The sequence below is a fragment of the Pantoea sp. X-Soil-TKNS-1207 genome (assembly GCF_059730485.1).
Window position 1 is genome coordinate 1 of record NZ_AP035960.1, and the last position, 57,671, is coordinate 57,671.

Sequence of the window (57,671 nt, forward strand, 5' to 3'; positions counted from 1 at the left end):
ATATGCTGTAGTGTTCCTCTGAATATGCAAAAAGTGTTCCTCTGAATATGTAGAGCAACGTTCAACTGTGGATAAATGTGGCAGGGGGAGGTAAAGGAAAATGTCCAAGGATATAAACGACTTAGGTCTCACTGTCGAGTATGAAAATAAAACTACAGGTGAACTTGAGTACATATCATCCACAAGCAACAAGTCGATCCAGCCGTTATCACTGTTACGATTAAGTGTGTTTAGCCCGGTTGGTTTGATCGAGAAAAAGAGCGTTGGCAACCGTTCTATGGATGCCTCTGAGGAGTTTCGTAACCTTGAGATCGTCAACAAGGAAGGATACAACAAAGTTACGATCAATGGTCCGAAGCTCGATATGGACACGGATTTCCGTACTTGGGTGGCTATCATCTCTGCATTGACTCACACTGAGATGAAAGAGGGTAAAGTCACGCTGCCTTTTACGGAATTTGCGCGGTTGTGTGAATTCAACACGCGGCAGGTGAACAAGAACCTGAAAGAGCGCATTGCTAAATCTCTGCGGAAAATTACCCAAACCTCAATCCACGTCTACAAGGAAGATGGCGAAGATATCGTGAGTGCCACAACGCATCTGATTAACTTCTCCAAGGTAGATACCGCTAAAAATCAGGTCATTATCGAATACAATCCTGGCCTGCGCGATTTGTACAATATTGATCTGAAAAGGGTGCTGAAGCTGAAGGTGTTTCCGGCAATTAAGCGCAATGAGGTCGCTAAAGCCATTTATACCTTCCTGGAAGGCCTGCCAAACGTTCCAAACAAAGTTCAGATAGTAACCTTCGAAAGAATCCAGGAACGCCTCAACATGCGTTCTGAGCCGCGTAAGCAGCTGATGATTGTGAGAAAGGCGATGAAGCTGCTGGAAGAGGTGAAATACCTGACTTATACCGAGGGCTACAAAGTGGTCCAGGGTAAGAAAAAGATCTATTTTACGATCACTTCCAGAGATCCTGATCTTTCTGAAAATAACGAGGTTTAAACCCAGGCGCTTTTGCCAGTAAGCCGACACCTGATGATCGTCAGGTCAGTCGTTGCTGCCTTTTTCTTGGTTAATTCCTTGTTTTTACTTAAAAAACATCAAATTTGTTCCTCTAAACATGCACCCCTTTCTGCATCGGGACGTGCATTTCTTCCTCGAATGTTCCTCTAAACATGCATTATCAAATGGGACCTCGTGCAGAGAAGGGCAGGGCGTTCCTCTAAATATGCACCGGTCGTATCGATATTTGTTCCGGCTGTTCCTCTAAATATGCTTTATTTATTAATATAAAATCATATTAAACAATGGGTTAATCGTTAAGTTGTCGTTACCTGGTGACGTGTTCCTCTAAACATGCATGAAGCCATGAGGAAGGATGTTCCTCTAAATATGCTGAAAGTCACTGCAGGGTGTTCCTGTAAACATGTACGCGGACAAATCACAGTTTGCTGTTTCTCTTCGTTTTTAAAAAAAAGCGTTCTCCTAAACATGTTGGCCTGCTCATGAAGCGATCATCTTTCGCCTGTGAAATCATCAATTGTTCCGCTAAACATGCACAAGGTTCTGACTGTTCCTCTAAACATGCGAAGCGCACATCCAGGTGTTCCTCTAAATATGCTACGGTGAAACCTGGAGTGTTCTTCTAAACATGCAAAACTGTGATCCAGCGCGTTCCTCTAAACATGTGACAGACGGATAAAGAGCTGTGGGTGAAAAATGATGTTAGAGATAAACGTCGCATAAACGATATGGAATTTTCATGAGTAAAATCAGTCATGTTCCTCTAAATATGTGCAAGCCTGATTATGATGTTCCCCTGAATATGCAGCGCCAGCAGGCTCCCTGTTCCTCTGAAAATGCTGTGAAGATACAGATGTGTTCCTCTGAACATGCAGCGCGCAGGCTAAAGTGTTCCCCTAAACATGCAGTTGCAGGCTGATGTTCCTCTAAATATGCGTGAGGGGTGTTCCTGTAAACATGCAGAACGAGGAGGATTCATGCCGTTTTGCCTATTAACTATCCGAAGCGTTCCTCTGATAATGCGCAGAAGTTGCGGATGGCGGCGTTCCTCTAAACATGTTTGTGAACCCCGCTGCGCACTAAGTAGGCATTATGTTCCTCTTCATATGCAGGCCGCTCATGTAACGTTAAATACCCTGAATCAGGGTAGAGACATAGCGTTCCTCTAAACATGCAAATTCAGCCAGTCGAGAGTTGCCTAATTTTTGGCTGATTGAAACCTGAAATCTGAAATTTATCCTGAATAATCATGCTGATGTCAGTATTATGACAAACATCTTGATAGCGGTGTGTCAGCAGCCTTACTGGGATAATCTCAGTTTTATGAAATAAATCCATCCGCGAAGAAAAAATCCAGTTTTTAGGTTTTTTACTGAAAAATTGGCAGATTCCATCTTTTTGTGTACTATTCGAAAAGACATTATTCCTGAGGTGCTTATGAAGCGTGATTACGGCGACGTGCTGGAGACAGCGAAGCGGGCAAACAGTATGTTGCAGGGCCTTAGCAACCATATTGAACAACAACGGGTTGAATTTAATCAGACGGGTTATTATCAGACCTATTCGCGCAACGCCGTCGCTAACTTCCCGCTGCTCAGTAAACACGCCGTGGTCGCCGCCATCAGTGATATGGAAGACGCTGGCTATGAATTCGGTAAAAAGCAAACCGGCAGCACCTCGCAATATGCACTGAGCCTGCAAAACGTCATCGATATCTATCATCACCGCAAGGTGCCGAAATATCGTGATAAGCATAAAGGGCCGTTTGTGGTCTTTGTGGTTAACCTGAAGGGCGGCGTGTCCAAAACTGTCAGCACCGTCACCCTGGCCCACGGTATGCGCGCCCATCCCGCGATGTTGCATAACGATCTGAGGATCCTCGTCATCGATCTGGATCCTCAGGCCTCCAGCACTATGTTTTTAAGCCATAAAGACAGCATCGGTTCCAAAGCAGAGACTGCGGCACAGGCAATGTTAAACGATCTTGGCCGCGATCAGTTGCGCCGCGAGTTTATCCAGCCGACCGTAATGCCTGGTGTTGATGTTATGCCAGCCTCGATCGATGATGGTTTTGTCGCCAGTGACTGGGATGCGCTGGTTCAGGAGTACCTGCCGGGTGTTGCACCTTCGGAAGTGTTGCGTCGCAACGTTATTGATCGTCTGGCGGACGACTATGATTTCATTTTTATCGACACCGGCCCGCACCTGGACTCATTCATGCTCAACGCCATTGCCGCCAGCGATATTCTGCTGACGCCGACGCCGCCGGCTCAGGTTGATTTTCACTCCACCATGAAATATCTGACCCGCCTGCCAGAGATGCTGGAGCGTATTGAGAAAGAGGGTGTGGAGCCGCGCTTAAAAGCCAACATTGGTTTTATGTCGAAGATGACCACCAAGCATGACCACTTAACCTCGCAAAGCTACGCCCGCGAGGTTTTCACTAAATCGATGCTGGATGCCTCGTTGCCGCGCCTGGACGGCTTCGAGCGTTGCGGTGAATCTTTTGATACGGTGATCAGCGCCAACCCGATCTCCTATCCCGGCAGCGCCGATGCCCTGAGAAAGGCAAAGTATGAAGCAGAGCAGTTCTCCCGCGCTGTTTTCGATCGCATTGAATACATCAGGAGCACACTGTGAGTACTCATAAGACGGTACAACGTATTGGCCGCACCATGGGCCAGACCGCGATTGCCAGCTTTATTGATAGCAGCAACACCTCGCGTACCTTTACCCTGAAATCGGGCAAAACCGCCACTTTTGCCCGTCAGCTGATCCCGCATGGCGACATCGAGCTGCGCACCTATGTTGATCCGCAGATCAACGGTCGCGATCAGGCCACGCTGACGGAAGAATCAGTCAAAGACATAACGCGCACCATTGGTCTGCAACAGTTTTTTCCGGCGATAGGACGCCTGAAGGACGGACGCATCGAGATCATGGATGGTTCGCGCCGTCGCGCAGCCTGCCTGTTTGCGGAGGCCAGCCTTGAAGTGCTGGTTACCTCAGACGAAATCGATATCAGCGATGCACGTCAGCTGGCGGCCGATATTCAGACGGCAAAAGAGCATAACCTGCGAGAGCTGGGGTTGCGTTTTGCCATTATGAACGAAAATGGCATGAGCAAAAGTGAGATTGCCAAAGCTGAGGGCATTTCCAACGCCAAAGTGACGCGCGCGTTTCAGGCCGCCTCAGTACCGGCAGAGCTGATTGCTCTGTTTCCTGTCGTGTCAGAACTTACGCTGCCGGATTATCAGCTGCTGCTGGATGTGACCGATAACGCCAAAGCGGAAAGCGTGGAGATCAGCGATCTGGCCGATCAAGTGCGTGCCATGGTGGACGCAGACCATCATCATGCCCTGACGACGGAAGAACAGAAGTCTGAAATTCTGGGCTATTTCCGTTCAGCGAAACGCAACCTGGTGCCGCAAAAACCGAAAACGCTGGTGACGGAAAAACTGGCTGATTTTGACGATCGCAATCTGCTGGCTCGGCGTAAAGTGAATGCCGATAAGCGTTCAATTAGCTACGAATTTGTGCGTTTACCGAAAGACGCAGTGGACCAGATTGAAGCGGCGATTAAGCAGGTGCTTGGCAATGTGAAAGGGGCGAAGGTTAAAGACTAATCTTGCATCTTACAGCATGTGGCTCATCGAGCCACATGGTCGTTCGTTTTGTGGCTTTAGCTCCGTGATACTGCCAGCAATGTTTACTGCTGAACGCTCTTCTTCCTCTCTTTTCACGTCATATTGATAAAGATTCTAAAGGTTGTTCTCACTGACCAGCGGAGCGTTCACACCAAATTGCCCGACTTGCTGGGGCAGGGTGAATAGCATTTCGAATGAGGCGACCTTTATGGCCCCCCCACACGTTTTGGCGACTGATCATCAACGTTGTCAGAAATGAACATCTGATAAATCCGCTGGCTGAGTAGGATCCACAGCCGAAGGAAGCCGTCGGGATGTTAAAACTACACATCAGGTTATCGGCGAAGCTCGCCCCCATCCTGAGCAATAGAAGAAGTGCGGGTTGGTAAGCGGTGTTGTTGCCCTTGTCGGTCAGATAAATACGGAGCAACCGACACACTTTCCTCAATTGAGGGGCAAAACGCTCGCCCTGAGCAATATCCGATGCGGATTTTCCGGGCTAACCACCGCATTGCGCACCACAAAATCAAGGTTAGCGAATCTGACTCTGTCACCGTTTATCGACATCGCGGTGGTTTGTTCTGGCTGTGTTAGATGTGTTCTTTGGATTTTGCAGCCATAGCTCAATCTGACTATCCGATTCACCATGATTTTTGATACGACCAGATAACAATTCCCTTTATCACCCAATCCTGAGAAAACCGGTGGTGCAATTATTTCAGATGTCTGAAATGGAACTGCTCCTGAGTTATTTATCAGTGTGGCATCACCTGTATGATGATATACACATTCCCGGCTTTATCAGAGGTCAACTTCTGAATATTTTCCTGATAGGTATTTAATCGCATCGGTGTCACCTCTGACGGAGATGCCAGTGAGAAGCTAATGTTGCTAAAGATAAATTGAACGCAGATGGCTATAAAATTTACGTTCATTGTCATAGCCTTAATATTGATAATTATCGATTTCTGATTCACTAGCGCGTTATTTAAACAGAGATGAGGCATGAAGGTTGTAGATTAGGTTAAGCATTAATGATCAGAGTCGTTTTTTTGCTATGAAATCAGCAGTCGTAATTTTTTCAGTCTCTCGCTTTAATAATTTCTGATACCTGCCTTGTGAGTCTTTAAATTATCATACTGGTACGATGGTTTATGGTGTTGGGTAGCGCTATGCTGCTATGCAAATATAAGGTGTTTATTCTTAATTATCTTATTTGTTATTATTATGTAAAGTCAGGAGGAGATTTTGTTATTCGACCATGCGACTAAGTTCGCCAAATTATCTGTCGCGCTCGTAGCTTTATTACTCTGCTCCTGCTCAAGCATCATGACGCATTCAGGTCATAACGGTACCTATTCTGGAGTAAAAGCCAGTAGTGAGATGTTATCTAATCAGGAGATTGAATGGAGTATCAAGCCATTTATTCTGCTGGATATGCCGCTGACCGCCGTGGCTGATACCCTGTTTTTACCATGGGATCTGTTTCATCAACAGGAAACGGTGCATTCACGATTAATGGAAACGACAGCAGAAGATCCCGTCAAAATGGACTGATGTCTTTGCTGATGAAAATTTTCACAAATTTCTCATAACGCTTATCCCTTCTCCAGTTCGGTTTCGAACATACTGTGGGTTCATCTGACGAGGAGGGAGGCGCATTTTGGGAGCGATAGCGCCCGTTATTTCTGCAACAGGACCACCGCCAGCCCAGAATGCGGAGGGTGGCAGCATTGTGGTTATTAGCCACATCGCGGCGGTCGGCAACAACCTCTCTCAACTCTGTTCCCTCAATGTTACTCTGCCTCTTGTCCTGACTCCGTTACCCCAACCGGCACAGCTGGTGCCAGGTAAACGTAAACTGCGAGATAAAGACGATCAGCAACCCGCAGTTACGCAAGACCCGCAAGCCGCTGGCCTGAGCAAACGCCTCTGTATCGTGACCAATCCCACGTCTGTGGGCGATCTGAAAGCCGAGGTGGCAAAGCTGTCGCCGGAAGAGAGAAAACCGCTGCACCAAAGATGGCTTTATCGTCATCTTCCCTGTGAAAAAGCGCCCGACAGGAAGAATAAAGCAGCCTTCGGGGAAAAAGTCGCCCAGCTCTATGCGCGCTATAAAGAGACCATGAAGGCATTATTCATTCAGAAAAAAATGCTGGCCGAATACTATGAACTGGAGTGCGGAGCACTTAAAAAAGCGATCGATAAGGTGTTATACAAAATAAGAGAAGAGGCACCGCCATCCCCCATGACGCCCGCGCAGCAGACAACCCTTGAACAACACTTTCCCGATGCGGCAAAGAAAAATGAGATGAAAGTGGCAAAGTGGTATCTGAGATATAAAACTCTGCTGCGAGCGACCAGGATTAATCAGCGCCAGTTTTTCGCCTATGCGGATGTCAATACAAGTCGGGTTAAAGATATCATTCAGATTTTGATAAAAGCTAACCTGCAACCACATCAGAAGGCGAAGTTAAACAGCCTCCGCTCTCTGGACAGTGAGCCTGACCTGAAAGCTGTGGCCCGGCTGTGGCATCCGAATGAGCGAAACCTGATAAAAGAGGGCATCAACAGGACGGTGCTTGCCAGGGCTTATGGGCTTGAACCACATGATCTGTACCACGCAATAAGGCTGCTTAAACCGCTCCCGTTAACGGCCGTTCAGAATGCAGCGCTGGTCGACTTCCCGCCCATATCAGGCTGTAGTTACCGGGCATTGGCGCAGGCAATTTGTCAGCACAGAAGCATCCTGGAATCACAAAAGATCACCTTCTTACAGCTGGCGGATCGTTATAATCTCAAATCGAACTCGCTGGGATGTATGGTCAGTTACCTGCATCCAACCGAGCCGCTACCGAAGGATATGACGTGGCTGAATAACCTGATATCTGCGAATAATAAGGGAGAAGAAAAGGTTCCTGTGGATCTGATGGCTGAACTGTATGTTGCCCATAAAGCGGAAATGAAAAAAAAGCGGATTAGCCAGATATTTTTGTGTCGGCATTTTAAATTAGCTCCCTCGGTGCTGAGCTTATATATTACGCTGCTCAGGGCACCCAGGCTGAATAAGAAACAAACCGATTTTCTCAATCAACAATTGCCGCAGCGTGACTCCGGCGATGAAATAGCCAGGGTTTCGGCGATGGAAGTGGCGGAGCTGTGGGTTCGGCATAGCAAAACCAGGGCATGGCCAAATATTTCCCTTGTCCAGCTCGCCAGATATTATGCGGTCAATCCAAATACCCTTCATGCCAAAACATGGCGATTCAGACAGTCTGTAAAATCAGTTCCTGATAAAACGCCGGATGATGCTGCCCTGATTAAGCAAGAGAAGGTGTCTGAAGATATTCCTGAACCTGAAATTATCAGGGAAATATTATTTGTGGAGCAGGCGCAAAACTATTGCGGCCCGCTGCTGATTGACCCATTTAGCGGGGAAAGCGTCACTGCCAGGGTGTTGGGTGAGCCGCATGAAGCTGAAATCGTCGGAACCAGTCATCTGCCGCAAGATGTGCAGGAGATGCTGCTCAGAAAGGTGCGGGAAGGGGTAGAAACTGATGGTAAAAGTGATGTCGAGGTTTTCAGGCGCTTTCTGGCAATAAAAAATGATCCGAACGATGCAGTCGGCAACCAGCTGGTAGCGACGCAGGATACGCCGGCGCATGAATACCTTGGCATGTATTCCGGCGCCTATCTTGATTCTGTGGAGAATATTGAAGCCGCGATGGAAAAAGTCGGACCAGGTTTTTTCTCAACCTTTGCATTTGGCACCCGAAGAAATGAGAACACCCTTGTGAGTGGCGCACAACATCCCAACCTCCTGGCGCTGATGAATACCGCCAGATATGGCAATCTGCCCGCTCGCGGCGAAAATAATGTTCAGGTTTTCTATGCGAGGAAGAAACATCACCGGGGGGTAATAGCGATTTTTGTCACCAAAGTGCCGGTAAAAAAACACCAGGAGTTTCTCTGCGATTATGGACCCAATCATACCGAACAATTAACCCGCACCGATGTATTCAAATCCCTGAAAAACGATCAGATACAGTTGATCGCGAAAGAAGAAAAATACAACATCCTGGTCATTGAGCTGGACGGGCGTGTGCGGGTTTGTACCCCACTGGGATGGCAGTCGGGCAGTATCGATGATGCCGTGATCCCTGCTGATAATCTGGTGGCGCTCCGTGAGCATCAGGACAGTGAGGGGGGGCTGTATCACATGGCCCTGCGTGTGCCAAAGTGCGGGGGTGCGCCAGCAAGCTGGAAGATACTGCACAAAAGCAGGCATGATAAAAACAACCTTTTCGACGCCCTGGCCAGGGGGATGTGTCAGGATCAGCACCTATCGGAACGGGACAAACGCCTCGTAAAAATTAAGAGCCTGTTTATTAAACAGGAGCCGGAATTGACTGAGCTGTAAAAGCAGTCCATCCCGCCAGGACAGTTTGAACAGAGGATACCGTATCTCGTCGTGGCGGCTGACGAGCCGTGGTATACATACCCATCCAGAAAATCCTTATGTTTTGTGCTGATATTCTCCCGCATTAACAGGGCGTTCGCGTCGTGGCGACCTCGTAAATACCGTAATTTTCCCGATCGAAATTTACGTTATTTATTTGAGGCAACATATTTTGAAAAGAAAATTCAATGCGCTCACTCTGGCGCTGCTGCTGTGCGGCGCCGGTTCAATGGCGCACGCAGCAACTCAGGATGCCGCATCCCAGATGCCTGATATCAGCCAGAAAAAAATCTTATTGGGGTACTGGCATAACTGGGGCGCGACCCCGGAATCCATTGGTTATCAGGGGGGACTGCCTTCAGATATGCCACTGCGCGATGTGCCTGCGGAATACAACGTGGTCAGCGTCGCCTTTATGAAGGTCTTCCCCGGCCAGACCGACACTATCCCAACCTTCAGACCGTACAACGCCTCTGACGACGAATTCCGCGCGCAGGTTGCTGAGCTGAACGCGCAGGGCCGTGCCGTCATTATTTCTCTCGGCGGCGCCGATGCGCATATCCTGTTGCACAAAGGACAGGAGCAGGCGCTGGCAAACGAAATCATCCGTCTGGTTGAGCTGTATGGTTTTGACGGACTGGATATCGATCTCGAGCAGACCGCCATTCAGGCGGGTGATAACAGCACGGTGATCCCGGCGGCATTAAAACTGGTGCGCGCACATTATCAGCAGCAGGGTAAGCACTTCATCATCAGCATGGCGCCGGAATTCCCGTACCTGACCGCGAATGGTGCCTATAAGCCGTATATCCAGAATCTGGAAGGGGTGTACGACTTTATCGCCCCGCAGTATTACAACCAGAACGGGGCCGGCGTAGATATGAGCGCTGAAGAGGCCGCCATCGTGGGTGACTGGTATCTGAAGCAGAATGACGATGAACGGAAAGAACATTTTCTGTTTTATCTGACAGACAGCCTGGCGAACGGCAGCCGCGGTTTTATGAAAATTCCCGCCAGCAAGCTGGTGATCGGTCTGCCGACTAACGTCGATGCGGCCGGTAACGGTTATGTGAAAGATCCGCAGGCGGTCTACAACGCGCTGGCACGTCTTAACGCGGCCGGAGAGCCGATTAAAGGCCTGATGACCTGGTCAGTTAACTGGGACAACGGTAAAAATAAAGCGGGCAAATCGTATGGCTACGAATTTGCCACCCGCTATAAAAATACCCTTGGCGGTGCATTGCCGGACGCCCCGGCGGACACCGAAGGCCCGTCAATGGTCACCGGTATCACTGCCAGCCAGCAGAATAATACCGTCACGCTGCACTGGCAGCCGTCTACCGACAATGTCGGCGTGGTGGGCTACATCATCTGGCGTGATGGCCGTCAGATGGGCACATCCCTGACCACGCAATGGACTGACATCCACGTTCAGCACGATCAGCAGAACGATGTGGTTTATCAGTACCAGGTGATGGCAAAAGACGCGGCGGGTAACCTCTCTCCGGCCAGCCAGATCGTATCCGTGGTGGTTAAGCCCACTGAGAAACCGGATAACGGCCCGGCTAACCAGGCACCGATCGCCCATGCAGGCGCCAACCAGACGGTGGAAAGCAACGCCAGCGTCACTCTGGATGCCTCGGGTTCAACGGATCCGGACAACGATGTGCTGAGCTTCGAGTGGAAGCAAACGGCAGGTCCGGCGGTCAACTTTGTGGCGAATCGCGTGATTACCACCTTTATCGCCCCACAGGTGGCAACGGACACCACCCTGACGTTCTCGGTCACCGTGAAGGACAAGGAGTTCAGTTCCACGGCGAGTGTCAATGTGCTGGTAAAAGCCAAAGCACAGGAACCGGGCAACGGCGCAGTGACGGCGTTTAAAGCGGGCACCACTTACGGCAAAGGCGATAAAGTGAGTTACAACGGTAAAGTGTATCGTTGTTTGCAGGCGCACATCGGTGCGGCGCACTGGTCACCGGATGTGGCTGTCAGCTTGTGGGCGACAGAATAAATAATGCCTGATAGGTCATAATTAAAAAGCGGCTACCTGGTTAAGGTGCCGCTTTTTTTTGCCCTGCAAAAACACCGCAATTGCTTAAGTTACGGGGAAGGCATACGCAGGGATTAACTTATCGATTCTGCATCAGACCGGTGAAAATACTCAGTTGTTCTTCAGTTAATTTGATATGGCTTCGAATGCTACTGTCGATTCCCGTTTTTTTCGCCAGGTCAAAAAAATATTCACTGTGCGCATCGGTCAGTCTGGTGATGTATCCCTCTTTACTGACAAATGTGATGTCTGATATTTTTTTTCTTTCTGCCTGATCGGCTACTTTGATAAATAACTGTTTTATTCTGTTATAAAGGAATCCAAGTGCGGCAGCCAAATCTTTCATGCTGTGGACGCCATTCTGGATTAGATTTTCTGCTTTGTCATGTACTGAATTGTCTGCGGCTATGGTACTGATTTCGATATTCACCAGATACATCACTTCATGTATTTTATTGAAAATAAAAGGAATTGATTGCAAGTCGGAAGAGGCTGAATAATGTGTATTGCAGACTTCTTTCTGTATCGCAAAGCACAATCTGAAAATGTCATCCAGCCGGGCCTCATAGGGACCAGAAGGTGCGGGAAAAGACTGTTTATCGACGGCGCTAAAATGTGATCGAATAGTATCCTGCCACTCATCTTTATAGTTTAACAATTGAAGGTCGAAGGTTTTTTTATCGGCATTCTCTCTCCTGACCGCAAAGCGGGATGACATCGCATTGACCATTTTCAAACTCAGATAGCTGCTATCACCCGCGATTTCGCTTGCTATATTGCCGAAATATAACGGGTGGATAACGTTCAGCAGTAAGTTTTTCGCTTGTGTGTCAAGGGTCAGTATGCCAAGGATCTTGTCTCCTGTTGCCTGAATAATATTTTTTATAACCTTAGGGTTTTTATTAATAAAATCCTCAGTTAATATTTCTGTAATGCTGTATTTGTTTCTTATCTTGCGCTCGAGGAAATCGATGATGATACCGTCTGACTCTCTTTTTTCTGTAGCCTTAATCAGATAGGCCTGCATCTTCTCAATTTTCTCCGCTCTGGAGGCGACAGGGGGTTGCGCTACCGTCGGTTTAGTTAAGTTTGTTTTTATTTTTTGCCAGAAAGATGACGGGGTCGGTTTGAGGGACGTTTTATTTGACGTCATGATATTTCCGGCAGGGGTATTTTTTACCTCAATCCTGTCTGTCATTTTAGGCGTCGATGTGGAGGGGATGGGTTCAATTGGCTGCGACGTATTGGCGGCCGCTGCATTAATCGCGTTTGGCATGTTGATGGCTCCCTATATATATTCCTGATAAATTACGTGGGGATCGCCAAAAGTGAAATATGCGGAGATGAGGATGATCTGATGAGTGCTGGATGTTTGTGTAAACTCATATTCACCTTCTGATTATTTCCCTGAAGATCATGTGAGGAACGACAATTTTTGCCTAAACTGCGTTCACATTTTTTGTGAGTGCATATAAATGAAAAAAATAATTCATTCCCTACTTGTTACGCTATTAATTATATTCTCTTGCTGCGCCTGGGCTGTGCAATTGCAGCAGGGAACGGCGGTTTTCACCCTCGATCCCGCCTCCCTGCAAATTCACGTTGGTGAGGTGCTGGTCAATTCCCCGCAGCCGCGACAGCAGGTCACTGAACTCCAGACGACGTCCAGCGAAGCCCACTGGGTTTGGCCCGCGCAGCGCCTCACTATCAGCGCCCATGTGCAGGGGAGCGATCTGCTGCTGCGCTTTCATAGTGATAAACCGCAACGGCTTAACTGGTTCAGCCTGCCGCCTCAGGCCAGCACACTGCTGCTGCCGCTGGGTGAAGGTAGCCGCATTCCGCTGGATAACCCGCGCTGGCAGGCGTACCTGGCGGACGAGCAGGCATCAATCGATACCAATTTTGATCTGAAATTGCCGCTCTGGAGCCAACAGCAGCAGGGAAAAACCTACAGCTGGCTGCTGCTCACTCCGTTCAGCAATCGCGTCACTTTCACGCAGATAAACCGCCAGTTACAGATGCGCAGCCAGCACGAATTCAGCCGTTTTAATCAGCAGCAACCGTTCGAAGTATTGTTAAACGTCGGTGACACACCGCTCGCGGGCGCGCTGCGCTATCGTAAATATTTGCAGCAAAACGGTCAGTTCAGCACGCTGCGCGAGAAGATGGCGATTGCACCGGAAGGCCGCAAACTGATTGGTGCCAGTTTCATCTATCTGTGGGGCAGCCAGCTGCTGGCGCCGCAGGATGTTAAAGACTGGTCAGGGCTGGCGCGCTATTTGCGAACTCCCGCGGGGGCAGCAATCAGGGAAAAGATGGGGGCCGAAGCCGACAAAATCCTGCAACAGCCCGAGCCGCAAAGCTGGCAGCGATCAGTGATGATCGACGCTCTCAACCGTGCGCTGGTGGCCCTGTATCCTTTACGCGCCACTCCCGATGATGAGGCGTTCCTGCTCGCTCAGCAGCAGCAGGCAATCAGGGTACGGGCAATGGCGCAACATCAGCTCGGCCCTTATCTGGTATCTGCGGATCAGTGGGGGGAGGGGCTGTCTGAACCAGTGATTGCTGCATTGCAGCAGGCGGGGTTATCGCGCCTGTGGCTGGGAACGGATAACTGGACCGCGACGTTTTTACATCCCGATGCGGTAGCGCGGGCCAAAGCGGCCGGTTATCTGATCGCCAGTTATGATTCCTACGATACCGCCGTAGCGCGTGGCAAAAATGATAACTGGCTCACCGCGCAGTTGCCCGCGACCTTGCGTGAGCAATGCGCTATCGTCCGCGCCGACGGCAGCAAAAAGCCTGGTTTCGGAGGCGCAGGCTTTTATCTGAATCCGGCGTGTGTCCTGCCATATGCGCAGCAACGTATGCGCACGCTGGTGCAACTGGCCGGACTCAACAGCCTGTTTCTCGATGTCGATGGCACCGGCATGGTGGATGATGACTATCAGCCTGCTCACCCAACGGGCGCCGCGCAGATGGCAGCAGCACGCAATGCGCGCATGGCGTGGTTCAGCCAGCAGCTTAAATTGCCGTTAGGTTCGGAAGACGGTAATGCAGTTACTGCACGCCACATCATGTTTGCCCACGGTATGGAAACCTGGGGATTTGGCTGGCAGGACGCAGAGATGCGACATAACAAAAGCTCCCCATACTACCTCGGGGCCTGGTGGCCCGATGCGCAGCCTGCCACCTTTTTCCGTCCCGCGAACGTCAGGCCACGCTATCGCACGGTGATCTTTGATCCGCGCTATCGTTTACCTCTGTACCAGGCGGTCTTTCATGATGCAGTGATCAACACCCATCACTGGACGTTAGATAATCTGAAATTCCCTGAAGTCACCGTCACGCGGGAGTTGCTCAGCCAGCTCTATAACACGCCGCCGCTGTTTAACCTCAGCCGCGCAACGCTGCGGGCGCGTATCCCGGAGATGGTAAAGGCTGACGCCCGCTTCCGGCCACTGCATCAGCGGCTCTGGGATAAGGCGCTGACGGATTTTCGCTGGCTGGACAAGGCTGGCTGGGTGCAGCAAACCACCTTCAGCGACGGTTCAGTGCTGGTGGCGAATTTTGCCGACCAGCCCTGCAACGGCATCGCGCCCCATAGTCTGGTGGCGCGGCTGGCGGATAAGTAACAGGGAGTGTGGCTCAGCGAGGAGCCACATTTGCCCAGGTCAGACCGACTGCGTTGACAGTATTTGGCTGACTATTCCCTGGCTGGCTTCATTATTATTGGTAATAATATGCAGGATGTCGGCGTTAAAGGTATATTGACTGACACGATGCACGTTCGAACCTTCTTTTTCATTTTTTTCTGTTCCGCCAAGAATATAGACATTGTCTTTATCATTTATCCGGTAGTTTTCCTTTAATTCCTGACCTGCTGAATTATAACCGAATTCAAAAACACCTTTTTTATTGTTGACAACAAAAGAATTTGTGCTGACCACCGCCAGTTTATACAGAAACTCCCTGAGCGGAATATCTTCTAAAGGTGACTCATCCACGCTGGCAGCTAATTTATCCGTCAGATTACTGATTGCAGTATGTATGCTTTGATTGTGAGGGAAGTTTTCGACGACTTTCACTTTCAGGTTGTTGAGGAAATGATGCAGGGCGCGACAGGAACCCAATATCTTATACATGATAATGATGAAAATTTTCACGTTGTCCGGTATTGAGAACTCTCCATTTATATAGGTAAACATAATGTTGTGGCGCAGATAGTTAGTCAGAAGATATTTTGCTTTTAGCACCTTAATAAAATCCAGAGTAAAACCGGCGTTGATATCACAAAGGCCTATGGTGGCTCCGGTCCAGAAAACTTCATCCGGATTATTCGATGCCAGCGCATTTCTCAGGGTACGGGTTATTGCGTCTGCCAGAAAATTGACCAGATTGCAGGGGTTGCGAAACGATGAGGGCTGGCTACTTATCGGCGAGATGCGAGGGGAAATATCCTGATTGCCGGTACAGGGACGTATAACGGCATTCTGGAATAACTCAAGTATCGCGGTGGGGGTCCGGCAAAGTATCTGGTCAAGAAACTCCATTCCCGGCCTTTTATCAAAAGTGGTGGTTTTGCCACACTCAAAGCCAAACAGCGTTTGCCCTGCGGCGGCAAAGGTTTGCGTCTCTACACTCCACAAGGGAACAGTAAATTCAAAGTGTTCCAGCTTTTCCGTAACGAAGCATACACTCCAGTCTTTCGGGTTACGGCTGCCATTATAATTTACCCTGAAACCACACTGAAAAAGGCCCAGCGCGTACGTTTTAAATCCGGACATAAAAGTATGCACCGGATGCCCCGCTTCGCAGTGAATCGGGAAAACCGTAAATCCCGTCGCATTACAAACCAGGGTGCTGGAAAATTTCGCTTCAGTATCGAAGAAATAAAATGCCGGGCCGCACTGCGATATATTCATCAAACTGGATGCCAGCAGCGTGCCAACAAGTCCGGGTATTTCTTTTAGTTCTCGCAGGAATTCAATAGGTGAGACTGATGATAATTCATCAGAAGAATTTGTGGCAGAGGTAATACTCGCCGCGAACTGTGAGTCAGTATCACAGGAATTATCACGTTCGATGTGACGTGATGGGCAACAACTCTCAACAGTGATCATAATGAATATTCTTCGCTCGATGTGCCGGTATTTTTTACGCGACCGGATTGCAGGTACACGAAAGCAACTGATTTCATAAAATCATCAGTGCATTCATTTTTATTGTAGGGTCGCGCATTGTTAATAATTTCTGCGTGACCTGGAAGATAAGAAGTCTAATAGAAGAATCTTCTGGTGTTAGATGAATCATGTTCATTTTTTGCGCTGGATCAAAATTTAATGAAGGCTTTCATGGAACGATTGCGCGCAGAAATTATCACCCTCGTCATATATTTATCGACCGGAGTTTAAAATGAAAAAAGTACCGCTTACGCTGGCGGCCTTGTTATTTTCCGTACCGGCATGGGTGCTGGCGCATCCGACCAGCAATGAAGAAATGCCACCGGAAATGGCGCAGCACACGGATTTATCTGCTGCTTCTCAGGAATATATGCAGGGCATGGAAGGGATGCATGAAGGCATGATGCAGAGTTTGCAGGAATCAGACGCGGATCGCGCCTTTGCGAAAGGCATGATCGAGCATCATAAAGGCGCGATTGCCATGGCAGAGACTGAGCTGAAATTCGGCCATGACCCCATTATGCGCGTTCTGGCTGAAGACATCATTCGGGCGCAGACCGCTGAAATCGAGCATATGGAAGCCTGGCTGTCAAAGTAACCGCTGCAACGCCGCTACGTGATTTTCTCCTGTAGCGGCAAGAGACATCGCGAGACTATACAGGGAGTTTCATCCGCGCTTTTTCCATCCTGCCGACAAACGCCTCCGCCTGACCATTGGTGGTAATCGAGGCCAGCAGATAGATCACGGTGGCAATCGACTGGGCATTGCGCGCGCCTGCGCTGGTATCATGATAGCCAGCCATGTTTGATTTCATAAATATCTGATCTGCGCCGCTAAATTTTTTCGGCACCACATAATCTTTATCATTCAGATTAATCAGCGCCTCAAAGTCTCTCACCCCGCTATAGCCCTCCACAAACACGTCCTGCACATAATCGAGGGCGTTCATCTTGCCATGCGTCAGCTCATGCACTAATGCTTCCGCCAGGCAGGCGATAAAGTTCGGGCCACATTTTTGCGCGAGTTTTTTTAAATTTTCATTGATGACATAAAGAACGGTACCCTGATAACGTTCAACCGCATTTGCGCCCGCCCGTGTATTCCTGCTGATCGCTTCATGATTTCTGCGGAAATCTTTATAGGCCTGGATATCGATTGCCATAATGGTGTTGTCATCGACAGCCGTTCTGTCGATAAAAGCCACATGTTTACTGATATTGAGTTCATTCAGGTCGCGCTTCATTTTTTGCAGATCTTTTATAAAGTTCTGAACAAACGCACCATCGTTTTTGGCAAAGAACAGCAGCAGAATCCGATCAACCAGAGGCTTCTTACCCGTGTCCGTTAGCGCCGCAATGGATCTGATTAACAGGTGACGAGCGTGCTTGCGGCTGTTGCGCAGCAGCAACAGCTTATTACTCCCGGTCAGCACCGGTGCGAGGCTGGAGAGGCCAAAGCGCAGGTTGATACCCGGATTGTGAAAAGGAAACTCCGCCTGGGTCGGCGTCAGCGGTGGGCCACCTTTGCCACGCTCAAGCAATTTAATCGCTTTGAGCGTTTGCCGGTTGTTATTCATCCCGGTGATAAAGGTTTTTAATGCCCTCATTTGGGCGAAATGCTTACGCAGCCTCTGATAAAAGGCGTAGCTGATGGTGGCAAAATCCAGGCTGCCGAACAGCGCAGCGAGCATCAGATCCAACTGCCGGGGTTCCTCGCCGTTAACTTTTGCCAGCGTATAAGAGACGCCCAGCTGTGCGCTATTGGAGACCAGCCCGGCAATCGCGGTCACCAGTCGGGCCGTCAGGCTTAACGATTTGAATGCCGCCAGATCCAGCACAAAGGAGATGCCGGTAAAGAAATCACTGGCGAAATCGAGCGCAAACTTCGCCCAGACCTCAGACGAGGTGTGAAACAGCGTATCAATATCGGCCAGGCTATTGGCGAAGATATTCTCCGCCAGCAGGTTATGCACATCCAGCGAGGCGGGCGTCACGAAGTGATATTTTCCCAGCGTGCCATCACGGGAAGCGCCGGTCGCTGAAGGGATATTGAATCGGGCTTTATCTTTGGCGTGTTGCAGGCTGTATGACATCGGCAGGGTGCTGAACATGGCCTCGGCTTCAGCATCTGACAGAAGGGTGGCCTGCTGTTCCTGCAAAATTATCACCGGCTCGCTCAGGGTATTAAATAACAGCATCTGACCGGCGCCGCGGATAGCAAAAAACGTCGCCATAGATTGCCCGTCGAACTCGACCAGCTTGATAAGATTACGCGCGTCCGGTTGCTGGAGAATGTGGGTCAGCAGGCTGATTTCGACATGGTCACGCCAGCCTAACGCCGTTTTTTCCGTAAGGGTGGTCAGATAGCTGGCAATGCGGTAATTGATCAGACGCCGCTGGATCTCCGCGACCGCGGCAAAGCAGCTTTTATTATGCTGGCATTTCAGGGTATTGCCCTGTAATTCGACATAGAGTTTGTCGGTGACCGGAAAGGCGTCGCTGTAAATGCGGCTTGCCTGAGCAAATAATGGGGCCAGCGCCGGGGGAACATTGACCTTAAAGGTGCAATTGGTACCGTGTCTGAGCTGCAATTCGCCATAGGCCAGTCTTTCCAGCGACATCACGACGATTTTAACTTTTCGCGTTCCGCCAAACTCCGCTTCAAACTGAGAGATTTCCACCTCGACTTGGCTGGCGGCAGTAAGCCGATACGTGGGTGAAATGGCTTTTTGGCTGTTAAGTTCATAATTATCATAGAGTTCACTGATGCGGTTATTCAGCGCTGCCGCCGCGGCAATGCGGATATCCAGTTCCACCAGCAAATCAGCATCTCCCAGACTACGCAAATCGCTCATCATTTCCGGCAGGGGAAAGGATGGGCGATCATCGCTAGCGGATAACCGGTTGAGTTCAATCTCCAGCAACAGATCTTTGCGTTGATAGAAGGTTGTGATGCGACGGTAGCGCTCCATTAAAACCGTGGCAGGCACCGGGATGGATTGCGGCCATTTGATGATGCGAATGATCTCGGGATCAAGGGTGATTATCTTGCCTAAAGAGACATTTTTGTCGCTAAAGTCGTCGATATACACCACTTCTGCGTGAGTTTTCGGGTCAAAGTTATAGGTTGTAGCCAGCTGCCTGATAAAGTCCAGCGGGTGAACATCTTCGTTCGCGGGCCAGAGATTCCTCTTTTTCACCCGCTGATAATCGGCCTGTTTGAAATGCTCGGACAACGGTTGTGCCGTGGTGCGGTTATAGCCGCGATATTTTTCGATTTTCTGTATTGCCCGCGGGTGTCTTTGATACCAGGAATCCGGGTAGATCACCACGTAATCATTGCCTCTGAACAACGCCAGCACGGTCGCAAGGGGCAGCCATTTTTCACCGGGAACACCATCCTCATAGGTAAATTTCACCTTGAGCTGGCAGAGGCTAACCTCCGGGCGCAGGGAAAATTGTCGCTGTACCGAGGCAATAAAGTCTTCGATCAGCGGCGTGCCGGGTTTGCTGGCAGTCACCTGACGCGGGCGGAGCGCGATGTGGGCGCGCGGACGGGCATATGCCTGGTGAAGACCTTCCCCTTTAACCAGCGGAGGAAAGTTCAGATGGGTATGGATAGCTGAAAGCAGCTGCCAGGCGCGCGTGGCGAACGAGCCGCGATTTATGGCTGGCTCTGGTGCAGTCGCCAGGTTTTTCTGTTCTGAGGCCAGCCGTAAGGCGACGGCCTTTTGTCTTATGGGCACCGGGAAAACCTCAGCCACACCATCCCCCTGGGCGCGTGATGCCGTCAGCGTTCCCAGCGAGGAAGCAGAGACGGTGTTGATATCGCTGACACGCAGATCATGTCTTCCCACGTACACCTGGGTGAGCTGGTGGGGATTGCCGCTGCTATCCCAACCGGTGAACTGATTGACGCGCGTACCGGACGGGAAAGTGGGGTGGGTATGGTTTGGCTGAGACACCAGGCAACGCGGAACCTCATTGTGGGTTAATGGGCGGAAAAATTCGAAACAGTGGGCCGCAGGCAGTTCCACCAGTGGCCAACACAGGGCGGGAGCGTTGAGAGTGCGGGCGGTATGACCGGCGAGGAAATGTTCAGGCGCGCGGTAGTGCCAGCTATCAGCCAGCGTTTGATTCCAGGGCATCAGAGCGTGCCGGGATTCGGTGGGGCGCAGCGTTGGCGTCGCCAGTGCGGCTGGCGGCGACTGACCGCGTTGTTGCAGGGATAAAAACAGTGCCAGAGAATGCTGGAACAATACGCGCTGTACCAGCGGTGGCAACAGGCAGCTGAACAGGGAGAGGATCAGGGTTGGCGTGATGAATGTTTCGATTTCCGGGTGGCAGATCAGATAACGGTTCGCCAGATACAGGGCGATGCGCAGCCGGTATTCATCATCCGGGAAAGCGTCTTTTTTGGCGCACTCGAGGCCGTTGGCCAGAAATTGCAGGATCAGTGGATTGATCGGCAGCGGTTCGGCGACGCTGCCCTGCATCAGGCTGCGAAATAACGCCCCCAGCGCCTGCGGCGTGGTCTGTTGTGGCGTGACGGAGTGGTGGCTATACAACAGCGTTAACGCCTCACGCAGCGGCGGCGTCTGTAACTTTGCATCAGCCATCGCCACATCGAGAAAATCATCAAAACGTGATGGGTGATGCAGCATCCCGACGAGGGTTCTCATGAGTTTATCAGACAGGGCAAACAGCGGTGCCGCACAGTAGCCGATGCCCTGGCTTAACAGCGCTGCCGGGCGGTTTCTGATCTCTCCCATGCTCTCAACAAAATGGCTAAACCGGGTTACAGGGTGTAACCGCAACGAATGATCCTTGTGCGTATGAACGGAGGCCAGCTCTGGCATACCGTGGTTCCTTTTCTTAATTGGGTTAGTGAAGAATAGCAAGCTATCACAGCGGTGAAATGAAGAGATAAATTCGTAAAATCTGGGTTTAGTCAAGGTTCATATGGTACTAAAAGTTTAGAATAGGTATTTATACGACTGAATGGGTAGATGTGATCCGATAACGAATATCCCGGTCAGTTTGGTAGAAAACAGGTATTACAACTCAATGGACCATCGGAATAATTCAGGAGATGAATATGATAACCAATGAAACGCAACCCATCACAATAATACATCAGAATAAGGATTTAACCCTGAAGGGTTGGTTAAGAAAATCAGTGAAATGGTTTGGCAACAACAATAAGATGCCAAAATCATCTTTACCAAAAGAGAACACACGCCCAAAAGAGATTAGGCTCCTAAGAGAAATTGATTTAGATAAAGCCTTTCTGGATAAAAATATGACTGCCGATAAATATGAAAAACTGCATCGGGAGAATGAAAAAATACGCAATAAAAATGAAAAAATTAAGGCAGCTAACAGCAAAAATGTGGTTTTAAGGACCTATCAAAGAACGGGGTCGCTCTGTTTTGAGGAGAGCCGTGATGTTGTTGATGGTCAACGCAATGAGCCACGCCCAGGGCCGTCCCGCTCAACATCAACGGAAGTCGTACCTGAAGACCCGATTGATACCGACCTGATATCCTTAGGCGGGGTAAGTTTAACGGACACGGCGGCCGTCACCACCATCCCATCGCCGCTTAGCCGGGATAAGATCCGTGAAGATTTCATCCGGAGTATGGATAGCAGCGATATTCAGGATTATGCAGGAAAAATCAGTATTGAGGTTCCACCGGAAACCGATGCCACGGGTAAAATAAAAGCGCAGGTGGACGCGGCAATTGCTTTTTCACTGCTGACGAATTTGAACCTGATGGACACAATGGATCAAATTGCGCAATTGGTGCCGGGACATAATATTGACTTTGATGAGAAACCGGAGGGTAACTTGCATGTTACCATCACAAAATTGGCTGATGGTGCTTATGATGCCGCCGGGAGCGATATTGAAGCCCTTGCCAGAAAGCATTTGTCTGACATCAGTGACGCATCGCCCCCCATCGAAAAAACAGGTGATAAGCGCTTTGATAACGCCATGAAAGTAGCCATTAAAGCGTCGAAAGAACAATTCGTTGAAGATACTAAAAAAAGAGCAGCCATTTACTCGTTGAAGATCTCAACGCTGAATGCGGAGATAAAGCATATCGATCAAAAAACAATTGATATACTCCTGCTGGATAATCCGTTGGATAATAACACAGAAACTGAGATATCCCGTTTGTGTGGTGATGCGATTGATTACAAGATAGATAAAAAAGAAGAAAGAGACAGGTTAACTAAACAATATCAGGATTTTATTGATAGCTTTAAAAAAACCGCTACGACAGAAGCATAATACAAATGTAATCCGTATCATTCCAGCGGCGATTTCGCTGCTGGAATCTCCCTCCTGGCGATGCCTCTATTCGATTAATGACTCTGCAGCGAAGATATTTTATCATCGAATTCAATAACGCTACTTTATGAAAATATTTGTTTTTTTGAACTGGATCGAAGTACAAGGAAACATCCTGTGGAATAGTTCTCAGCTCGCTTGTTCTCTGTGTATTTGTTGGTCTTCCCGCAGTTTCGTCGTTATTAACTAAGAATGGTTATTATCATTTAACAGGATCGTTAATTAAGGATGGATTATGAAAGATAAAATCATGATAGTTGCGTTGATGATATTAAGCTCCTGCGCCAGTTACGCTTCGGCAAGTAATGATAATCCCCTCTGCCTGGAGAGTCATGATTGCCACTATTACTCTGTGCTTCCCCACTATCACAAGCAACTGTTAGCCAACCCTGTCAACTATGTGTTTGCCGGAAAAGAACAGCTGCCGCAGTTGGTCGTCAATCGCTACCGTATGACGTCACAATCATGGTCGCCTGATAACAGGGTTACGCCAGCGTCCTGGCAACATGATGTTGATATTTACATCCCGGAAAAGTCCAAATCCTCGCGTGCGCTGGTGGTGGTGAATAATGGCGTAAATTACGCTGAAGCTCCGCAACAGGTGAGCAAGCCAACGGATTTTAGCGAGGAGACACTGGCCAATATTGCCCGCACGACGCAGACCATCGTGATTGCAGTCAGTAATATTCCAAACCAATATCTCAGTTACCAGAAGGATGATAAATCCCTGAAGGAAGATGACAGCGTGGCGCACAGCTGGGCGCTTTTTCTTGACGATCCCGAACAACGACAACTGATGCCGTTACATATTCCGATGGCGGCTGCGGTCTCGCAGGCCATGCGGCTGTCGAAGCAGGAACTCAGCCACTGGGGGATCAACAAATTTATCGTCACCGGCGCGTCAAAACGGGGCTGGGTGAGCTGGCTGACGGCGATCGCAGACCCGGATGTTGAAGCGATCGTTCCTTTTGCTCTTGATTTACTCGACACCCGTGCCGGTCTGACACATATGTACCAAAGCTATGGCGGCAACTGGCCGGTAGCGTTTTATCCCTATTACCAGCAGGGAATTGATAAGTTAATCGATAGCGCGAATTTCGGGAAATTAATGCAAATCGAAGATCCGCTGGCGTATATGCACTCCGACTACCGCTCCCGACTGACGATACCTAAATATATTATCAATGCCAGCGGTGATGATTTTTATGCGCCCGATAACGCGCGCTATTACTTCAACGAATTGCCTGGTCAGAAGTCATTACGCATGGCACCGAATACCGACCACAACGGTATTAAAAACTTTACTCAGCAATCGCTTATCGCTTTCGTCAATCGCCTGCAGAGCCATCAGGCGCTACCTCAGATAAGTAGCCAGCTGGCGAACCATAGCCTCAGGGTCTCTTTTTCAGAAAAACCAGCAAAAGTGGTGCGCTGGACAGCCACCAACCCGGTAGCACGCGATTTTCGCTACGCCTGCGGCATCAGATATTTGTCCTCCTCACCCACGATGACGGCGGCGAAAAGCATCGATATTCCCCTCGCATCTCCTGTCGCAGGTTGGGAAGCCACCTATATCGAAGCGACTTTTAATGATGGGTTTGTCGCCACCAGCCAGATTTATATTACGCCAGACGATAAATACCCGCAGGTTGCGCCCCCGACATCGGGTGCAGCCTGTCAGACGCTACCGGGGCGTGGATTAGGCGATGCTATTCACGGTGAATTGCTGACAGTACGATGAAATCAGATTATCAGTAAAGATTGCGACAGGGTTTTGAATGCTTCTATTCTGGCCCTGTTTATTCCTTATGCCAGTCTCAGGTTATGGTCGATTAAATTAAGTCATTAATTCTCATTCGTGAAAATTAAATGATTTTACTTTTAGATTTAATGTCGGATTCTGGTTTTAACCCAGCAACAGGAGGATGATATATGCGGAAAAATTGAATGCTTTCAGAGGGGAATAATATGTCAGGTTTATGTATTAACGTCACTACCAGGCTATCTTCTGTCACTGCCAGCAGCACCAGCTATCTGCAACGCGCTTTTACCCATATCAAAAATACCGCTACGGCTATTATTTCAAACAGCATCAAACACGATCATGATCTGCGTGCTGAGAAATCTAAAGATTTCGATGCTGAGATACGTGATACGATTTCCCAGAAAGGAAAATTGCTCAACGCCAATATTGATGGCATGTTAAATGGTGAGGCGACCTCACTAAAGGGCTTAAATCTTTCCGGGATTATGATAAACAATAGCACACTAAAAAATATTCATTTTGACGCCGAGGGTAAAAACAACGTTTCCTCCATCAGGTTAATTAATTCCCTGCTGGATAATGTGGCGTTCATTTGTGATTCGGCAAGGATGCGTTACGAATTCAGATATATTCAGTGTTCAGGGGTTACTATTGAAAAGCTGATTGTGAATAATGTTGGGGCTGAATTTAATGTCAGGCTCAAGAATACCGGCATTAATGAGTTAATCGTCAAAGGAAATATCAATCTCAGCGGTCTGGAGTATGTGGATTATCAAAGTGGAAAAATAAAGTGGGGATGGGGGAATTTTAATGATGAAGATTACATCCGCAGCGCGCTGGTAAATATGTTTAACGCGTTAGATAGTTTGGGAGAGTCGAATAAAAAGTTACGACAGGATCTGTTTAAGCAGATCCTGCAACAGGTTGTGCGCGAACCTATGGTTAAACGGGTGGCTAAAGACTATCTGGATGTCTCCGGGGCCTTTGTGCGCCAGGCAAACCATGTGATCTACAGCGACTCAAAGGAAATTAATAACTATCTTGATGTAATTTTTTCTGAGGGCGTTGCGCAAGGATGGCCTGAGGGTGGGCGTAGCACGGTGGTGAACCAACAACCTCAGGGCAAACCAAGCCTGGAAATTTATATCTGATTGCTGCACCGGCGCGCTACATTGCGCCGTTTATAACGCCCTCAGCGCCGCATCCAGCTGCGCCAGGCTCTCCTGCATCACCGCGGAAAAACGTGCCACCAACGTTGTCATCTCCTCTGGCGCCACCTGTCCGTGCGCCAGCGATTCGGGTAAGGACTCCAGTACCAGACAGGCCCGCAGCGCGGCGGGCATCCCCAGTAAACTCCAGGAGGCTTTTAACCGGTGAGCGATGCGGCTCAGATCGTCCGGGGAGGGCAGTGGCCCGGCAAGCAACGCCAGGTCGGCGCTGATAGCTGCGTGCATCTGCTGCCGCATCCCGGCGATTATCTCTGGCTGCTGGTTGGCGAGCGCGTTAAGCGCGGTGAGATCCGGCGTCTGCCGCGTGGCCGGGTTGTGCTGGGCCAGCGCCTGTTGCAGGCGGCTGGCGGTCAGAGGCTTACGCAGCAGATCGTCCATGCCAGCATGACGCGCCCGTTCTTCTTCGCGGGGCAGCGCATTGGCGGTGCAACCCAGTATCACGGCCGGTGCCGTGACCTTGCCCAGCAGATCCTGGATCAGCAGCGTCTGAACCAGTTCATAGCCATCCATCAGCGGCATCTGGCAGTCGGTGATCAGAATATCCACCGGCTGACTGGCGAGAAACGCCAGCGCTTCTGTGGCGCTGGCACAGCAGCTGGCCTGCATCCCCAGTTTTTCCAGCTGCAAACGCAGCACCGTGAGGTTCGGAGGAAAATCATCGACCACCAGCACATGCTGAGGCGGCAGGGGCGCAGGGGCGGGAGCCTCTTCGACGAGCGTCTCCGGCGCGACCTCCAGCGGCAACCGGACTTCCACCCTGGTACCTTGCCCCGCCTCGCTGGTGATATGCAGCGTGCCAGCCATCAGCGCAACCAGCTGATGGCAAATGGCCAGTCCAAGCCCGCTGCTTTGCGGGGTGGCCTGATCAACCTGGAACCATGCCTGTCCCAGCTGGGCTAACGCATCGGCGGGGATACCAATGCCGCTGTCGTGAATGGTGAGGATTAGCTGGTCATCCGCGTAGCGCGCAGCAAAACTGACGTCACCCTGCTGGGTGTATTTAATCGCGTTGCTCAGCAGGTTAGTAACAATCTGGCTCAGGCGGGTTTTATCGAACAGATAATAGCTTTGCGGCGGGATCGCCAGCTCGCTGTGCCACGTCAGCCCTTTGGCCGCGGCACTGCGGGAAAATACGTCGCTGCTGACACTCAATGCCTGATAAAGATTGTGCGCGGCGATATCCAGCTGCAATTCACCGGCTTCGATACGCGAAAGGTCAAGAATATCGCCAATCAGATCGCGCAACGTGACGGCAGCCTGCCAGGCGATCTCCAGACTCTGGCTTTTATCACGCTCCAGCTCCAGCAGCCCCAGCACCGCATTCAGCGGGGTGCGGATATCGTGGCTCATGCGCGCGAGGAAAGATGATTTTTCCTCGCTGACGCGCTCCGCCTGCGACAACGCATGATTCAGCGCCTGGGTGAGTGCCGCTTTCTCACTGATATCCACCCAGCCGCCGACAATACCGATCGGCCTGCCGCGATTATCGCTGAAGCTGCATAACCACCAAAACAGGGTGGTGGTGTTATCGGCCAGCGTGGTCTCACCGGTGGCGGGCAGGGGCGAGTTCAGCAGGGTGAGCCGACGCGGCAGCGCCAGCTGTCGGGCGATCGCCCCCAGTGGCAGCTGGGGCAGCGGCTGGCTTTCTTCGATGGTGGCGGGCAGGAAGGGCGCATTGCTGAAGGCGGCGTTAAAGCGCGTCAACGTGCCTGCGGGATCGCAGACAAACAGCGGCACCGGCGCGCTGTTCATCAGGGTTTGCCACAGCGTCAGCGCGTTGTACAGCGCGGCGGTATCGCGCTCGCGCTGACGACGCTGCGTCTGCGCCAGACTGAACGCCACCAGCGCCAGTAACACCGCGCAGAGCGCCACAATGCCCAGCGCGATCAGCCACAGATTATTGCCCGACAGGCGCGTGCTTTGCAGTGCCACCAGGCTGGTGATGCGGCTGTTCTCCACCTCCGCCTGGCTGACGGAAGCCAGCACCTGGCGAACGCGTTGCGTGTCGTTGTTATCGACGGCGCTGATATTGAACCACAGCGGCATGTCGGGCAGATCCAGCGGCGCCAGCCGCAGCTGCGTTTCGTTCTGCTGCTTCAGCACATAGTTCAGGCTGAAAATTTCCCCCATCAGCCCGTCGGCTCCTCCGGCGTGCAGCAGCGTCAGTCCCTGCTCCAGCGTATCCACCATCACCAGGTTCTCGGCGGGGAGACGATTTTGCAGCAGCGTCTGCAAAGGGGAATAGCGCAACACCGCGATGCGTTTATCTTTCAGCGTGGCAATAGCGCCGGACAGCGGGGTGTTCTGCGCGCTGACGATGCCCCAGTTGAGGGTATCGAAGGGCACCGCCAGCGGATCGGGCGCGGTTTCGTCGGCAATAATTTGCAGGTTGATTGGCGTGTCGGTGCTTTGCACGGGGGTCTGCAACGCAAAGCTGAGGGTAAACCGGCTGGGCGGGAACATCTCCGTCAGCAGGTTGTACCAGACGCCACGAATTTCACCCAGTTCATTGAGCTGCACCCACGGCGGCGGGGCATCCGGCAAGACCACCTGCAACACAATCTGCGGGGCCAGTTCCGAGTTAGGGGGATAGCGCGCGCTGAACACGCTTCCCGCAGGCAGCAGCCATTTTTTTTCCAGCCGGTCAGCATCGTCCTGATTCAGCGCGGCAATGCGTTGATTCACATCGTCGATCAGGTTATGGCGCGCAGGCAGCGCCCAGGCATAAAAATGCAGCGGCGGCAGATGGGTGACCGGTGCCAGCATTAAGGTGGTTGCCGGGACGTGAGACAGGTATTGATTGAGCAAAAAGGTGGGGGCAATAAATTCTCTGGCCTCACCGCGTATCAGACGCCGGATATTATCGTTCAGATTGATGGCACCCGCCTGATCACCGGCCTGAGATCTGCTGAACGGAATGGCGGGAAAGCGCAGCGTGATCCCGGTGCCGCCCTGGGTTTGCAGGGCGCTCAGGGGGAAAGCCAGCAGCGGATCGCTGCCCACCAGTGCGGGCGCAGGCGGCGCGGCGGCAATCAGCAAATCAATCTGTTTCTCGCTTAGCGCGTTGGCGGCATCCTGCGGGCTATTCATCCGCACCAGCTGCGGTGCCGTTGTACCGGCAAAGACGATGCTGGCCTCATCGGCGAGAATGCCGGCGGTGTTATCCACGCTGATAAACGGCGGTGCCTCGCCAAGCAAGCCAATCCGTAGCGGCGCGGCATGGCTTGTCAGCGCGCACAACCACAGCAGCAGGCAGGTAAACTTAACTGCCCAGCCCCAGGCTTTGCGCACACTGAAAAAGTTCATAATCGTTGGTAGCCCCGAGCTTACGCATGGCACTGCTTTTTTGTGTGCTGATGGTTTGTTTGGTGCGGTTCAGCTGCTCGCCAATCTGGTTGACCGTCATGCCGCGCAGCAGCAACCGCAGCACTTCCATCTCGCGCTGAGTCAGATGGGCTTCGGGTCTGGCTTGTTCCGTATGCTGCTGACGCGGGCGACGTAAGGTTTTGAGCAGCTCGGTTGAGACGCTGTTTTTGCTCAGCACCGCATGGACACCATGACGGCGCAGTGCCGACAGCAATTCCGGGTTGGTGATCATGGTGATCACCACCACCAGGCTTTGCGGGTAGCGGCGCGTCAGGCTCTGAACCATCGCCAGGCCATCGGGGGAATTCACGCCAGGCATACTGAGGTCGGTCACGATAATATCGACAGGTTTTTGCGCCAGCTGCGCCATCAGTTCGTCAGCGTTAGTGGCTTCGTGCACGATCTGGTACAGGTCATGACGTGTTTGCAGCAGGGTGCGCAATCCCAGCAGATAAACCGGGTGATCATCCGCAATCAGGACAGTTTTTTTCATCAAAGCGAACTCTCAAATGGGCCAGCTTCTTAGGTATAGCAGAGAACCACGCCGCTTTTATCGCGGTTAAGCATAAAGATAATAATGCCTGGACGCTGCTCCTGAAACAACTTTTGAATGGAACTGTGCAAATTCGATTTTCTCCCCCCGCTAAGTCAGGTGACGTCGGGAAATGCGCGCGTCGCCCTGTAGGTCGGCCGGAAAAAATCGTTTTAAAACATCTGCGATAGCGCCATCAGGCAATAAAGCTGACAGTCGCTTTTTACGTCCAGTTTTTCCATGGCGTGCATTTTATGGGCGCTGACGGTTTTATTACTGAGCTTCAGGCGGCTGGAAATCACCGGCTGCGATAGGTCCTGATATAAATGCCGTAATACGTCGGTCTCGCGGGGTGATAATGGCTGACCCGTTAGCGAACCGCTTTCACGCAGCAGCAGCGAGTTCATTAATCCGCGCTGGACAAACACCTTATTGTTTAATATCGAGCGCAGCGTGTTTTGCAGGGTTTTTTCACAGCTGTCGCGACCGATATAAGCCATCGCCCCCGCTTCCAGTGCCAGGCGGATCAGCAGGCTGTTTTTATACGGTGAAATCACCACCACTTTTAACGCCGGATAGTGCTGGTTGATCCAGCGGAGCAGCGACACGCCCGGTTTGGCACTGTCCAGGTTCGCCAGCGAGAAGCCGAGGAACAGAATATCCACCGGATTAGCGGCCAGCAGCGCCATCAGTTGCGCAGGGGTGGCAACATCGCCGCGCATGATAAACGCCGGTCGGGCAAAAATATCCCCCACCACCGGCGGCAGCTGGTTAATCATCGACATCAGGCCGCGACGGATCAGGATGTGCTCATCGGCAATAACGATATGTGCGTGCATAGGATTCTCCACAAAGAGATGCCGGTAGGAGAATTAAATCGCAATGTCGAACATCTGGGTTTTCGCCATCAGGCAATAGAGCTGACAGTCGCTTTTCACCCCCAGCTTCTCCATCGCCCGCAGTTTATGCGCACTGACGGTTTTGTTGCTCAGGTTCATCTGTACGGAGATGTCGGTCAGCGACAGCCCTTTACACAGCATACGCAGCACATCAATCTCACGCGGTGACAGTTCCTGGCCAGTCAGCGAATAGTGATCGCGGCGGAACATGGAATCCATCAATTCACGTTCAATATAAACTTCACCGTTCAGAACCGAACTAAGGGTACGCAGCAGCGTTTTTTCACAGGTATCGCGGCTGATATAGCCTTTGGCACCCGCTTCCAGTGCCAGACGAATTAACAGGGTGTTTTTGAACGGCGACATCACCACAATTTTCATCGCCGGATATTTACGGCTAATCCATTTGATCAGCGAGACGCCATCCATGCCGCTGATAGGGTTCTGGCTCTGATGGGTTGAGAGCGAGAAGCCGAGAAACAGAATATCGACCTGGTTATGTGAAAGCAGCGTCATCAGTTCCTGCGGGGAAGCGGTGTCGCCCAGAACGGTGAAATCCGGCTTCTCCAGGCTGTCGTTCGCAGCGGGCGGCATATTGGTGATCATCGACATTACGCCACGACGAATAATGGTATGTTCATCGGCAATAACGATACGTGCTTTCATTTAATTCTCCGGGAAGTGTTAGGGTGATGCGGAAGCGCTCACCTGATGCGGAGAAAGATATCCATTTCATAAAGAGGATTCTTTAGTACGGGTAAGAAAACTAAGTGCGCTGTTCCGGGTGCCTTATGCAGGGGGCCTGTTTCCTGTTACGGGAACGGTTAAAATCATTCAGGGAGCGTCAGCTGAAGGGAGGTTGCAATGCCTGTCGCGTTATTTGCCATTCTGGGTGCGGTGATTGGCAGCTTTTGTAATGTGGTGATTTATCGTCTGCCACGCATGATGCTGGGGGAACCTCTGTCGCTCTCCTGGCCTGGCTCGCACTGCCCGCAGTGTAAGCAGCCGGTTCGGGCCTGGCACAATATACCGTTACTCAGCTGGCTGCTGTTACGCGGTCGCTGTGCGAACTGCCACCATCCTATTTCATGGCGCTACCCGCTGGTGGAAGCGCTGATGGCGCTGCTCTACGCGCTGGTTATCTGGCAGCAGGGCGTCACGCTGCAAAGCCTGTTCGATCTGCTGATGATCTCGCTGCTGGTGCCCTTGTTGTTTATTGATTTGCAGACCCAGCTGCTGCCCGATCGTCTGACGTTGCCTCTGCTGGTGCTGGCGCTGCTGTTTGCGGCCAGCGGCAGGGGGGCTACCGATTTTACCTCCGCTGCCGTTGGGGCGATGCTCGGTTTTGGTCTCCCCTGGTGTCTCTCGCGGCTGTTCCGCTGGTTACGCGGCTATGAGGGCATGGGGATCGGGGATATGAAGCTCTTTGCCGGGCTGGGCGCCTGGCTGGGAATTGAAACGCTGATTACGCTTTTTAGCGTCTCGTCGCTGCTGGCCATCGCCTCGGCACTGATTCTGCTGCGGGTAAAAACCCGCCAGGCTTTCCCCTTTGGTCCCTATCCGATTATCGCCGCGATTGGCTGGGTGTTGATTTATCGCTAGCGGATTAAAAACAGAACGGTGATGTTGTCGGATGTTGCTTATTAACGTGGCGGCCGGGAAAATATATCCCATTCCCGGCGGCGGAATAATATGTTGCCTTTTTATCTGAACCGGTGCCGCATAATATTAATCCATCGACTAATGATGTGCGGTTTCCTGTTTCATCGGTGCTTTATTCCTAATCCGATCGGGAAAATTCTCTCTGAGGCCTTTGATATATTGCGTTCGTTTTAATGAATATACAAATCAGAGGCAATTTTGAAAAAACTAACCCTTTCTTTCCTTGTTGGCGCAGCCCTATTCGCGCAGGGAGCACAGGCGGCTGATCAGCAACGCGCTATCAGCTACTTTACTTCCTGGGGTGCGAATGAGTTCACCGCCGAACACCTTAAACAATCCAAAATGGATACCATCCTGCTGTCATTTGGCCGCTGGGATAGCGCAGGCAATATCTCCACTTCCGATGCGTTATTAAAGTCTGATTATGCCGCTGATTACATGGAGCCGACTTACATTACCTGGACTCAGGCAAAACTCGCCAACCCGCAGATGAAAATGATGCTGGCTTTTGGTGGCGAAACCTTTGAGTACATGTGGTCCGATCTCGCCAGCGAAGCGAGCCGCGAGACCATCGCTCAGGGCCTGGTTAAGCTGCTGAACACCGGCTTCCCGGTGTACAAAAAGAACATGCAGCCGGGTGAAATGGTGGGTGACTGTCTGGCGCAGGCACATGACGGCTCTGGCCGCTGTGATATGAGCAAATACCAGAAAGCGGGCACCATCTATCTGGACGGCATCGACTTCGATTACGAAAAACAGGCGCGTTTGTCCCCGGAAGAGAACGATCATCTGCTGAAACTGGCTCAGCGCGTTAAGGCGCTGCTCGGGGCCAACAGCCATAAAATCCTCAGCCTGACCACTTATCATGTGGGTGCGGATCCCGTCAGCTGCATGGAAACCGTCACCGCAGATTGTTCCTTTACAGGCGGCTCGATTCATCACGGCGAAGTGCTGAACCTGTTGCAGCAGAGCAAAGGTCTGTTCGACTTTTACAATGTGATGGCATACGACGCAGGTAAAGATTTTAAATATGACGTAGCGATGCGCAACTATGCCAACGCTGTCGGCGATAAATCTAAAATCATCCTCGGCCAGACCATTAACGACCAATGGGGACCGAATGGCCGTTGGGTAGAGAGCCGCGCGAATAACATCGCCCGTGCAGAATGGCAGGCAGCGAACAACTATGGTGGTTTCTTCGTCTGGACGCTGGGTACCAATAACCAGCAACTGAGCACCACTGATCAGGTGGCATATGTCGCTGAGATGAAAGACGCCGCCAATCGCGGTAACGCAGGCACCGAAAACCGCGCACCGACCGCGCACGCCAGCTATCCGGCGATGGTTATCGGGGCGTCTGATTACGTGGAGCTGGATGGTTCCGCTTCTTCCGACCCGGAAGGCAGCGCATTGACCTACAAATGGCAGCAGCTGTCAGGCCCGGCGGTGACGCTGAACAACAGCGATCAGGTGAAAGCCTCTTTCGCGCTGAACAGCCCGGCTCAGGATCAGAATCTGAGCTTCCGACTGACAGTAAACGACGGTGAGAAGGATTCTGCACCGTTTGACTTCACCATCCAGCATAAAGCGGAGCAAGCTGTGCCGAATCAGCCACCGGTAGCCGTGGTTAACGCCCCGAAAGAAGTGATCGCCGGTCATGTAGACCTGAACGGTGAAGGTTCATACGACGCCGAAGGCGCAACGCTGAGCTACAGCTGGAAGCAGACGGCAGGTACGCCGGTCACGCTGCTCGACGCCAACAAAGCGCGCGCTTACTTTACGCTGAATAAAACCAGCGTTGATGATGTGTTGCAGTTCAGCCTGACCGTGAATGACGGTGAGCTGGATTCCGCACCGGCTGCGGTCAGCATCAAACATAAAGCGCAGAATGACGAGGTGGTGAACCAGCCACCGGTGGCGTCCATCACCGCTTCGCCGAAAGAGCTGAAAGAAGGTCGTGTTACCCTTGATGGTTCTGCCTCTTCCGATCCGGAAGGTGCCAAACTGACCTACAAGTGGCAGCAGATCGCCGGTACGCCGGTGCAGCTGAACAACGCGAACAGCGTTCAGGCGAGCTTTGATTTGGGTAAAACCAGCGAGCCGGAAATCCTGCAGTTCCAGCTGATCGTTAATGACGGCAAACTGGATTCCGCACCGAGCATTGTGATCATCCTGCACCATGCCACCAGTGAGCAGCCGGGTCAGCCGGGTCAGCATGACGCATGGAAACTGGGCAAAGTGTATGCCGCCGGTGATAAAGTCCTGAGCCGCGATGGCAACGTTTATGAATGTCGTGGTGACCACGGTCGTAACGGCTGGTGTGGCGTAGCAAGTGCCTACGAACCTGGCATGGGCTGGGCATGGCAGGAAGCCTGGACCATTGCTAAGTAAACGATAATCGTTTTTAACACAACCCCGAAAGCCGGTTTTCTGGCGAGTAGGGGTTTTTTGTTTGCAGAGAAATCACAAATTAATATCCTGACTTTGTAAATTAATGGCGAAATCGTGCGTGGTGTCTATAAATAAGTATCGCGAAAAGGAGTGTTTTATTCATACAGAATGAGGGACTATTTATGCCGATTGGTTTTAACGCTGCCAGAAATGCGCAGTCTTATAATACGATTAAGCGATCGGGAAGCCGACAGCGGATTGATAATCAAATCAACCTGGCTGCAACTATTCGTTCGGTTAAGAATCAAAATCATTGTTTTGTATTTTCCGCAAAAAATGGCAAAGCAACCTGCGGTTTAAAATTAAATATCAATAAACCTTACGGATATCTGGCTGCGGCCCTTGTTATCTCTCATCTCTCAATTGTTGCCAGCGGTCAGGTGATTGCGGGAACGAATCTGGCGCGTCAGCAGAATTCTCCTGATATATCAGGGGCGCATCATGGGTTTGTCGCATCGGTAAACAGCGAGAACCTGCCTGTTTTCAGCGATGCAGCGCATGATCGCAATTATTCAATTCTTAAATATGAAACCCTGAAACTGTGCGTAAGCAAGATTGCTAATCATATTGAGGCAATTGAGAAACTTATTCCTGCACAAATGTTTGAATCGGCGCATTGCAACAAGTTATTTGATGATATTCGGGTGTTAAATGATAAGTTACAGACGAATTTGAAAACTTACGATCCAGAAACCTGCCTGAAGCGTTGCCAGGACACGGTGAAAAAAATTGGTGACAATCTGGCGGCGCTGGACAGAAAGTTTGAAGAAATTAACCAGGTAGAAGCCATTCTGAGGCAAGCTCATGTCGCATCCGATCGTGGAAAAGTCTGGGACGAACTTGCGGAAGAACGGGAAACGGTATCCCTGGCTAAAGAAACAAACATATTAATACGTAATGAATGTGAAGAATTAAAAGGAAAGGCACAATATGAAACCCTGAAACTGTGCGTAAGCAAGATTGCTAATCATATTGAGGCAATTGAGAAACTTATTCCTGCACAAATGTTTGAATCGGCGCATTGCAACAAGTTATTTGATGATATTCGGGTGTTAAATGATAAGTTACAGACGAATTTGAAAACTTACGATCCAGAAACCTGCCTGAAGCGTTGCCAGGACACGGTGAAAAAAATTGGTGACAATCTGGCGGCGCTGGACAGAAAGTTTGAAGAAATTAACCAGGTAGAAGCCATTCTGAGGCAAGCTCATGTCGCATCCGATCGTGGAAAAGTCTGGGACGAACTTGCGGAAGAACGGGAAACGGTATCCCTGGCTAAAGAAACAAACATATTAATACGTAATGAATGTGAAGAATTAAAAGGAAAGGCACAGGTTGAACTTGCCACTATCCCCAATGTAAAGCAGCAGTTCACTGAGGGATGTCAGAGTGTCATTGCCGATGGCGCCCCGGTGTTCCCGCCAACGCCTGCGCATGGATCTTATAGCGAACTGAAGAGCTATCTGACTGATTTGAGGAAGCAGAAGGGGCAGATGGAGGTACAGATGGTGGAGATTTATAATCAACTGCTTGCTGAACCTGTAATAACTGGCAATCCAAACCGCTAATGTAAAAGATGCATGGAGGCCTTATGCCACATTGTGGAGGCGTTGCATATCGGGAAAATCAGCGTTTTCAGTCATTAGTCCCCGGTTTAAAAATAAACGCGTCTGAGGGGAGTACGCACAAATCATTTCCCCATATTGGTGTGGTGATCAATACCTGCGATATGATGTTATCAATGAGTAAAAATTCACCAGCGCACCGTAAACTTAATTTCAGACTGACCTATTTTGCGGACTACGCCATGCTGGCCTTAATTCTTTCAGCGGTTGTCCCCGTTGCAGATGCAACCGAAGATAAGGTTCCCTTAGATGTGAATAATCTGGCAAGTGCGACGCCGGACATCAAACCAGCGGATGACGTGATAGTAAGGCATAATTATTCACTGGTCAGAGAAAGAAGAGATTCTGCGCAGGACAGAATAAGAATGAATGCGCAACTTGATAATATGAAGAGATGCAAAGAAAAGGCGCAAAAATATATTGATATTGTTCGCGATGTCAAACCTTCGCAAGGATATGAAAGTCCGCGTTGTGAATCGATGTTTAAAAACAACCGGCTGGTTAACGTACATCAGAATATTAATTTGCAATCCTACGGCGATCAAACCTGTCTGCGGGAATGTGACGAGACAATGACCAGGGTTGACATAAATATTGCCATTTTGGATAGCAGGCTGACTGATGTTAACCAGATGCGGACGGATCTGGATGAGGCGCATATAGCCGACGATGACAATATAATCAGAGACCAGATTCGGGAATATCTCCGCGAGATTGATGTTGCCAGAACAGCTAATCTGCTGCTGCGTACGGAGTGTCTCAATCTGAAAGATAAGGCGGGATTAATTCGTGCTGGCGCTCCGGTTCGGCAACGTAATTTCAGAAATGAATGTAATGCCGTCTTCACCGGGGGCAATATGGACTTTCCGGGTTTTAATGATAATCCGGCTGATAAATCCTATTTCAAAATTCTGAGCTATTTGAATGAATTAGTGGCATTCCGGGAGCGTATCGAAGTACTGATGGTGGAACTTTATAATCGCATTGATGCCACGGGATTAAAAGCCCGCCATCCGACCCTGTCCTGATATTTAAAGTCAGGGTCGGCAGACGGGAAGTGACGCAATAAATCGCGTCGCTTCCGTCAGCTGATGTTTAAAACAAATTCGGATGCAGCTGATAATGCAGCACGTAGTAACTGGCATACGCAAATAGCGTCAGGAAGACCAGTGAGGCGACGAATGCGATGGTGCTCACCAGCGCAGACGAGAATGGCAGCGTCCGGCGCGGCGTGAAGAGCACGGCAATCAGCGGAATAATAAACAGGAAGTGGCCAACAAAGTCGATCAGGCCGAACGGGATAAACGCGGCAACCACAAAGAAGGTCATCAGCCCGATGGCGGCGTAACCGGCCAGCTTGCCGGTTAAGATGTGCCATGCGCAGCAGAACTCAATAAAACCACAGGCACGAACAAAGAAATCCCAGTCCATTCCCATCGCCAGGTAAGCATGATCTTTGAGCAGTTGGAAGAACAAGTCGGGCTGCATGAATTTTTCAATCGCGCCCCATAAAAAGGAGTAGCACAACACCAGCCGCACCAGCTCAATCTCCCGGCCACTCTCTCCTTTCGGGCGTATGCTCTGCATAATCAGATAACAGGCGGTACCGATAAACACCAGGTAATCCAGCATATGGAAGGTGCCGTAGAGCTGCACCGCATAGCTATACAGGAACAGGATACCTAAACCCGCGATAAAGCTGGTACGGCGGTGGAATGCCGTTAACCCAATGATAATATGGATATAACGCAACGCGGGATTATCCGTTACCAGCTCAGGCGTCAGCATGATATAGGGAAAGCTTGCCGACAGGCCGAGGAAAAACAGGCTGGTACCATATCGCATGATATCCGGCACAAGGCTTTGCAGCGCTGACAGCGAGTTTTGCCATTCGGGCCGATCGACAGGAGAAAGCCACTCGCGATCGAGCCAGGATGTCACATAAATGACGATGATCGACAACGCCGACAGCCACCATATTTGAGGTTCTCTGGCGATGGCGAATAGCGATTCGGGTTCTTTGGTGGTATCAAACTGCACAAACCATTTCACATGGGCATAAGCATAAAAAGGGACGGTGAGGAGTAGGATTACGGCTGCGAGCAAGCGGTTTTTCATGGTACTTACCTTTACGCAACGTAGGGGTGGATCTTAATTATAGGTGTTGTGTAGTTTTGTGTAATTTATTGTCAAGTAAATGTAAGCGAAACGTTTAATAACGGTTTATTAACGACGCGCCTCCCGCTAAATAAGCGTAATGCGAGTAATTCTTAGCATCATAATTATTTTATTCATTATGAATAAAATCATTTCTTACTCATTTTTTCCTGATATTTATCAGGGAAAAGTCGTCGGATAAAACTCCAATTTCCCGGATAACTGCGTAATTTCTAATAACTTAAGAGGATTCTTAGTGTTACGTTCTGTATGCCTTCAATTAAAATGGATTTTTTTAAATGAGATTTTCTTTTTTATTTGCTGCCATCACGGCGGCGCTTTCACCCGCGGTTATTCCACTCCATGCTGTCGCTGCCAGCCCGGTTTTCCTTAATGAAACCACTCTGAAAAATGATGTGGTGGGAACATTAAGTGGCAGCGTTAAATTTGCTCAAACCCACACGATCGATGCCAAAGATAACAGCGGTCAGGAGATGCCAAGGCTAACCAGCACGCGCGATACGCTGGTGATGTTTATCCCGCAGAAGCCTACCGGGCTAGCCGCAGTGACGCTGGAAGCGTTCGATCGCAACCATAAACTTCTCGGCCGCCTGACGATGAATACTCCGCAGCGGCTGCCGCGCGCAGACCGTCCGGCAGGCAGCGCCCTGCCTGATGTGGTGTATAGCGATAAGGCCTGGAGCCAGATCCTGCCAGCGGACTGGGTGCAGCCGGGCTTAACCCTGACATTTTCGTCGGGAACGGGAGAGCCGCTCAGCGGGACATTAAGCGATATTGATATCGGTGGTGAAACCCAGGTGGTTGTCCAGAATATCCGCATCGGTATGCTCACGCCGCCGGGACCGCTGGCGAATAACCCTTTTGAGCAGTCGTCACAGCAGATGGCGGAAGATTATTTCCAGAAAATCCCGGTATCCGAGTTGATCGTCGGTAATTATGCGCCAGTTGAATTAAAAGAAGTGGTGCTCTCGAATGGCGTGAAATACACCTCGCGTAGCGAAGATACCGGAGACGGCTTCAATGGTGATATGCGAGAGAATATTGGTAAGGGCCTGATTGCTATGGGTATTGATAATGCCAACTTTGGTATTAACGATTCCGGTGGCGCGACGCAGTGGCAGCCCGCCTTTTTTCATCAGGTCGCGGTTCATCAGTTGTGGGGGCTTTATCGCAACGGTCGGGTCCAGCATGGCTGGAGCGGCGGCAACGGCATGGCAACGCTGGCGGAAACCCACGGCAATGAGTTCAGCCATGAACTGGGGCACGGCTACGGCATGGGCCATTATCCGGGCGGCGGTAAATGGTCGATCCATAATCAGCAGTCTGGCTGGGGCTGGGACAGCATTAAAAACCGTTTTATCGCCAACTTCTTTTGGGATCGAGGCGGTGATGCCGCCGCAGAAGAAGCGAACGATGACCATGTGACGCCACCGTTTCTCGGCACCTATCAGTTTAACCGCGATACCATGGGCGGTGGCGTCGCCAGTTCGCCGCTTTCGCGCTATACGCTGCATACCGGTTATAGCCAGAAGCGTATCCAGCAATATCTGGAAAACGAAGCGGTGATCACCCCGGAGGGTTATCTGAAATGGGACGAAAGCCAGCGCAAAATGGTGGAAATCATCGGGGATGGGCGTCGTATTCCAACCGGATTTGGTGTGCCGGTGGTTACGCTGGTGGGCTTCTATGATCCGCAAGGCAAGATGGAGAGTTATATCTATCCGGCACTGCATGGCAGCCAGGGGTTCACGTATGCACCGCTGGAGGTCACCCCCGCGCAATGTCAGGCCGACGTCACGCTGCGTGATGGCAATGTGATGACTTATCCGCTGAGTGGGGTCCGGCTGGAGCAGGGACATATGAACAGGTTCCATATCAACGTACCTGCCAGCCAGCATCCTGAGTCGCTGCGTATCACCTGTCCGCAGCAGGATATGGATGCGTCTTACCTTACCTGGAAGCAGCAAAAACTGGGGGTGGAGACGTTCTATAACTGGGACACCAATAAGAATCAGGCGGTAGGGTCAATCTATTACTATCCACTCTTCAAGCGCTATTTCCGGCTGATGAGCAAGCCCTATGGCTACTTCCCGCTTACCCCAACCGATAACGCCTACTGGACCTATCTGACCGACGAAAATGCGCTGCGGTCCGAGTATGAGAGCCAGCTTACGGCTAACGAGAGCGGCAAGGCCTGGCTGCGGGCGGAACGCAGCATCGACGCGGCCAGCGAAGCACCAAGGCCGCCGGGGCGGGTGGGTCATCTGATGCCGTTTGAAAACGAGCAGATGATTCATGATCAGAACTTTGTCGATGCTGCGCGGCTCAGTATCCGTTCGATGGAAAAGGCAGATTCGGTCACCTTTATCGCCACCATCCATCCTGCGGTGGTGCAGGGTGGTACGCCGGGCTTCAGCTGGACGCTGCCAGACAACGCCACCGGCGTTCTGTCCACTTCGTCCATCCAGGCTTTCTCCATACGCAAGCTGGCGCTGCCGCAACGGCTGAAGGTGAAGGTGCTGGTGGCGGCGGGTAAGGCATCGCGTGAGCTGGAGCAGGAGATGGTGATCCCGGCGGCCATCGGCGGATCCAGTGGGGGTCTGAAGGGGCGTTAACCGATTAATGGCCGCCGTAGTGGCGGCCATTACGGCGGCTTATCGGGTGAAGGATGGGGCGGGATCAACGTCGGGTTGCCTTAATTCCGCTTCGCTGAACCCGGTCAGCTTTATGATGCGGTTAAGATCAAAATGCTCAGCCAGCATTTTGCGTGCAACGTCCAGTCTTGCCTTGTGGAAGCCTTCTTGAAAGCCTTCCTGAAATCCTTCTTGAAATCCTTCTTGAAATCCTTCTTGAAATCCGTCCTGAAATCCTTCCTGAAATCCTTCTTCCCACCATTGTTGTGCAATTGTCATCATACGTTCCCTGTGATGAAGCTTATGTTTTTAACTCGTTACGTAGTTGATTTAACTGATTTTCTGTCAGGCCAGTCATTCTTATGATCGCTGCAACATCTGCCTTCTCGGCGAGCATCATACGTGCAAAATTAAGATGCGCTTCGAGCAGTCCTTGCTGGATTCCTTGTTGTATTCCTTCCTGAAGCCACTGTTGTGCAATCGTCATAATCTGCTCCTTGAGTTGCGGTCTGTTCTGCGTCAATGCGCGAATTAACCTGTCCGGTGTCACGGTTTCTCCGGTCTGAAACATATAGTTGCTGAGGCAAATCAGCTGATCGTCTGAATTGTTTCCCATCAACACGAGCGTGGCAAGCTGATCGAGGAGTTCTGCCAGGTCGCGCACGCGAATATGTTTCTGTACCAGCTCCAGCATCGCCATATTCCGATGGGTCATTATCTCTTCATCGGGGATTATCGTGACATCCACCAGCGGGAAGTGACCACAATAAATCTGCTCAGCCAGCAGCGGATTGCCAAATGATTGTAGCCAGTTCATTGAGTAAGGGTAGGGACTTATCCTGCCGTGATAGAACAGGATGGGGATCACCAGCGGTAATTCGTTATGGCCTTCATCCAGATGACGCTGCATCGCTGCAATTGCGTAACGCATTAATCTGAAGGTCATATGTTTATCGGGGGAGCTTTGGTGTTCAATCAGACTGTAGACATACCCGTCACCGCTGTCCGTTTCCAGCGAGTAGAGGATATCGGAATAAAATGTGCTCAGGTCTTCCTCGATAAAACTCCCTGAAACCAGTTGCAGAGTATCCAGATTGCAGTGTTGCCGTAATGGCGCGGGCAGATGGATTTCCAGAAAATCTCTGGCGGTAGGGGGATGGGTGAGAAATTTCCTGAAAACCGCATCATGCGGTGTGGGTGTCGCACTCATAAACGCTATCCCTGTCAGTGCCATGAAGAAGCGCGGACGTTAGCACAGGTGCTATTTCCCGCAAATATAAGCAGCAGCAATGTCAGAGGAATTTAATGACATATTGAGGTTGTCATCATGGCATTGCCATAATCAGGTTTATCTCAGCAAATACTGGCAGCATGAATATTCAACTCTTGTGCTATTTATGAGAGAAAGCGTTTTTCACTCTCCGGTCCGGCAGGCGGATTTAGAATCAACACCAATGGGCCACAGATGATAAAGGGTAGTACCAGGGAAAACCGGGCGTTCGCAGCACAACCATGTATGACAAGCCGGGAAGGGCCGTTTTTGGTCGCAGTATTAAGGTCGTCGTGCTCAACGGCTACATGTGTTTTGCTTTATTTAATCTGGAGCAGTAAATGACTATAATTACCAATAATCCATCCAGTACCTGTCATTTGATCATCGAGGGTACAAAAACGTTACTTTCTTTCTTACTTAAAAACGTCAAAGCCGTTTTTAACTCGGAAAAAACCATCACCACAAATCATGTCAAAAATGATCTGCCTCAGAAAGAAGAAAACGTATGCGATGCACAGGCGATAACGAATGATCCTGAGATCAATGCACTTCTGTCCCGGCCACTTCCGGCATGTTCAACGGGACCTGTATCGGATGAGCATCTATATGGGAAAAAGAGTGACTTCACAGGTGAAATGAAATCCAGTGTGAAAAAATTGCACGATAAACTTTCCACTTACCAGTCAAAACTGCGCATCAGCGCTTATAACAATCCGGGGCTAGGACTTCTCTCCACTAAAGAAATAGATTTCCAGAGAACGCAGAATGCGATTCTTAACCTACTCGGCTATCTTATGAAGAAAAATGGGGGGATAACCAGTTCAGAGTTGGAAGAAGTACGCAACGGAATTCGTCATCTCCTGGTATCTAAGGTTGTACTCACTGAGCAGGATAAAGAAAGTATTACTCAGCTAACGACTGACTTAACCCAAAGTGTTAAAAAATACTCTGAATTATTTTCGCCTTCAGTAATAACCGAAAAAGTCATTAATACAACATCGAAGACGGTTACTGACAGAAGTGCCGACTATATTTCGATTGAAGACATGCAGGCCATAAGCAAGCATATTCTGGCGTCGCAAACCTCTTATGACGCAGGTTATGAATCTTCTGGCGAAACCCGGGAAAACTCAGACGTCATGTACGCTGAGCTGGATTTACCCCTCGCTCAGTCGGCGGTGGACAGCAGCGTTTCTCAGCCTCAGCCTGAAAAGTTATATGCGTTATATGCCAGCATTACCCGGATAAGCGTCTGTTGATCTCTGAGAGAAAAAACCTGTGACAGTTTATCTGTCACAGGCTGAGGGCAACGGGGCTGCCAGATCGCTTCTCACCACAAACTTCCAGTCCTGATACTGCTTCGCCTGGGCGAAGTCCGTCGCATCCGCCGCGAAACCGGTTTTGCGCAGCGGGACACCCGTACCTTGCGTTGTCACGCCCAGCCAGCGACCATCAGGATCGTACAACATGCCCCAATCCGCTTTTTGCGTCAGCGGGTCCAGGTAGTGCTGGCGCAGATGATGGACCGGTTTGCCTCCCCGGCGATCTTCCAGGAGTTGCTCGAAGCGAGTTGGATAACAGCCCTGGCCGCTGGCGCGATAGGAGGCAATCGCGGCGCGAATCTGCTCCCCGCGAAACAGCAGCTCAGCTTCCTGCTGCTGGCGGTGGCGGGTTGTCACCTCATCGGTGCTTTTCAGCAGCGATAGCGCCAGTATCGATAAGCCAATCAACAGCAGCAGGTAGCTAAATCCCCCCTGCTGCTGACGTACCTCATTCATCGCTGGCCTGATCTTCATGCGGCTGATCCTGCTTGTGGAGCGATGGCGAATTGACATCCAGCACCTGGCCGGCGTCATCGGTGATCGTTTCCCAGTTATCACGGCTATTGGCAATGGGGTCGAGCGGCAGCTGGCGCAGATACCCGGCTTCCACCAGCTCCTCCAGGCTAAACGGCCCCGTCACCCGGTCGCGGCGGAAGCTATCAATCGCGCTGCGCAGCGTATTCAAATTGTGCTCCAGCACCACCTCTTTGGAGCGGTCGATTTGCTGGAAAAACCGCGGCGCGACCAGCGTCATCAGGGTGGCGATAATCGCCATCACCACCAGCAGCTCAATCAGCGTAAAGCCTTTCTCACCATTGCGCATAGGGCACCCCGTTCAGACCGGTGGCTCCACTGGTGGAGCTGATATCAAACACATCTTTCCCCCCGGTGAATTCGCCCGGAGGCTGATCAAAGGCGCGCAGACGCCAGGTTTCTTCATCCTTACGACCGTCGCATTCGCACATCGGGTCACGCGGGATGCGGCGCAGGAAGTAGATCTTGCCGCCATTGGGCGACTGTTTGTCCATCACCCCTTCCACCAGGCTGTTCAGCGACGGCGGATAACCCGAAGCGTCGCTTTTTTTCTCGATGCGATCCTCAACGGTGGCCTGTTTGTAGCTGTCAATGGCGGTGCGGATCTGGCGCAGTGCGTCCCGTAACGCGTCTTCCTGACGTTGCTGATGATAATGCTGCACCAGTGGGGTCGCGGCGGCGGCCAGCGTCCCCATCAGGGCGAGGGTTACCATCATCTCAATCAGGGTAAACCCACGTTGTCGCTGCATCACTCATCCTCAGCATCTGCCTGCTGGCTTCTGACCACCGGCGGCGGTAAGCCGTTGGACGCGCGGGAAGGGAACTGCGCAGGCGGTGCCAGACGCGGTGCGTCGAAGTTCGGCGTCACGTTCTCTGATGCCGGACCACGCAATTGCAGACTCTCTCCGGTCAGCTCGTCAGTTCCCATATCAATGGTGCTGACGTGGCTGCCTGGCAGATCGAGGTTGCGTTCGATGGTCGGGGTGATCAGCAGGATAACCTCGGTACGCTTTTGCGTGTTCTCTTTGCTCTTAAACAGACGGCCCACCCCAGGGATATTGCTCAGGTAGGGCACGCCGCTATCGGAGTCGGTGTCGTCCTGTTTGATCAGGCCTGCCAGCATCTGGGTTTCGCCGTTATTGCTGCTCAGCACGGTATTGGCTTCACGGCTGTTGGTGCTGTAGTAAATCGCGCCATCTTTACCGCTCTGAGGCGTGCCGAGGCTGCTCAGGGTGAACTTCACATCCATCGAGATGTTGTCGTCCATACTGATATCCGGCGTCACTTCCAGCTTCATACCCACATCCTGGTACTCCACTTTCTGCGACAGGAAGCCATCGGAACTGGCGTTGCTGGTCAGCACCGGGATTTTCTGGCCGATATCAACCAGTGCTTTTTTGTTGTTTTTCACACGGATACGCGGATTTGCCAGCACTTTGGCGTGGCTCAGCAGCTTTTTCATATCCAGCGACATCCCATCCACCGTCACCAGCAGATTGCTGGCGTTCAGCGCGCTGATCGGGATACCCGAGCTGGCAGCCTTCGCGTCCGACATCTTACCGAACGATACGCCGATGTTCTGCGGCAGGTTCAGACCGAGTTTCTGCACGTCATCGGAGTTCACTTCCAGCACTTCCACCGCCAGCGTGACTTCGGCTTCCGGGCGATCGAGCGTCACCAGCAGACGTTCCGCCTTATCCACGCTCTCCTCGGAACCACGGATGGTGACGGAGTTGGTGCGTTCATCAACGTGCACGTCTTTCAGTTTCACCATATTGCGCAGCGCAACGTTCACCTCTTTGGCTTTGGCATAGGCGAGGAAAATGGTTTTCACCATCACATCACGATAGACCTTCTCTTTCTGCGCCGTGGCCGGATAGATCAGCAGCGTATTGGCGCTCAGCGCCTTTTTACGCAGATTGTTCGACATCAGCAGCACGTCGATCGCATCTTCTGCCGTGGTGTCTCTGGCCACCATGCTGGCGGTGGCGCTGGTGGAGACATCCTTGTCAAAAATGATGTTGATACCGGTCATCTGGCTGATGCTGTTAAAAATCGCCACCAGGTTATGCTGGCGGTAATTCAGGGAGATCGGCTTTTGCAGCTCACGGCTCAGACGCTTGGCTGGCTGATTCATGGTGGAGATCTCACGCAGCAGATGGTCGCGCAGCGCACGGGCCTGCGGCCAGTTCGGATCTTCTTCCAGCACCTGCTTCACTTTACGCAGCGCCAGCTCAGGATCTTTGGAGCTTTGCTTTACCGCGTCGCGATAGGTTTTATCCACCGCGCGCCAGGCGTTGATCTTGCTCAGGCCCTGCTGGGCGCGCAGGTTGCCTGGCTGATACAGCAGCGCGCTTTGCCAGTATTCCGCCGCCTGCTCGTAATTGTTTTTACGCACGGCGATTTCAGCCTGTCTGATATAGCTATTCACCAGCTGATTCGTCAGCTCCGACTGCTCTGCCCGCAGCGAGATATCGTTCGGGCGGCTGACGCGTTCACGATCGATTTCCAGCAGGCGCGCGGACATGCTTTCCGGTGATTTAGTGTTCACCACTTCCGCATTGGTTGAGGTGTTGTGTTGCGCACAGCCGGTCAGCAGTGCGGTTAAGATAGCGAGTGTCAGTGTTGCTTTTTTCATGATTAATTAATGTGTTGGTTTATCCTGCAAATCACCCAGTTCGAGGCGTTTGCGTGTGTGAGTGGCCTGCCACTCGAACAAGAGGTGGTCATCAGCCACTTCCACTAAGCTCCATCCATTGACCGGCGTGCTGCCGATCCAGATCTTCTCCTCGGCGTTACAGCTATCGCATACCGGCCAGGTCTCCTGGCCATCGGTGATGATCACCACGCGTTGCTGATGACTCCACCAGGCACCCATCGCTTTTAACGGCAATGGCGGCGCCTGAGGAGGCGGCGGCGGTGGGGCTGTGCTGCCCGGCCCGTTACTCACCGGCTTTGGCGGGCCGGGGAATAAGTTGACCCACTCTTTTGTCGCCGGTGGCGGAGTGACCACCGCTGGCGTGCTGGCTGCCGGGCGGGCGCGCTGCGCCGCCGGACGCGTCAACGTGATGTCATCTGTCGTGTCATCCCCGGTAAACTGGCTCCATACCACCAGGCCTGCGGTCACCGCGATAGCCAGCTGCAAATAGCGTGGCAATTTCATGGCGCCTCCTGCTGCAAACGCAGACGCAGCGTGATTTTCAGCTGGCTGGTGCTGGGTGTGGTGCGCTGGATCGACAGTTGATCGATATGCAGCGGCAGCGTGCGGCTCAGGTTATCGAGCGTCTGCACCAGCGGCAGGTATTCGCCTTTGAGCGGAATATCCAGTCGCAGGATCTTGCGATTGCCCTGCTGCTCCAGCTGATAACGGCTCGACTCCACCGTGAGCTTGTTCTTTTGCAGCTGTTCAAACATCAGCTGCACCTGCTGGTATTCATTCAGGCTGATCTGGCTTTGCAATGCGGGCTGCTGCTGGTCCATTGGCAGGCTGTCACGCAGCTGATGACGGATCGCGTCCAGCTGTATCTGCTGCCCGGTGGTCTGCGGCAGGGTAACGCCGAGCCACACGGCCAGCAGGCAAAACGGCAGCGCGCTCAGCGCCAGCGGCACTTTGCCGGTCCGTTCCGCCAGCTGCGCCAGCCGCCAGCGCAGCAGATCGCTGTTAACGGGCAGCTTCATCAGATGCCTCCTGAAAACTCACATCCAGTGCTGCCGTCACCGGCCATTCCGGGCTTTTGTCAGCGGCATCACGATGGTTTTCCAGCACCACTTTGGCCGGTAACGTCTGTAATGCCTGGCTGAACTCCAGTAACGCGGCCAGCGATTTGGCGCTCACCTCCAGCCGAATGCTGTGGCGGCCGGGATTGACATCCGCAGCGCGTAACGCCACGCCCGGATGCAACACGCTGCCAATGTTTTCCAGCATCACCAGCGCCTGCGCGGTGGCTTGTTGTTTCTGCTGCTGACGCAAAATCCGCTGCTGGGCTTCACGCAGGGTTCGCAGCGCCTGTTGCTGTGTTTGCAGCTGCTGTTGCGCCTGTCGGGTTTCCAGCGCCAGCCGTTGTTGCGCCACGGTGTCGTGCGCAATCAACCCGGCCAGCGGCAGGCAGACCAGTCCGGTCACCAGCAGCGTGTAACGCGCCCAGGGAGGCGTCAGGGAAAAACGAGGTGTCATGCTAAGCTCTCCCGGACGTCCGCCACTGGCTGCCAGTTAGCGGTGTTGATGACATAACGCGGGCTGTCGGGCATGCCCGCCAGACGACCGATAATGTGCAATTGCTGGCTCTGCTGCTGTTGCGGCAGAGTGAGCGAATGGACATCGCGCCACTGGTTATCCTGACGACACGCCACGCGGCTACGCTGCTCACCCATCGCGGCAAAAATGCCTTCAGGCGGCAAGCGGCGGCCGTATCGATTCAGCAACAGCTGAAAAGGGGTAATCACGCCCTGGAAACGCAGACGGTGCTGACGCGCCTGCTGCGCCAGCAGTTGCCAGCACGATTGCTGTAAGCAGGCGACCAGCGCCGGCTGGCCCCAGCTCACGTCTTCAAAACGCACCTGCCAGTGCGGATGCGAAAAGCGTTTCGTGGCTTCACGCTGCGCCAGGCTTAGCAGCTCATGCGGGGTTTTAATGCCGGGTTGCCAGGGGATCACCAGGAAATCCAGCTCGTCGGTATCGAGGTAAAACTCAATGGCATCGATCCAGGCCATTGCCGCCGGGCGGGCGCTAAGCACCGCCGTCAGCGCGCCTGCCAGCGACTCATCGGCGACGCGATCGTAAGTCATTACCACCTGCGTACCCTGGCGCAGACGCAGCGCATGAGGCCAGACATCGCACTGCCAGGTTTTAGTGAGCGATAACACGGTTAACTTCCTCCCAGGTGGTTTTTCCTTCCAGCACAGCGCGCAGCGCGATAGTCGGCAGCGGCACAAAGCCGTCCTGCAACGCCACCTCGCGCAACCTGCGCTGCGACGCGCGGGCCAGCATGGCTTCTTTGATGCTGTCGCTAAAATTCAAGACTTCGGCCAGCGCCAGGCGGCCGCGATAGCCGGTGTGGCGGCAGGCTTCACAGCCACGGCCTTTACGCCAGTTGGGCGTCAGATGCTGCAACGGGCTGTTTTGCCAGGCCTGCTGCACATCGGCGCCCGGCTGTGACGATTCGCCGCATTCGGGGCAGATCTGGCGTACCAGACGCTGCGCCACCACGCCGTTGAGCGCGGTGATCAGGCTGGCGGGTTCCACCTGCATATACAGGAAACGTTCCAGCACGCTGAATACATCGTTGGCGTGCACTGACGACAGCACTACGTGCCCGGTGAGCGCCGCCTGCACCGCGATACCTGCGGTCTCGCCGTCACGGATCTCGCCCACCAGAATGATGTCCGGGTCGTGACGCAAAATGGCGCGCAGGCCACGGGCAAAGGTCAGCCCTTTTTTATCGTTAACCGGGATCTGCAATACGCCGTTGAGCTGATATTCCACCGGGTCTTCGATGGTGATGATCTTGCTTTCACCGCTATTCAGTTCGCTCAGCGCCGAGTAAAGCGACGTGGATTTGCCGCTCCCGGTTGGGCCGGTGACCAGCACCATGCCATGCGGCAGGTGAGTCAGCTGGCGAATGGCGCGCAGCGTGTGGTCATCAAAGCCGAGGGTTTCAAGCCGCAGGTTTTGATCGTGTGACTTATCCAGCACACGCAGCACGCCGTCTTCGCCGTAGATACTCGGCATAATCGACACACGGAAATCCACCGGCCGCTGTTGGATCAGCGCCTTGAAACGCCCATCCTGCGGGATACGACGCTCGGAGATATCCATGCAACCCAGCACCTTGATCCTGGAGATCACCTGCTCGGCATGTTGCAGACCGGCGCAGTGGCGAATGTTATGCAGCACGCCATCGATGCGGTATTTCACCATCAGGCCATCGGCCACCGCCGAGAGATGGATATCGCTGGCGCGGCTTTGCAGCGCGTCATACAGCGTGGCGTTTACCAGCTTGATCACCGCGTGGGGTTCGCTGGCGATGGCGGCAGGCGTAATTTCCAGACAGCCGCTTTCGCTGCTCTCCTCGTTTTGCTGCTCCAGCTGATCCAGCGTGCGCTGCTGTTTGCCAAGTGCATCGAGCCGGTTATTCAGCCACGACAGCGGGGCCAGTACCGGTTGCGCCTGAAAGCGCAGCGCCCACTGGCGCAGCGGCAGAGAAAACGGGTCAGCCAGCGCCAGCATAAGCTGATCGTTCAGCCGCAGCGGCAGTGCGCGCTGCACCAGCGCCTCGGCCAGCGAAATCTGGCTGAAGTCGTCTTCCGCCATCTCGCACTGCGCCTGCGACAGCGGCGTCAGACCGAGTGATGTGGCGGCGGCCTGCAATGCATGGGGAAAGCTTTTCAGCAGCTCGGCCAGTGCCTCGCAGCGCTGTGGTTCCGGCAGCTGCACCAGTTGATCGATGGAGAATCCGGCAAGGTGTGAATGAGACATTTATTGCAATCCTCCAGCCAGTTCGAAGATGGGCATATACAGCAGGAACACCACCAGACCGACGATGCCGCCGACGATCATCATCAGAACCGGCTCAAAAATTTTGCTGAATTTCTCGATGGCGCGTTCCAGCGACTCGTCATAAAAGGCGGCGATGCGTTCGCACAAAGCAGGCAGCTCACCGCTGCGTTCACCGACCTGTAACAGGCGGGTGGCGACCGGCGTGGTCATCTGCTGTTTCTCCAGCATGGCGGAGAGCGACTGGCCCGCTTCGACGTCGCGGATCACCTGTTCAATGCGCGGGCGATGGCTGTACGGCAGCACTTCACTGCCAAGCTTCAGCGCATCAGGCGCGGGGATACCGCCCTGTAACAACAGGCCGAGGGTGCGATAAAAACGAACCAGCACGGAAAGCTGATGCTGTTGCTTCAACTGCGGCACCTTCAGCATCAGACGCGTCACGGCCTGGCGCAGTGCGGGATTGCGGATCGCCATCACCAGCGCGGTGGCCGCAAAGGCGGTCGCGACCAGCAACATCATGCCGTTGTTCTGCACCAGCTTGCCCCACCACAGGATGAACCGGGCGCTGCTGTTAAGGTTTTTCATGCCGTCAAACACCACGGCGAAGCGTGGAATAATGAAACCCAGCAGAAAAAAAAGGATGGCGCCACCGGCTGACATCACAATGGTTGGATAGAGCAGGGTGGCTTTAATCCGCTTGCGCAGTACCTCCATGCGTTGTTCGTAATATTGAAAACGCCCAAGCGCGACCGGCAAATGTCCGGTCTGCTCGGAGGATGCCACGGTGTTGATCAGCAGCGGCGGAAAAATGTCCGGCAGGCTGGCCATCGCCTGCGAGAGCTGAGCGCCCTCGTAGAGACGTTTGATCAGCGTGTCGAGAACCAGGGTGGATTCGCCTTCGCGGCTGCTTTCGCGCAGCGCTTCAACGGCTTCAACCACTACCAGTCCCGCTTCCAGCAGGGCGATCAACTCCTGTAAAAAAAGGTTGAGGGGAAAGCGTTTGTCACGCCGGGTCTGGCGTTCGGCCACCCTGATGACGATGCCACCCTCGGATTCAATACGCTGGGTGGCACTCTCGGCTGATTCAGCCATGACAGACAGGGTGACGCGTTTACCCTGTTCCAGGGTGGTTACGTCGTAATGTTTCATGATAGTGAGTGTTTAGATTTTGTTGTGGGGCCTTTTTTTAATTGCGCGTATTGCGGGGCCACCTTATTAATATATTTTTGCCGTAAGGCGCGATGCTTATGCGTTTTTCCCGTGCCAGCGTTATAAGCGCCGACGGCTTCCCAGGAATAACCGAACTGGCGGATATTACCCGCGAGTATCCATGCGCCAGTCATCACACTCTGACAGGGATCATTAATCAGGTCTTTTTGACTAATACTAAATTTGCGTAACGTCTGAAAATGACGGCTGTTAATCTGCATCAGGCCGACATCGATGGTGCCGTCGTTATTTTTATTGACGGCTTTGGGATCCATATTGGATTCCACCATAGCAATGGCCTGAAGTAATTCAGGTTCGATACCGTAGCGATCGCCAGCCTGTTTCCAGCAGGTTGCCATACTGGAAAAGGCGGGGATCAACAGTAATGCAGCGAGGATTTTGCCTTTCATTGTCAAAACCCATAGGTGATTGCTTTTCCATCTTTGCCAGTGGACATGATGTCGACTTCATTAATGGAATTTTTCTCACGCGTCGGGTTATGCCACTGATAAGCATTCCCCCACGGGTCCATCGGCACCTGCTGACTCAGGTACGGGCCATGCCAGTTCTGCGCGCCTGCCGGTTTCTCGGTCAGGGCTTTCAGACCCTGGGATTCAGACGGATAGTTACCGACATCAAGACGATATTGGCCGAGAGAATCTGCCAGCGAGCGCATCTGACGCATAGCCGTTTTCTCTTTCGCTGAATCAACATTGGAGAACACCTTCGGACCGACGAAGCCGGCCAGCAAAGCGATGATCATCAGAACGACCAGCAGTTCCAGTAAGGTGAAACCGCCTTGTTTGTTCATTAGTGAATTAATTCTGTTCATAATAAGTGGGTGCCTATGGTTATTTCTGTGTTTGTTGGCGTGAATTTTTCATGAAGTTGCTCTGAGTGAGTAGCTGATGATTCCTTGCTCGTTACCGAATTTTCGCGGGACGATTAGGAAATATCTCCCCTGCCGCCGAAACTCATTGCAGCTGTTCATTTTTTGCTATTGCCGTTATTTGTCGTAAACAACGATTTTCGGAAGGTATTGAAGGGCAGAACGCTAACAATTGGGACAATGACAACCGTATTTGTTTATGATTTCTTTATTTCTTCATGAGAATTAAGAACGGAAAGGGGCGCCATAACTGACGCCCTTACCATAAAAATTATTTATTTATTGAACAATGGCGTGTTTCCACCACATTGAAACGCTAGGGCTGAGGCGTTTTATCATGTTGTTGATATTTTTCTGCTTCGGCTTTAAGCGAGGCATACGCCTCGGGGGCGGGTATTAAGCTGATGATCTTTATCATCTCTGCCACAAAGGTTCGGGTGTTATTTTCCAGTGCAGAGAGAAAAAACTGATCGCCACAACGTTTATAATCGACCGCCCTGTTGTCATCTAACATATGCAGTGTTCTGTCCAGAAAGCTAATGTCAATATCGGGGTTGTTTTTAAAAAGATCGCATATCTCCTGTAAGGTATAGCGCCTGTCGCCACCCTTTATATGATCTAACACCACAAGAAGCGTTGACTGATTATCGGTGGGAAGTTCGAAGATATTGTGCATCGCATTATCCATCAGTAATCCTTCTGCCTTCGTCTGTATGCTATAACCACCAGAGGCAAGCCGGGGATGGGGAAATATTCCAACCTCGCCAGAGAGAACAGGATTGAATCGCGGGAGGATCTCTTTGACCGAATTGTACATATCCTGATGTGAAACCAGCCGTGGCCCCATAATTTCCGTAGCCAGTAAAATGGCATCAGTCAGTTTTTGCGCCTTCCTTGCTGTGTAATTAAACGGTGTGATATCAAGCTCTGCCATTATTTTGTTGATAACCGCATTGGCGTAGGGGACGGGGGTGCCGGTCTCTTCTTTAGCATTATAAAGCGCATGAAGGCGATCGCATTGATTCTGCCATTCAGCGCTACTGAATATTCCATGCAGATGGACTAATGACGGGGGTCTTCTGACATATCTGATGGCTGCAGGGTTTTTAGCTTTATTTTTTGCAAGGGTATTCAGTGATTGATAAAGGGTTCTGTCGGATGGCTCCATCATGAACCGGCTTGTTTCCGGATGCCCGATTCCGGTGCTGAGGAAGCGGGTGGCTGGTGGGACAATGACTGATTGACAGGCAACTGGCGCAAAGAGCGATGTGACGGTATGGGAAGTAAGCGCCCTGGTGGTGGGCGGTTCACCTGGAGGGCGACGAATTAATTCGGGCCGGGCCAGCGGGATAAATGAGACGGATGTTGCCGCCGTTGGTACAACGGACAGAGGACGCTGAGGGCTATTATGGATGATGGGAATGGTGCTCATCCTTGGCGTGGGGGCGGATTGGGTATTTATCTGTGTGTTAGTGCGCGTTGTCTGAAGATTTGTATTCAACCTTTCCATGTTGTTTCTCCATCTATGCTTAGTAATAAGAACATAAATTTATCGCCTGCAAAATATTCCACGAAATAACAGCGGTGGCAATAGATGATATCCTATCCTTTCAACTTATTGAGGTGGTTTTTCTCATTGATTTGATAAAAAGAGCGCGCCAGAAAAATCAGCGCGCTATTAATTTGACGAGATTAGCCAGGTTATTAACCGTTGTCAGAAAAATATTTTTGGTTCATGGCAATCAAAGCGTATACCCGTCTGATGGTTTCAGGTGTTGCTTTTTTTAAAAAACTCAGTCATCAATAAATCATATAAAACAGGCGTGTTTTTGTTAGGTTTAAAAGAAAAGCCTTTGCTTGAGGCATTGCAGGATTTAACCATATCATATTTGGCCAAATCCATTAGCCGATCGTGAATAAAGGTTCGTGTCACCTGGTCTGTGCTTTTAAACGCGTCGACAAAATCCTGTTCGCTACATTTCCCTTTAAGCATGATATCTTTAACAATAACGACCACTGTAGAAAAATGCGCCGGAATATATTTTTTGTACGTTTCAACCAGAGTATTTATTCGCTGCTCAACAGTAATCGGTATGCTGGCAGAAGAATCTGGGGCCTGCGGTAAAGCAAAACCTGAAGCTTGCGGTAAAGCAAAACCTGAAGCTTGCGGTAAAGCAAAACCTGAAGCCTGTGGCAAAGCAGAACCTGAAGCCTGCGGCAAAGCGGGTTTTGGTGGTACAAAAGAAATTCCTCGCTTCGGTACGGCTGTTGCAGGTTTCGGTACCGCTGCTGCTATCCGTAGTTGTGGCTGGTGCGGAATAGTGATTATGGTATCAGTGCCTGGTTTATAACCGCTGATTAGCATTTTTGCCGCGGCAGTTAAACCCTCCGTCGATACTTCATTGAAAGACATCGCGTAGTAAAGGCTGTTTAGGAAATAGTCTACATAAGATGACTTACAGCCTGATTTAATGGCACCGTCGGCAAGAAGAAGTTTCACTACTGAGTAGGCATAAGAAACCTTATCGGCAGGCGCTTTATTTTCATTGTCAGTGACATTTTGCTGACTACACCTTTCACGCCAGTCCGCATGTCCGTAGTAGCCCCTCGAATGAAAAGTCCGAATGTCTGTCTCTGCGGACCTCGTTCTCTGGCCGCGATCTGTCGTGAACCAGATTGCTTCACGCTGCAAATGAGAGGCAGACGCATGAGATGATGATGTTGTGGCGAGTTGGCCTGGTGTTTGTAAATGTGGATATGCCTCATTGCGACTCGTCTGCTGACGATCTGCCATATAGTGGCTGGTGGGCAAATAAGGTGATCGTGATGAAGATGGTATAGGGTACTGCGTCATATTTCCGCCAGACATAAAGGCGTCAGATGGCCGTGCAGATATAAAAGTTGCCGGGAAATGAGGTGGAATCGGTGCTGCCGGAGGCGCCGTAAACGTAGGCAACGCTCGTACAGAACTATTGATTACGGTTGTCACGGCTGGCGCCATTTGAGAGGTAGTGGCAGGGGGTGTTGTATTTACCCTGAGGTCTAATGGTGGTGTTAAATTCGCAACTATTCTATGCATTATATTTCTCCAGCTATCTTATTATTTTCATTTTTTAAGTTGTGACTTTTTGCAATTTGTCAGGTTTAGAAAACCTTAATGAGAAGACAAACAAAACCATTGGTTTTAGGATTGCTATATCATTTCTCTTATTTGCATCAATAACTCCCTATAGGTACTTTTGTAAGTCTGATCGATTTCATCTGGCATATTGATAAGGGCTTTTTTAAGTGCTTCAAAAATGAAGGGTAATGTTTTGTTTCTTAAGGGGCAGGAAAATACATTGCCATAACGGATGTTATATTCTATTACCCCACAATCAGATAACTTCTTTAATGTGGTATTGAGTAGCGCCATTTCTCCTTCTGTCCGAATGTTGAGTGAGTCTGATAATTCACAGAGCGAATAGGCTTTGTCGAAGTTGTTCATCGTATTTAGCGCGTAAAGCACCATTGCCCGATGCTGTTCGGACAGACCCTCGACAACCCTGATCGCTTGTTTCATTGAGAATTTTGCGGGAAATGTCACGCTGCTGCCAGGAGCCGAAGTTAAGCCCCCGGACTGATTTTTGGCTACAAATGACTGAAGTGAGTTTTTTTTCAACTTTGCTGTGCTGGGATGAAAATCACGAATATATTTTCTTGCTGAGGATAATAGCTTATTTTTCGGCACGTTATAATGGCACATAATAGCGACAATTCCCCTTAGCTCCTGGTTAACAAGGATATTATCCTCTTCGCAAAAAATCTGATGCTTAATATAATTCCTGGATTGACCAACTTGTATAACAATATCTGTGTAAGAATCGTTTTTTTTCGTCCCCGTTTCACTTTTAACGGCATCGTATCGATCGTTACATTCCTTAACCCACGTTGGGTCCTGATATCGCTCTATCATCTGAGGTGTTGGTGTAAATTTAGGTTTAACGCTTTTCTTTTTGGCGCTTGTTTTTAATGTATCGGCCTGTAGCGATTGCGAGCGCTGAGAAAGAGAGGATAACGGGGCGGAGCTTGATGCCGGATGGGCTATGCTGAAGTCATGCAGGCGAGGCGGATAACTCCTTGCCTGATAAGGCGCAGCAGGAATAAAAAACGGTATGGTGCTGGCTGCGGGTTTGCTGGCAAAGAGAGGCTGTACCGTTGAGCCAGAATAGGTAGAAAACCGGGGAAATTGCGCGGATGCGCCCATGACAGCAGGATCTGCATGAAACGACATAAGAGGGGGTAGTGCCGTATTCTGGGTTTCAATAACACCCATTGTTCTGCTATTCAGGCTTTCACGCTGGGGCACCAGACTGTCGAAAGACATCATTCTTTCACTACTGTCTAATCTGTTCATTCCTTTTCTCCAGGAAATAAATGAGTATTTCGCAGTTGACGATATTGGCAACCACAAGGCTGCGAGTCAGTTATGGTGCATTCGCATGTTCTACCGAGTAAGCATCGAGCCAGGCTTTAAGTTGAGAATTAAATGCAGGTGCATTTGTCCGGTTAAGTTTTTCTACCAGAGTGGAAAGAAAAAGCTGGGTATTTAAGTTAACATTATACGCCGCATGGTTTTTTTCATCGCAATTGAACTGGATCAGATTGTAGGTTGCCAGAATCGTCAACTTACTGTGAATAGCATCCGGCGTTATCTTCGACAGTTTGTCGAAGATATCCTGTTCAGAATGGGCTGTTTTGTTGCTGTTAATATAATTAAGCACCACCAGCGTTTCTACCAGATCATTATGGGAAAAACTAAAAATCACGTTCATTGCTTCTTCAATATTTGCCTTCCGGTTCAGCTTGTCGCGGACAAAAGAAACACGACCAGAGACT

At 51.2% G+C, this 57,671-nt stretch carries 43 protein-coding genes (1 of these 43 running past the window's edge); 17 read left to right on the plus strand and 26 right to left on the minus strand.

The annotated features are described in order from the left end of the window. The first annotated feature begins 100 nt into the window (after window positions 1–100). The 6 genes from AC6I8V_RS23530 (at window position 101) to AC6I8V_RS23555 (ending at window position 11,150) form a co-directional block, all read left to right on the plus strand. Window positions 101–1,009: a RepB family plasmid replication initiator protein gene (locus AC6I8V_RS23530; RefSeq protein ID WP_497846807.1), complete on the plus strand. Its 909-nt coding sequence runs from the start codon at window positions 101–103 to the stop codon at window positions 1,007–1,009. A 1,458-nt stretch (window positions 1,010–2,467) separates the two neighbouring features. After that, window positions 2,468–3,670 (plus strand): AAA family ATPase, encoded by a 1,203-nt coding sequence (locus AC6I8V_RS23535; RefSeq protein WP_497846808.1) that lies wholly within the window; start codon window positions 2,468–2,470, stop codon window positions 3,668–3,670. Window positions 3,671–3,705: 35 nt separating this feature from the next. Beyond that, complete coding sequence (locus tag AC6I8V_RS23540) at window positions 3,706–4,656, plus strand: ParB family protein (protein WP_497847049.1); 951 nt, start codon at window positions 3,706–3,708, stop codon at window positions 4,654–4,656. Between the two features lie 1,269 nt (window positions 4,657–5,925). Continuing rightward, window positions 5,926–6,234, plus strand: coding sequence for a YceK/YidQ family lipoprotein (locus tag AC6I8V_RS23545; protein ID WP_497846809.1), 309 nt, complete (start codon window positions 5,926–5,928; stop codon window positions 6,232–6,234). 106 nt (window positions 6,235–6,340) lie between these two features. Then, window positions 6,341–9,097, plus strand: coding sequence for a hypothetical protein (locus AC6I8V_RS23550; protein ID WP_497846810.1), 2,757 nt, complete (start codon window positions 6,341–6,343; stop codon window positions 9,095–9,097). Between the two features lie 268 nt (window positions 9,098–9,365). Beyond that, the gene (locus tag AC6I8V_RS23555) at window positions 9,366–11,150 is read left to right on the plus strand and encodes a carbohydrate-binding protein (protein ID WP_497847050.1); all 1,785 of its coding nucleotides are present in this window, start codon (window positions 9,366–9,368) and stop codon (window positions 11,148–11,150) included. Between the two features lie 118 nt (window positions 11,151–11,268). Here the strand turns inward: AC6I8V_RS23555 and AC6I8V_RS23560 are convergent, their stop codons facing one another. Then, window positions 11,269–12,465, minus strand: a complete 1,197-nt coding sequence (locus AC6I8V_RS23560) for a hypothetical protein (RefSeq protein ID WP_497846811.1) — start codon at window positions 12,463–12,465, stop codon at window positions 11,269–11,271. Window positions 12,466–12,664: 199 nt separating this feature from the next. Between AC6I8V_RS23560 and AC6I8V_RS23565 the strand changes: the two genes are divergently transcribed. Then, window positions 12,665–14,824, plus strand: coding sequence for a glycoside hydrolase (locus AC6I8V_RS23565; RefSeq protein WP_497846812.1), 2,160 nt, complete (start codon window positions 12,665–12,667; stop codon window positions 14,822–14,824). Between the two features lie 39 nt (window positions 14,825–14,863). Here AC6I8V_RS23565 and AC6I8V_RS23570 read toward each other — a convergent pair whose 3' ends face one another. After that, the gene (locus AC6I8V_RS23570) at window positions 14,864–16,312 is read right to left on the minus strand and encodes a hypothetical protein (RefSeq protein WP_497846813.1); all 1,449 of its coding nucleotides are present in this window, start codon (window positions 16,310–16,312) and stop codon (window positions 14,864–14,866) included. A gap of 388 nt (window positions 16,313–16,700) precedes the next feature. On the opposite strand from AC6I8V_RS23570, the gene copM reads away from it, so the two are divergent. After that, a complete protein-coding gene (gene copM / locus AC6I8V_RS23575; protein ID WP_497847051.1) occupies window positions 16,701–16,970 on the plus strand; it encodes a CopM family metallochaperone in 270 nt (89 codons plus the stop codon). Window positions 16,971–17,025: 55 nt separating this feature from the next. Here the strand turns inward: copM and AC6I8V_RS23580 are convergent, their stop codons facing one another. After that, window positions 17,026–21,144 carry a hypothetical protein gene (locus AC6I8V_RS23580; protein WP_497846814.1) on the minus strand — a complete coding sequence of 1,373 codons (4,119 nt, stop codon included), beginning with the start codon at window positions 21,142–21,144 and terminating at the stop codon, window positions 17,026–17,028. A gap of 326 nt (window positions 21,145–21,470) precedes the next feature. Here AC6I8V_RS23580 and AC6I8V_RS23585 point away from each other — a divergent pair, with 326 nt between their 5' ends. The 3 genes from AC6I8V_RS23585 to AC6I8V_RS23595 all read left to right on the plus strand — a co-directional run bounded on the left by AC6I8V_RS23585 (window position 21,471) and on the right by AC6I8V_RS23595 (window position 25,646). Continuing rightward, complete coding sequence (locus tag AC6I8V_RS23585) at window positions 21,471–22,670, plus strand: hypothetical protein (protein ID WP_497846815.1); 1,200 nt, start codon at window positions 21,471–21,473, stop codon at window positions 22,668–22,670. Between the two features lie 295 nt (window positions 22,671–22,965). After that, window positions 22,966–24,471 carry a PhoPQ-activated pathogenicity-related family protein gene (locus tag AC6I8V_RS23590; protein ID WP_497846816.1) on the plus strand — a complete coding sequence of 502 codons (1,506 nt, stop codon included), beginning with the start codon at window positions 22,966–22,968 and terminating at the stop codon, window positions 24,469–24,471. 227 nt (window positions 24,472–24,698) lie between these two features. Further along, the gene (locus AC6I8V_RS23595; protein ID WP_497846817.1) at window positions 24,699–25,646 is read left to right on the plus strand and encodes a hypothetical protein; all 948 of its coding nucleotides are present in this window, start codon (window positions 24,699–24,701) and stop codon (window positions 25,644–25,646) included. 30 nt (window positions 25,647–25,676) lie between these two features. Here the strand turns inward: AC6I8V_RS23595 and AC6I8V_RS23600 are convergent, their stop codons facing one another. From AC6I8V_RS23600 to AC6I8V_RS23615, 4 genes are all read right to left on the minus strand, one after another. Continuing rightward, window positions 25,677–29,030, minus strand: coding sequence for an ATP-binding protein (locus AC6I8V_RS23600; protein WP_497846818.1), 3,354 nt, complete (start codon window positions 29,028–29,030; stop codon window positions 25,677–25,679). After that, window positions 28,987–29,583: a response regulator gene (locus tag AC6I8V_RS23605; RefSeq protein WP_497846819.1), complete on the minus strand. Its 597-nt coding sequence runs from the start codon at window positions 29,581–29,583 to the stop codon at window positions 28,987–28,989. Before AC6I8V_RS23605 ends, AC6I8V_RS23600 begins: the two co-directional genes overlap by 44 nt. Window positions 29,584–29,795: 212 nt before the next feature. Continuing rightward, entirely contained in the window at window positions 29,796–30,461 is a 666-nt protein-coding gene (locus AC6I8V_RS23610) for a LuxR C-terminal-related transcriptional regulator (RefSeq protein ID WP_497846820.1), read from the minus strand. Window positions 30,462–30,494: 33 nt separating this feature from the next. After that, window positions 30,495–31,187: a LuxR C-terminal-related transcriptional regulator gene (locus tag AC6I8V_RS23615; protein ID WP_497846821.1), complete on the minus strand. Its 693-nt coding sequence runs from the start codon at window positions 31,185–31,187 to the stop codon at window positions 30,495–30,497. A 198-nt stretch (window positions 31,188–31,385) separates the two neighbouring features. On the opposite strand from AC6I8V_RS23615, the gene AC6I8V_RS23620 reads away from it, so the two are divergent. The 4 genes from AC6I8V_RS23620 to AC6I8V_RS23635 all read left to right on the plus strand — a co-directional run bounded on the left by AC6I8V_RS23620 (window position 31,386) and on the right by AC6I8V_RS23635 (window position 37,287). Continuing rightward, window positions 31,386–32,123: a prepilin peptidase gene (locus tag AC6I8V_RS23620; protein ID WP_497846822.1), complete on the plus strand. Its 738-nt coding sequence runs from the start codon at window positions 31,386–31,388 to the stop codon at window positions 32,121–32,123. Window positions 32,124–32,381: 258 nt separating this feature from the next. Next, on the plus strand, window positions 32,382–34,574 hold the full coding sequence (locus tag AC6I8V_RS23625; protein ID WP_497846823.1) for a PKD domain-containing protein: 2,193 nt from the start codon (window positions 32,382–32,384) through the stop codon (window positions 34,572–34,574). A 182-nt stretch (window positions 34,575–34,756) separates the two neighbouring features. Next, window positions 34,757–36,202 carry a hypothetical protein gene (locus AC6I8V_RS23630; protein ID WP_497846824.1) on the plus strand — a complete coding sequence of 482 codons (1,446 nt, stop codon included), beginning with the start codon at window positions 34,757–34,759 and terminating at the stop codon, window positions 36,200–36,202. 23 nt (window positions 36,203–36,225) lie between these two features. After that, on the plus strand, window positions 36,226–37,287 hold the full coding sequence (locus tag AC6I8V_RS23635; RefSeq protein ID WP_497846825.1) for a hypothetical protein: 1,062 nt from the start codon (window positions 36,226–36,228) through the stop codon (window positions 37,285–37,287). A gap of 67 nt (window positions 37,288–37,354) precedes the next feature. On the opposite strand, the gene AC6I8V_RS23640 is transcribed toward AC6I8V_RS23635, so the two are convergent. Further along, window positions 37,355–38,377: a DoxX family membrane protein gene (locus AC6I8V_RS23640; protein WP_497846826.1), complete on the minus strand. Its 1,023-nt coding sequence runs from the start codon at window positions 38,375–38,377 to the stop codon at window positions 37,355–37,357. Window positions 38,378–38,715: 338 nt separating this feature from the next. Between AC6I8V_RS23640 and AC6I8V_RS23645 the strand changes: the two genes are divergently transcribed. Beyond that, entirely contained in the window at window positions 38,716–41,052 is a 2,337-nt protein-coding gene (locus tag AC6I8V_RS23645) for a M66 family metalloprotease (protein ID WP_497846827.1), read from the plus strand. 39 nt (window positions 41,053–41,091) lie between these two features. Here AC6I8V_RS23645 and AC6I8V_RS23650 read toward each other — a convergent pair whose 3' ends face one another. Then, window positions 41,092–41,352, minus strand: coding sequence for an Rpn/YhgA-type helix-turn-helix domain-containing protein (locus AC6I8V_RS23650; protein WP_497846828.1), 261 nt, complete (start codon window positions 41,350–41,352; stop codon window positions 41,092–41,094). Between the two features lie 19 nt (window positions 41,353–41,371). After that, window positions 41,372–42,280 (minus strand): Rpn family recombination-promoting nuclease/putative transposase, encoded by a 909-nt coding sequence (locus AC6I8V_RS23655; RefSeq protein WP_497846829.1) that lies wholly within the window; start codon window positions 42,278–42,280, stop codon window positions 41,372–41,374. 401 nt (window positions 42,281–42,681) lie between these two features. On the opposite strand from AC6I8V_RS23655, the gene AC6I8V_RS23660 reads away from it, so the two are divergent. After that, window positions 42,682–43,602 carry a hypothetical protein gene (locus AC6I8V_RS23660; RefSeq protein ID WP_497846830.1) on the plus strand — a complete coding sequence of 307 codons (921 nt, stop codon included), beginning with the start codon at window positions 42,682–42,684 and terminating at the stop codon, window positions 43,600–43,602. Between the two features lie 27 nt (window positions 43,603–43,629). Here the strand turns inward: AC6I8V_RS23660 and AC6I8V_RS23665 are convergent, their stop codons facing one another. From AC6I8V_RS23665 to AC6I8V_RS23740, 16 genes are all read right to left on the minus strand, one after another. Continuing rightward, window positions 43,630–44,139, minus strand: a complete 510-nt coding sequence (locus tag AC6I8V_RS23665; protein WP_497846831.1) for a hypothetical protein — start codon at window positions 44,137–44,139, stop codon at window positions 43,630–43,632. Beyond that, window positions 44,114–44,488, minus strand: coding sequence for a type II secretion system protein (locus AC6I8V_RS23670; protein ID WP_497846832.1), 375 nt, complete (start codon window positions 44,486–44,488; stop codon window positions 44,114–44,116). Before AC6I8V_RS23670 ends, AC6I8V_RS23665 begins: the two co-directional genes overlap by 26 nt. Continuing rightward, entirely contained in the window at window positions 44,475–44,948 is a 474-nt protein-coding gene (locus AC6I8V_RS23675; RefSeq protein ID WP_497846833.1) for a type II secretion system protein, read from the minus strand. The genes AC6I8V_RS23670 and AC6I8V_RS23675 overlap by 14 nt, the downstream gene beginning before the upstream one ends. Beyond that, window positions 44,948–46,837 (minus strand): secretin GspD/PilQ domain-containing protein, encoded by a 1,890-nt coding sequence (locus AC6I8V_RS23680; RefSeq protein WP_497846834.1) that lies wholly within the window; start codon window positions 46,835–46,837, stop codon window positions 44,948–44,950. Before AC6I8V_RS23680 ends, AC6I8V_RS23675 begins: the two co-directional genes overlap by 1 nt. Window positions 46,838–46,843: 6 nt before the next feature. Then, complete coding sequence (locus tag AC6I8V_RS23685) at window positions 46,844–47,362, minus strand: hypothetical protein (RefSeq protein ID WP_497846835.1); 519 nt, start codon at window positions 47,360–47,362, stop codon at window positions 46,844–46,846. Beyond that, window positions 47,359–47,877: a hypothetical protein gene (locus AC6I8V_RS23690; protein WP_497846836.1), complete on the minus strand. Its 519-nt coding sequence runs from the start codon at window positions 47,875–47,877 to the stop codon at window positions 47,359–47,361. The genes AC6I8V_RS23685 and AC6I8V_RS23690 overlap by 4 nt, the downstream gene beginning before the upstream one ends. Continuing rightward, window positions 47,861–48,373, minus strand: a complete 513-nt coding sequence (locus AC6I8V_RS23695; protein ID WP_497846837.1) for a hypothetical protein — start codon at window positions 48,371–48,373, stop codon at window positions 47,861–47,863. Before AC6I8V_RS23695 ends, AC6I8V_RS23690 begins: the two co-directional genes overlap by 17 nt. Further along, complete coding sequence (locus tag AC6I8V_RS23700; RefSeq protein ID WP_497846838.1) at window positions 48,370–49,062, minus strand: hypothetical protein; 693 nt, start codon at window positions 49,060–49,062, stop codon at window positions 48,370–48,372. The genes AC6I8V_RS23695 and AC6I8V_RS23700 overlap by 4 nt, the downstream gene beginning before the upstream one ends. Next, complete coding sequence (locus AC6I8V_RS23705) at window positions 49,046–50,674, minus strand: GspE/PulE family protein (RefSeq protein ID WP_497846839.1); 1,629 nt, start codon at window positions 50,672–50,674, stop codon at window positions 49,046–49,048. The genes AC6I8V_RS23700 and AC6I8V_RS23705 overlap by 17 nt, the downstream gene beginning before the upstream one ends. Continuing rightward, complete coding sequence (locus AC6I8V_RS23710; protein ID WP_497846840.1) at window positions 50,675–51,844, minus strand: type II secretion system F family protein; 1,170 nt, start codon at window positions 51,842–51,844, stop codon at window positions 50,675–50,677. Further along, window positions 51,841–52,314, minus strand: coding sequence for a lytic transglycosylase domain-containing protein (locus AC6I8V_RS23715; RefSeq protein WP_497846841.1), 474 nt, complete (start codon window positions 52,312–52,314; stop codon window positions 51,841–51,843). Before AC6I8V_RS23715 ends, AC6I8V_RS23710 begins: the two co-directional genes overlap by 4 nt. 2 nt (window positions 52,315–52,316) lie before the next feature. After that, window positions 52,317–52,715, minus strand: a complete 399-nt coding sequence (gene gspG / locus AC6I8V_RS23720; RefSeq protein ID WP_497846842.1) for a type II secretion system major pseudopilin GspG — start codon at window positions 52,713–52,715, stop codon at window positions 52,317–52,319. 394 nt (window positions 52,716–53,109) lie between these two features. Then, on the minus strand, window positions 53,110–54,303 hold the full coding sequence (locus AC6I8V_RS23725) for a hypothetical protein (RefSeq protein WP_497846843.1): 1,194 nt from the start codon (window positions 54,301–54,303) through the stop codon (window positions 53,110–53,112). Between the two features lie 258 nt (window positions 54,304–54,561). Next, a complete protein-coding gene (locus AC6I8V_RS23730; RefSeq protein WP_497846844.1) occupies window positions 54,562–55,872 on the minus strand; it encodes a hypothetical protein in 1,311 nt (436 codons plus the stop codon). 114 nt (window positions 55,873–55,986) lie between these two features. Further along, the gene (locus AC6I8V_RS23735) at window positions 55,987–57,189 is read right to left on the minus strand and encodes a hypothetical protein (protein ID WP_497846845.1); all 1,203 of its coding nucleotides are present in this window, start codon (window positions 57,187–57,189) and stop codon (window positions 55,987–55,989) included. A 70-nt stretch (window positions 57,190–57,259) separates the two neighbouring features. Then, on the minus strand, window positions 57,260–57,671 hold the final stretch of the coding sequence (locus AC6I8V_RS23740; protein ID WP_497846846.1) for an Fpa/YlaN family protein. Its footprint extends 764 nt past the window's final position; only the last 412 of its 1,176 coding nucleotides appear in the window; the start codon falls outside the window, past its right edge; it ends in the stop codon at window positions 57,260–57,262.

Excerpts from the sequence above, each read along its gene's own strand:
- AC6I8V_RS23635 (WP_497846825.1), top strand. The coding sequence starts at position 36,226 with ATGCCACATTGTGGAGGCGTTGCATATCGGGAAAATCAGCGTTTTCAG.
- AC6I8V_RS23540 (WP_497847049.1), top strand. The coding sequence starts at position 3,706 with ATGGGCCAGACCGCGATTGCCAGCTTTATTGATAGCAGCAACACCTCG.
- AC6I8V_RS23735 (WP_497846845.1), bottom strand. The coding sequence starts at position 57,189 with ATGAACAGATTAGACAGTAGTGAAAGAATGATGTCTTTCGACAGTCTG.
- AC6I8V_RS23600 (WP_497846818.1), bottom strand. The coding sequence starts at position 29,030 with ATGAACTTTTTCAGTGTGCGCAAAGCCTGGGGCTGGGCAGTTAAGTTT.
- AC6I8V_RS23655 (WP_497846829.1), bottom strand. The coding sequence starts at position 42,280 with ATGAGTGCGACACCCACACCGCATGATGCGGTTTTCAGGAAATTTCTC.
- AC6I8V_RS23585 (WP_497846815.1), top strand. The coding sequence starts at position 21,471 with ATGATAACCAATGAAACGCAACCCATCACAATAATACATCAGAATAAG.
- AC6I8V_RS23690 (WP_497846836.1), bottom strand. The coding sequence starts at position 47,877 with ATGAAGCTGCCCGTTAACAGCGATCTGCTGCGCTGGCGGCTGGCGCAG.
- AC6I8V_RS23570 (WP_497846813.1), bottom strand. The coding sequence starts at position 16,312 with ATGATCACTGTTGAGAGTTGTTGCCCATCACGTCACATCGAACGTGAT.
- AC6I8V_RS23555 (WP_497847050.1), top strand. The coding sequence starts at position 9,366 with ATGGCGCACGCAGCAACTCAGGATGCCGCATCCCAGATGCCTGATATC.
- AC6I8V_RS23630 (WP_497846824.1), top strand. The coding sequence starts at position 34,757 with ATGCCGATTGGTTTTAACGCTGCCAGAAATGCGCAGTCTTATAATACG.
- AC6I8V_RS23660 (WP_497846830.1), top strand. The coding sequence starts at position 42,682 with ATGACTATAATTACCAATAATCCATCCAGTACCTGTCATTTGATCATC.
- AC6I8V_RS23695 (WP_497846837.1), bottom strand. The coding sequence starts at position 48,373 with ATGACACCTCGTTTTTCCCTGACGCCTCCCTGGGCGCGTTACACGCTG.
- AC6I8V_RS23715 (WP_497846841.1), bottom strand. The coding sequence starts at position 52,314 with ATGAAAGGCAAAATCCTCGCTGCATTACTGTTGATCCCCGCCTTTTCC.
- AC6I8V_RS23620 (WP_497846822.1), top strand. The coding sequence starts at position 31,386 with ATGCCTGTCGCGTTATTTGCCATTCTGGGTGCGGTGATTGGCAGCTTT.
- AC6I8V_RS23590 (WP_497846816.1), top strand. The coding sequence starts at position 22,966 with ATGAAAGATAAAATCATGATAGTTGCGTTGATGATATTAAGCTCCTGC.
- copM (WP_497847051.1), top strand. The coding sequence starts at position 16,701 with ATGGCGCAGCACACGGATTTATCTGCTGCTTCTCAGGAATATATGCAG.
- AC6I8V_RS23605 (WP_497846819.1), bottom strand. The coding sequence starts at position 29,583 with ATGAAAAAAACTGTCCTGATTGCGGATGATCACCCGGTTTATCTGCTG.
- gspG (WP_497846842.1), bottom strand. The coding sequence starts at position 52,715 with ATGAACAAACAAGGCGGTTTCACCTTACTGGAACTGCTGGTCGTTCTG.
- AC6I8V_RS23530 (WP_497846807.1), top strand. The coding sequence starts at position 101 with ATGTCCAAGGATATAAACGACTTAGGTCTCACTGTCGAGTATGAAAAT.
- AC6I8V_RS23710 (WP_497846840.1), bottom strand. The coding sequence starts at position 51,844 with ATGAAACATTACGACGTAACCACCCTGGAACAGGGTAAACGCGTCACC.
- AC6I8V_RS23580 (WP_497846814.1), bottom strand. The coding sequence starts at position 21,144 with ATGGGAGAGATCAGAAACCGCCCGGCAGCGCTGTTAAGCCAGGGCATC.
- AC6I8V_RS23685 (WP_497846835.1), bottom strand. The coding sequence starts at position 47,362 with ATGAAATTGCCACGCTATTTGCAGCTGGCTATCGCGGTGACCGCAGGC.
- AC6I8V_RS23615 (WP_497846821.1), bottom strand. The coding sequence starts at position 31,187 with ATGAAAGCACGTATCGTTATTGCCGATGAACATACCATTATTCGTCGT.
- AC6I8V_RS23595 (WP_497846817.1), top strand. The coding sequence starts at position 24,699 with ATGTCAGGTTTATGTATTAACGTCACTACCAGGCTATCTTCTGTCACT.
- AC6I8V_RS23535 (WP_497846808.1), top strand. The coding sequence starts at position 2,468 with ATGAAGCGTGATTACGGCGACGTGCTGGAGACAGCGAAGCGGGCAAAC.
- AC6I8V_RS23560 (WP_497846811.1), bottom strand. The coding sequence starts at position 12,465 with ATGCCAAACGCGATTAATGCAGCGGCCGCCAATACGTCGCAGCCAATT.
- AC6I8V_RS23645 (WP_497846827.1), top strand. The coding sequence starts at position 38,716 with ATGAGATTTTCTTTTTTATTTGCTGCCATCACGGCGGCGCTTTCACCC.
- AC6I8V_RS23705 (WP_497846839.1), bottom strand. The coding sequence starts at position 50,674 with ATGTCTCATTCACACCTTGCCGGATTCTCCATCGATCAACTGGTGCAG.
- AC6I8V_RS23565 (WP_497846812.1), top strand. The coding sequence starts at position 12,665 with ATGAAAAAAATAATTCATTCCCTACTTGTTACGCTATTAATTATATTC.
- AC6I8V_RS23665 (WP_497846831.1), bottom strand. The coding sequence starts at position 44,139 with ATGAAGATCAGGCCAGCGATGAATGAGGTACGTCAGCAGCAGGGGGGA.
- AC6I8V_RS23670 (WP_497846832.1), bottom strand. The coding sequence starts at position 44,488 with ATGCGCAATGGTGAGAAAGGCTTTACGCTGATTGAGCTGCTGGTGGTG.
- AC6I8V_RS23640 (WP_497846826.1), bottom strand. The coding sequence starts at position 38,377 with ATGAAAAACCGCTTGCTCGCAGCCGTAATCCTACTCCTCACCGTCCCT.
- AC6I8V_RS23650 (WP_497846828.1), bottom strand. The coding sequence starts at position 41,352 with ATGATGACAATTGCACAACAATGGTGGGAAGAAGGATTTCAGGAAGGA.
- AC6I8V_RS23725 (WP_497846843.1), bottom strand. The coding sequence starts at position 54,303 with ATGGAAAGGTTGAATACAAATCTTCAGACAACGCGCACTAACACACAG.
- AC6I8V_RS23675 (WP_497846833.1), bottom strand. The coding sequence starts at position 44,948 with ATGCAGCGACAACGTGGGTTTACCCTGATTGAGATGATGGTAACCCTC.
- AC6I8V_RS23610 (WP_497846820.1), bottom strand. The coding sequence starts at position 30,461 with ATGCACGCACATATCGTTATTGCCGATGAGCACATCCTGATCCGTCGC.
- AC6I8V_RS23680 (WP_497846834.1), bottom strand. The coding sequence starts at position 46,837 with ATGAAAAAAGCAACACTGACACTCGCTATCTTAACCGCACTGCTGACC.
- AC6I8V_RS23730 (WP_497846844.1), bottom strand. The coding sequence starts at position 55,872 with ATGCATAGAATAGTTGCGAATTTAACACCACCATTAGACCTCAGGGTA.